This is a genomic window from Anaerosporobacter mobilis DSM 15930 (assembly GCF_900142955.1).
Classification (GTDB): Bacteria; Bacillota; Clostridia; order Lachnospirales; family Lachnospiraceae; genus Anaerosporobacter; species Anaerosporobacter mobilis.
Window position 1 is genome coordinate 1 of the sequence record NZ_FRCP01000016.1, and the last position, 57671, is coordinate 57671.

44 protein-coding genes and 2 other annotated features (1 of these 46 running past the window's edge) are annotated in these 57671 nt (G+C 34.6%); of the genes, 38 read left to right on the forward strand and 6 right to left on the reverse strand.

Annotation, left to right across the window (positions count from 1 at the left end; all coding sequences use genetic code 11):
* From BUB90_RS23565 to BUB90_RS15435, 5 genes are all read left to right on the forward strand, one after another.
* Nucleotides 1-311 (forward strand): hypothetical protein (locus BUB90_RS23565; protein ID WP_170865509.1); only part of this gene is annotated, 311 nt, incomplete at its 5' end.
* 344 nt (nt 312-655) lie between these two features.
* Entirely contained in the window at nt 656-1084 is a 429-nt protein-coding gene (locus BUB90_RS15425; protein ID WP_073289337.1) for a hypothetical protein, read from the forward strand.
* Between the two features lies 1 nt (nt 1085).
* A complete protein-coding gene (locus BUB90_RS23570) occupies nt 1086-1229 on the forward strand; it encodes a hypothetical protein (RefSeq protein ID WP_170865510.1) in 144 nt (47 codons plus the stop codon).
* 66 nt (nt 1230-1295) lie between these two features.
* Entirely contained in the window at nt 1296-1775 is a 480-nt protein-coding gene (locus BUB90_RS15430; protein ID WP_073289338.1) for a phage holin family protein, read from the forward strand.
* Nucleotides 1768-2376 carry a M15 family metallopeptidase gene (locus BUB90_RS15435; protein ID WP_073289339.1) on the forward strand — a complete coding sequence of 203 codons (609 nt, stop codon included), beginning with the start codon at nt 1768-1770 and terminating at the stop codon, nt 2374-2376. Before BUB90_RS15430 ends, BUB90_RS15435 begins: the two co-directional genes overlap by 8 nt.
* A 37-nt stretch (nt 2377-2413) precedes the next feature.
* Here the strand turns inward: BUB90_RS15435 and BUB90_RS15440 are convergent, their stop codons facing one another.
* A complete protein-coding gene (locus BUB90_RS15440; RefSeq protein WP_073289340.1) occupies nt 2414-3142 on the reverse strand; it encodes a hypothetical protein in 729 nt (242 codons plus the stop codon).
* A gap of 116 nt (nt 3143-3258) precedes the next feature.
* The gene (locus tag BUB90_RS15445; protein ID WP_073289341.1) at nt 3259-3993 is read right to left on the reverse strand and encodes an Ig-like domain-containing protein; all 735 of its coding nucleotides are present in this window, start codon (nt 3991-3993) and stop codon (nt 3259-3261) included.
* Between the two features lie 733 nt (nt 3994-4726).
* Here BUB90_RS15445 and BUB90_RS15450 point away from each other — a divergent pair.
* The 13 genes from BUB90_RS15450 (at nt 4727) to truA (ending at nt 24284) form a co-directional block, all read left to right on the forward strand.
* Entirely contained in the window at nt 4727-5293 is a 567-nt protein-coding gene (locus BUB90_RS15450; RefSeq protein ID WP_073289342.1) for a GNAT family N-acetyltransferase, read from the forward strand.
* Between the two features lie 156 nt (nt 5294-5449).
* Nucleotides 5450-6103 carry a hypothetical protein gene (locus BUB90_RS15455; protein WP_073289343.1) on the forward strand — a complete coding sequence of 218 codons (654 nt, stop codon included), beginning with the start codon at nt 5450-5452 and terminating at the stop codon, nt 6101-6103.
* 481 nt (nt 6104-6584) lie between these two features.
* Nucleotides 6585-7658: a phosphotransferase enzyme family protein gene (locus BUB90_RS15460; protein WP_170865511.1), complete on the forward strand. Its 1074-nt coding sequence runs from the start codon at nt 6585-6587 to the stop codon at nt 7656-7658.
* 551 nt (nt 7659-8209) lie between these two features.
* On the forward strand, nt 8210-9166 hold the full coding sequence (locus tag BUB90_RS15465; protein ID WP_073289344.1) for a MerR family transcriptional regulator: 957 nt from the start codon (nt 8210-8212) through the stop codon (nt 9164-9166).
* Nucleotides 9167-9650: 484 nt separating this feature from the next.
* A complete protein-coding gene (locus tag BUB90_RS15470; protein WP_073289345.1) occupies nt 9651-12428 on the forward strand; it encodes a coiled-coil domain-containing protein in 2778 nt (925 codons plus the stop codon).
* A gap of 396 nt (nt 12429-12824) precedes the next feature.
* Nucleotides 12825-15404 (forward strand): Ryanodine receptor Ryr, encoded by a 2580-nt coding sequence (locus tag BUB90_RS15475; protein ID WP_073289346.1) that lies wholly within the window; start codon nt 12825-12827, stop codon nt 15402-15404.
* Between the two features lie 223 nt (nt 15405-15627).
* Nucleotides 15628-16197 carry an aminoacyl-tRNA hydrolase gene (gene pth / locus BUB90_RS15480; RefSeq protein ID WP_073289347.1) on the forward strand — a complete coding sequence of 190 codons (570 nt, stop codon included), beginning with the start codon at nt 15628-15630 and terminating at the stop codon, nt 16195-16197.
* Nucleotides 16198-16221: 24 nt separating this feature from the next.
* Nucleotides 16222-19746 (forward strand): transcription-repair coupling factor, encoded by a 3525-nt coding sequence (gene mfd / locus BUB90_RS15485; protein ID WP_170865519.1) that lies wholly within the window; start codon nt 16222-16224, stop codon nt 19744-19746.
* Nucleotides 19747-19798: 52 nt separating this feature from the next.
* On the forward strand, nt 19799-20854 hold the full coding sequence (locus BUB90_RS15490) for a peptidylprolyl isomerase (RefSeq protein WP_170865512.1): 1056 nt from the start codon (nt 19799-19801) through the stop codon (nt 20852-20854).
* Between the two features lie 317 nt (nt 20855-21171).
* A complete protein-coding gene (locus tag BUB90_RS15495; RefSeq protein ID WP_073289350.1) occupies nt 21172-21504 on the forward strand; it encodes a PadR family transcriptional regulator in 333 nt (110 codons plus the stop codon).
* A 14-nt stretch (nt 21505-21518) separates the two neighbouring features.
* On the forward strand, nt 21519-22295 hold the full coding sequence (locus tag BUB90_RS15500; protein ID WP_073289351.1) for an ABC transporter ATP-binding protein: 777 nt from the start codon (nt 21519-21521) through the stop codon (nt 22293-22295).
* 2 nt (nt 22296-22297) lie between these two features.
* Nucleotides 22298-23509 (forward strand): ABC transporter permease, encoded by a 1212-nt coding sequence (locus BUB90_RS15505; RefSeq protein WP_073289352.1) that lies wholly within the window; start codon nt 22298-22300, stop codon nt 23507-23509.
* The gene (truA, locus tag BUB90_RS15510; RefSeq protein WP_073289353.1) at nt 23502-24284 is read left to right on the forward strand and encodes a tRNA pseudouridine(38-40) synthase TruA; all 783 of its coding nucleotides are present in this window, start codon (nt 23502-23504) and stop codon (nt 24282-24284) included. Before BUB90_RS15505 ends, truA begins: the two co-directional genes overlap by 8 nt.
* Before the next feature lie 55 nt (nt 24285-24339).
* Here the strand turns inward: truA and BUB90_RS15515 are convergent, their stop codons facing one another.
* The gene (locus tag BUB90_RS15515) at nt 24340-24666 is read right to left on the reverse strand and encodes a hypothetical protein (RefSeq protein ID WP_073289354.1); all 327 of its coding nucleotides are present in this window, start codon (nt 24664-24666) and stop codon (nt 24340-24342) included.
* A gap of 380 nt (nt 24667-25046) precedes the next feature.
* Here BUB90_RS15515 and BUB90_RS15520 point away from each other — a divergent pair, with 380 nt between their 5' ends.
* On the forward strand, nt 25047-29270 hold the full coding sequence (locus tag BUB90_RS15520) for a glycosyl hydrolase (RefSeq protein ID WP_073289355.1): 4224 nt from the start codon (nt 25047-25049) through the stop codon (nt 29268-29270).
* 167 nt (nt 29271-29437) lie between these two features.
* On the opposite strand, the gene fabV is transcribed toward BUB90_RS15520, so the two are convergent.
* Complete coding sequence (gene fabV / locus BUB90_RS15525; RefSeq protein ID WP_073289356.1) at nt 29438-30652, reverse strand: enoyl-ACP reductase FabV; 1215 nt, start codon at nt 30650-30652, stop codon at nt 29438-29440.
* A gap of 227 nt (nt 30653-30879) precedes the next feature.
* On the opposite strand from fabV, the gene BUB90_RS15530 reads away from it, so the two are divergent.
* From BUB90_RS15530 to BUB90_RS15540, 3 genes are all read left to right on the forward strand, one after another.
* Nucleotides 30880-32073, forward strand: a complete 1194-nt coding sequence (locus BUB90_RS15530; RefSeq protein WP_073289357.1) for a glycosyltransferase family 4 protein — start codon at nt 30880-30882, stop codon at nt 32071-32073.
* Nucleotides 32074-32091: 18 nt separating this feature from the next.
* The gene (locus BUB90_RS15535) at nt 32092-32562 is read left to right on the forward strand and encodes a C-GCAxxG-C-C family protein (RefSeq protein WP_073289358.1); all 471 of its coding nucleotides are present in this window, start codon (nt 32092-32094) and stop codon (nt 32560-32562) included.
* Nucleotides 32563-32647: 85 nt separating this feature from the next.
* Nucleotides 32648-33145 (forward strand): GNAT family N-acetyltransferase, encoded by a 498-nt coding sequence (locus BUB90_RS15540; protein ID WP_073289359.1) that lies wholly within the window; start codon nt 32648-32650, stop codon nt 33143-33145.
* A 32-nt stretch (nt 33146-33177) separates the two neighbouring features.
* Here the strand turns inward: BUB90_RS15540 and BUB90_RS15545 are convergent, their stop codons facing one another.
* A complete protein-coding gene (locus tag BUB90_RS15545; RefSeq protein ID WP_073289360.1) occupies nt 33178-34128 on the reverse strand; it encodes a hypothetical protein in 951 nt (316 codons plus the stop codon).
* A gap of 256 nt (nt 34129-34384) precedes the next feature.
* Nucleotides 34385-34634: a binding site (T-box leader), on the forward strand.
* Nucleotides 34635-35153: 519 nt separating this feature from the next.
* On the opposite strand from BUB90_RS15545, the gene thrS reads away from it, so the two are divergent.
* The 5 genes from thrS to rplT all read left to right on the forward strand — a co-directional run bounded on the left by thrS (nt 35154) and on the right by rplT (nt 40488).
* Nucleotides 35154-37133, forward strand: a complete 1980-nt coding sequence (thrS, locus tag BUB90_RS15550; RefSeq protein WP_073289361.1) for a threonine--tRNA ligase — start codon at nt 35154-35156, stop codon at nt 37131-37133.
* A 139-nt stretch (nt 37134-37272) separates the two neighbouring features.
* A complete protein-coding gene (locus BUB90_RS15555) occupies nt 37273-38862 on the forward strand; it encodes a peptide chain release factor 3 (RefSeq protein WP_073289362.1) in 1590 nt (529 codons plus the stop codon).
* A 355-nt stretch (nt 38863-39217) separates the two neighbouring features.
* Nucleotides 39218-39715 (forward strand): translation initiation factor IF-3, encoded by a 498-nt coding sequence (gene infC, locus BUB90_RS15560; protein WP_073289363.1) that lies wholly within the window; start codon nt 39218-39220, stop codon nt 39713-39715.
* 196 nt (nt 39716-39911) lie between these two features.
* Nucleotides 39912-40109, forward strand: a complete 198-nt coding sequence (rpmI, locus tag BUB90_RS15565) for a 50S ribosomal protein L35 (protein ID WP_073289364.1) — start codon at nt 39912-39914, stop codon at nt 40107-40109.
* Nucleotides 40110-40131: 22 nt separating this feature from the next.
* Nucleotides 40132-40488: a 50S ribosomal protein L20 gene (rplT, locus tag BUB90_RS15570; RefSeq protein ID WP_073289365.1), complete on the forward strand. Its 357-nt coding sequence runs from the start codon at nt 40132-40134 to the stop codon at nt 40486-40488.
* 171 nt (nt 40489-40659) lie between these two features.
* Here the strand turns inward: rplT and BUB90_RS15575 are convergent, their stop codons facing one another.
* Nucleotides 40660-41514, reverse strand: a complete 855-nt coding sequence (locus BUB90_RS15575; protein WP_073289366.1) for a YihY/virulence factor BrkB family protein — start codon at nt 41512-41514, stop codon at nt 40660-40662.
* 214 nt (nt 41515-41728) lie between these two features.
* On the opposite strand from BUB90_RS15575, the gene BUB90_RS23290 reads away from it, so the two are divergent.
* From BUB90_RS23290 to BUB90_RS15635, 11 genes are all read left to right on the forward strand, one after another.
* Nucleotides 41729-42358 carry a zinc-ribbon domain-containing protein gene (locus tag BUB90_RS23290; protein WP_073289367.1) on the forward strand — a complete coding sequence of 210 codons (630 nt, stop codon included), beginning with the start codon at nt 41729-41731 and terminating at the stop codon, nt 42356-42358.
* Nucleotides 42359-42424: 66 nt separating this feature from the next.
* Nucleotides 42425-42673: a binding site (T-box leader), on the forward strand.
* A 198-nt stretch (nt 42674-42871) separates the two neighbouring features.
* Nucleotides 42872-43903: a phenylalanine--tRNA ligase subunit alpha gene (pheS, locus tag BUB90_RS15585; protein WP_073289368.1), complete on the forward strand. Its 1032-nt coding sequence runs from the start codon at nt 42872-42874 to the stop codon at nt 43901-43903.
* 163 nt (nt 43904-44066) lie between these two features.
* On the forward strand, nt 44067-46505 hold the full coding sequence (gene pheT / locus BUB90_RS15590) for a phenylalanine--tRNA ligase subunit beta (RefSeq protein ID WP_073289369.1): 2439 nt from the start codon (nt 44067-44069) through the stop codon (nt 46503-46505).
* Between the two features lie 242 nt (nt 46506-46747).
* Nucleotides 46748-49291, forward strand: coding sequence for an Ig-like domain-containing protein (locus BUB90_RS15595; RefSeq protein WP_073289370.1), 2544 nt, complete (start codon nt 46748-46750; stop codon nt 49289-49291).
* A 10-nt stretch (nt 49292-49301) separates the two neighbouring features.
* Complete coding sequence (locus tag BUB90_RS15600; protein ID WP_073289371.1) at nt 49302-51839, forward strand: Ig-like domain-containing protein; 2538 nt, start codon at nt 49302-49304, stop codon at nt 51837-51839.
* A 195-nt stretch (nt 51840-52034) separates the two neighbouring features.
* Entirely contained in the window at nt 52035-52508 is a 474-nt protein-coding gene (locus tag BUB90_RS15605) for a VanZ family protein (protein ID WP_334292898.1), read from the forward strand.
* 195 nt (nt 52509-52703) lie between these two features.
* Nucleotides 52704-53024, forward strand: a complete 321-nt coding sequence (locus tag BUB90_RS15615; RefSeq protein ID WP_073289374.1) for a DUF6142 family protein — start codon at nt 52704-52706, stop codon at nt 53022-53024.
* A 155-nt stretch (nt 53025-53179) separates the two neighbouring features.
* Nucleotides 53180-53875 (forward strand): response regulator transcription factor, encoded by a 696-nt coding sequence (locus BUB90_RS15620; RefSeq protein WP_073289375.1) that lies wholly within the window; start codon nt 53180-53182, stop codon nt 53873-53875.
* Nucleotides 53868-55085, forward strand: coding sequence for a sensor histidine kinase (locus BUB90_RS15625; protein ID WP_084139306.1), 1218 nt, complete (start codon nt 53868-53870; stop codon nt 55083-55085). The genes BUB90_RS15620 and BUB90_RS15625 overlap by 8 nt, the downstream gene beginning before the upstream one ends.
* 32 nt (nt 55086-55117) lie before the next feature.
* Nucleotides 55118-57436: a hypothetical protein gene (locus tag BUB90_RS15630; protein WP_073289376.1), complete on the forward strand. Its 2319-nt coding sequence runs from the start codon at nt 55118-55120 to the stop codon at nt 57434-57436.
* Nucleotides 57437-57509: 73 nt separating this feature from the next.
* Nucleotides 57510-57671, forward strand: the beginning of a protein-coding gene (locus BUB90_RS15635) for an ABC transporter ATP-binding protein (RefSeq protein WP_084139307.1). 771 nt of this gene lie beyond the right edge of the window; 162 of the gene's 933 nt are visible here — the first part of the coding sequence; it begins with the start codon at nt 57510-57512; its stop codon lies off the right edge, out of view.

Genomic DNA, 57671 nt, shown 5'->3' on the forward strand with positions numbered 1-57671 from the left:
TAAATAATAATTTACTAAATAAAAGTAAATTTAATTCTGCTAATTATTCTTATGTGTATTTGATTGGCGCATGTAGAACGAGTGGAAAGTGTGAATGTGTATTTTCATTCCCATTAACATATAGCACAAAACCAACTGTTACTGTCACTAGAAGCTTGGGTTTTTATGACAGAACGTATGGTAATGTACCAGTTACAATTGTTGTAACAGAAGTTGGATCTGTCATATTTGAAGTAACCCACTCTAGCTATATTGCTGGATCGTTATATTCGATAGGAGCATGGTTTAGCGTTGACGGAACAATAGTATAATGGTTTAATAAATAGCTATTTATGTTGTTTTTATAGTTCCATCGAAATAAGTCCATGGAGAATAGGTATTACCTAAATACGAACGTAGACATGGTTTTAAAATAGCAGAGCCAAAGTCGGTTGCATATGCAATTTGTATACCAGCGTCCGCCCACGCATGAGACATCGATACAATAAACCCACTTGTATATGGGTGATTAACAATATTGTCTCCGTACCCAAATCGTACACCACCTTTAAAATCATTTGCGTTAGTAGATGAAATGACCTCCGTAGCACGGCTTATTTTGTCATCTAAATTTATTAATTTACCGAACTAATGTTCGTAAGAAAGGAGTGATATTTTGACAGAAAAAATCACGTTTGGAACCACAAATGTTACACCAAAACGAATACTTGAAAATTCAGAATCACTTACAATTACATTTACATCTGATTTGACGTATGAACAAATAAAAGCCTTACTGTCAAATATAGATAATACAAATGTAATTACATATACAAGGGAATCAGATGGACAAGTGCCTTATACACATAACTACACTGGATATACGATATTACAACCAACAATCGGAGTAGGCGAAGGCGAATATACGATAACACTAAATCAGCCTAATCTACAGCAGAAATACGAAGAATTAAGGGCTGAGAATGAACATCTTAAAGCTGACAAGGTAGCTCTTGAACAAAGAGTTGCACTTACAGAAGGTTGTATTCTTGAATTAAGTGAAGTTATATATGCAACAGAAACTGCAAAGGAAGGTGGTGAATAGTATGGTAGCGTTATTGTGGGCGAATAAAATTATTGCATTAGATAAGACTTTTAATGATGTACCTGCAGGACTTAAAAAGCAAGTAGCTAAAGAATTAAAGTTAGCAGGCTGTGAGGATCTAATCACGGAAGAACAATACAAATAGAACACGAAGGCGGTTACCGTAACTGGTGCCGTCTTTTTACTGCATATGCAGAGAAAGAGAGATAATATGAAAGATAAATTTGAGACATTTTTTGTGGGAGCATTTGCTTTGTTGTTTAGTTGGTTGGGTGTATTAGCTATCCCAGTATTAGCACTGATAGCATTTAATCTTATGGATTATGCTACAAGACTAATAGCAAACAAGGTATCTGGTGTTCCTAATACAAGTAAGAAATCAGTAAATGGAATATATAAGAAATTTGGTATGTGGGTGCTAGTAGCAGCATGTGCGATAATTGATATGGTTATTATGCAATGCGGCCAGTACGTGGGTATTAATCTACCACTTAAGTTTATTATAGCTATCGTGATCTCTATTTGGCTTGTATTTAACGAATTTATAAGCATATTAGAGAATGTTAGGGGTATGGGTACTAAGGTTCCTAAATTCATTCTTAACCTAGCAGATAAGATACTTGGTACTGTAGAAGATAAAGGACAATCGATTGTTGATGGAATAGGAAATGAGGTGGATAAGAATGAGTAATATAGATCAATGTAGAAATATATCGGAGCTTAATCCTTTATGCCAGTTATTATTAAACAAGGCACTAGAGGAAATTAAAGTTGCTGGTATTAATCTTCTTGTAGTTGAAACATATCGTAGCCAAGTAAGACAAAATTACTTGTATAGCATTGGAAGAACAGCACCAGGTACTAAAGTTACATGGACACAAACAAGTATACATACACAGCGCAATGCAGTAGATGTAGTGCCACAACGTAAAGTAGAAGGTAAAATGACAGCTATATGGAATGCAAAAGACAAAGAGACAGTGAAGATTATAAGCATTATGACTAAGTACGGTTTCGAAGCAGGGGCAAACTGGTCCACTAGTCCAGATAGTCCTCACTTTCAGATTAAGGGAGTATCTAAGACCGCTAAATCTTATAGTTTAACTAATACTAATACGTATATCACTAAGATGATTCAAAGGTTGCTTAATGAAAAGATTAATGCAAAACTAACAGTAGATGGAAAATGGGGTAATGCTACAACCAAAGCTGTTAACAAGTTCAGAGCGAAACAAGGTTGGAAAGAAGATGGAAAGGTTGGCGTAGAAACACTAAAGAATTTAGTAGCATAATAAAATCCCCCAAAGGATAATCCAATGGGGGATAGTTTTATTTATTAGATAACTTTTCTTCTAAAGTAACTGATTTCTTAATTGATTTTGTTAAAGGATCACAATAATTTATGATTAGATCCTGGTAGCTAAAATCAGTATTAGTTAACATTTGATAATGTGGCATAGATAGGTAAAGAGCCGAAATGTTAGCTTCTTCCGTATCTGTAAATTCTGTAGAAGATCCATAAATAGTTAGTACACGATAATCTTCATTAAATGATATGTTATCAACTGAAGGAATGGTTTTTTCTAATAAGTCGATTGTTTCATTTAGGCCATTCTTCAATAATGTTACATAACTATCTAATGATTTCTTATTGATATTGAAAGAGTAGTAATCATCGTTATAAATTGAATCATTTGGTTTCAACTTTTTAATAATATCTTTCATGTATAAGTCTTTTTCATATAGCGCTTTTTCAATTGTAAGATATTCATTCTCATCGTATACAATTACTTTATAAGTTAGTGTAGTATTGTTTGTTTTTCCTGTGATTATAGTAGTTCCTCCAGATATAGCTTTAATTTCACCTTTACTATTAATAGAAGCAACTTTTTTATTACTGCTTGTCCACTTAGTACTATTTGCACCGCTAATTTGTATGTTATATTTATCATCAGTATATAAATTAACGATAGTCATCGCGTTTATATTAGTGCTACCGAATATGGAAAGCGTAATTGCTAAAACTAGAAATAACGATAAAAATCTTTTCGTTTTCATAAATCCACTCCTTGTGCAATATAATGTTATATTATACTATTATATACCAAATTATGCAAGCATGATACATTAAATAATAAAAAGGAACAAGCAGTTAAGCAAGCGCCTATAGAATATTAGCTATTCAACGAATCTTTAAGGTATCCAGAGAATGTAACTTTTCCATTCTTATCGTAATTAGTGATATAAACATCTGCTTTCTCATAGTCTACGCCGTTTAATATTTGGATATATGGAAATGATAGATAAAGTCCTAACATATTCATGCTATCTTCTTCAGATAGATCATTAGTTGTTTGGTAGATATATAATTTTGTACAATCTTTATTGTATTTAATTTTCGATATTGAACCATTTGAAACTAGATCATCAATTGTAATATCGAGATCATCTTTCATTTTTGTTATTTGTTTGTCTAATGATTTGGCCTTGCACTTTACAAGAGTGTATTTACCAGATGTAGTAATGTTATCAATGTCAACATCTTCTAGAATTGCTTGTAAAATAACATCAGAATCATATGATTCCGTAGAAATTTTTAGCGTTCTAGTACTGCTTTTTACTGTAACTTTACATATATATTTTTTGCTGCTTACATTAGCTGTAATAGTTGCGGTACCATTTTTCTTAGCAGTAACATAACCTTTTGAATCTACTGTGGCAATGGAATTTTTACTGCTTTTCCATGTTACCTTTTTGTTTGTACCAGTTACTTTAATTTGCACTTTTTCTCCTGTGTATAATGTTGTACTAGTCTTGCTAATCTTAACAGCAGCTTGAATGTTACTAGGTATTATCAAAGATACTATCACCAATAATACTAATAGACTTGATATAATTCTTTTTTTCATAATTCCACCCTTCCTGTAATATAATGTATATAGTATACTATTATATACCAAAATATTCAAGGTGATACAATAAAAAGACACAAGCTGTTAAGCATGTGCCTTCCTATTTCTTATTCCGATAATCTAAAACATTATAAAAATAAGCTCCATAGTTATAATGCCACAAAATACAATAAATGTCAATTACTTATGCGAGGTAGTAAAAAATATTCATTGTGTTAAATCTCTTTTCTAACGGTTGTTCTAACGAATTGTAGTAAAACTGTATCATTTCTATAGCCTAACTAATGACTAGTGAAATCTTCGCAAACCCTGTAATTACATAGGATTGGTTCACCTTTGATTTATTATAGTTTACTCTGTTATTTGCCTTCCCAAGGCGAGGGTCGCGGGTTCGAATCCCGTCTCGTGCTTGTTTGAAAAGTATCGCTAATCCTTATAAATCAGGTGTTAGCGATTTTTTTCTATTTCATAGTAATTGTAGATATAACCTTTTGTAGTATCCTTATCTTCATGTCCTTTGTAAACACTGGGTTCTTCAAAAGACATTCCTTCTGCAAACAATCTACTCGCAAAGGTTTTTAGGTACAATAACTGCCCTTAAATCAAAAATGGAGTAACTTTAATTTAGAATAATGTTTGAGGTTGTTGTACTAATTTACAGTATAATACAATTTGAGTAGAGACTTTTAATAAAGATAGAAAAAAGTTATTTATAGGAGAGGTGAGAATAATGAATTCAGTAAAAGAAATGAGAATTGAAACAGATAGATTAATAATTAGACCTTTTATTTTGAATGATTTATCAGAGTGTTATGAATTAATGCAAGATGAAGAATTATTCAATTACTTAGATTGGAAAGTTACATCTATTGAGATATTCAAAGGAACATTTAATTGGTGGATTGATTTGTATGAAACTAATTTTGATGACGATTTTAAATATAATTTTGCCATTTTTTTAAAGGATAACAATGCATTAATTGGCTGGGGTGGTTTCGGGGCTATTGACTGTTTTTATCCAGAGAATGAAATATACTATTTAGTTGGTAAAGAGTATTGGAGAAAAGGGTATGCTACTGAAATGATGAATGCTTTATTAGATTATTATTTTAATACAATTGGAATGAATAAAATTATTGCTTTAGCAAAACCAGAAAATATTGCGTCTAATAGAGTAATACAAAAATTGGGATTCAAGTTTCAATATTTTGTTCATGGATTACCACAAGAGTTTGATTTTTATAATGGAGAGCCATATTATTCTCTTACAAAAGAGGAATACTTACAAAAAATATAAGATTTTGTTATGGTTATATATAGTGTTAATATTTGCTGATTAGTGTACACATATTACTGTGAGAAGTTCAGTATTATTGATTAAAAAAAGGTACTGTCTATATGGTCTATCCATCAAAACAGACCATATATTAATAAAAAGTATATGGTGTTTATTATGAATAAAAAAATTCAATTATTAATTAGCTCTGTCATACTTTTATGTTGTATAGCTGCCATTTTATATAGTAATAAATTTAAAAGAGAAGAAAAGACAAGAAAATCATATAGAGAAGTTAATACATTCATACAAGAAGATAAAAAACTTAAAAATACAGATATTGAAAATACAGATGTTTATGATACGTTCCTAAATAATTTTAAATGCCAAGGAAAAGAGTATTATTACTCTTATATAGAATTAGTTGGTTATGATTATCCAATTCTTTTGCTCTCGGATGGTGTTTATAATTATAAAGATGGGCGTAAAGTTGCAATGGGGACAGATATTTATTATCCTGTCAACAATGAAGTAACACGATTTGGTGGAATAGGTTCAGATGGAACCGCGTATCCCATTGCGGCTAATACAACAGGGATTTTTACTGCAGGTGGGCACGAAGTAACAAAGTATGGTTTAGATATTCAAAATCGAAAACTAAAATTGATATATAAATATATAATGTTTTTCTATACAATAGGTGAAAAAGTAAATGTAATAACACTTGGAATGATTAGTGATGAAAGCAAAATTGTAAGTGAGTTAGAATTTTATAAAGCTAATAAAGAGTATGGAAAAGCAAATAGAATATATTTTAAACCCCTGTGTTAATTAGGATACCATACATTTATTGAATCAGATATCACCAGTTATTAATACATAAAAATATGTGCACTATTATGTGTACATAAATCAGAAGTGGATAACCCCCCCTTTTTTTTACGGGATTTTTCTTGTGTGACATACTAATACCTATCTCACTAATTTGGTGAATAAAACATAAACAACCATACATAAATGTGATGTATAACGTTATTGGAATACGTTTCCATTCTATATAAAGTGTGTTATAATACATTTAGTTATTAAGATGGTGGGATTTTACTGAGGTTGTGTTATAGAGTTATCTGCAATAATTCTCGGATAAGCACTTAAGTTATTTATTCTTTGTTAGATAAACACCACAAGGTTTCCTTGTGTTTTAATAGATACTAATATTTGAAAGGGTGAATTTAATGAAAAAAGATTTTAGATGCTACAACACAAGGAGAGTGACAATAATTTAGCTCTCCGTAAATAAAAGGAGAGAATTATGACTTATAGAGAAGTTATTAAAATTGGAGATTCATATTTACTTACAAAAATATCGGAGTTGTATGATTTGGATGGCTATAAAATTAGTTTGGTTAAGGCACATGACGGTGGTCGAAATGTCGTCTATAATTGTGAGAAAGAAGGTGCTGTTTCTAAAATAATCAGAATTGCCTTCTTAGATGACAGGAGTCGGGAAGATTTTCTGGGGGAAGTTGAATATATTCGATATTTATACGAGCATGGAGGTAGTGTCTCGAATGTAATCAGCTCCCGTAATGGAAACCTGTTAGAAGAGATTACCCATGAAAATCACAGTTTTTTTGTCTGCGCATTTGAAAGAGCTAAGGGGAAATTGCTTGTTGAAAACAGTTATAGATATCGGGAAGGTGTTCCAATTAACGAATATTTTTATAACTGCGGTAAAATACTAGGGAAAATGCACCAGTTATCGAAGGTATATACTCCTGAACATAAACGATATAGCTTTTTTGATAAATACAATATTGAGTATATTGATAAACTGATACCTCCGTCTCTTTCTCTACTTAAGAAGAAACTTTTTGAGCTTCTTAAAACATTAGAGGGATTGGACAGGAATTGTGAATGTTTCGGGATGGTACATTTTGATTACAGCGATGGTAACTACATGATAGACTTTGATACTGGGAAAATAACTGTATTTGATTTCGATAATTCATGTTTCTGTTGGTATATGTATGACCTTGCGAATGTCTGGACACACGGAGTTGGTTGGATACAATTTGAACCAGATATTGAAAAACGCAAAAAATTCATGGATGATTATTTTGAAACAGTCCTTGCGGGATACAAATCAGAGACTGACATCAAAGATATTATACTCGAGAAACTACCTTTATTTATCAAAGTAGTCATTATGGAAAACATAGTTGATACTTTTGAGGATATACTTAACAGTGGTGAAGAGCCAGAATGTGATGAAGAACTATCATATCTCATTAAATGCTTGGAAGATGACATCCCGTACAAGGGATTTTTCAATGAAATTTACTCATGTGAAGAACCGTTTGAGTATGAGATACAAGATATATAGTTTTTATTACAGCCTGTTAATATTGAGTACCTAAATGAGTACGTAAAATTGGAGGTGCTGGAAAGTCCCTTTCTATCAGTGCTTTTGTGAGGGGATAGAATTCCAATCCCGTCTCATGCTTACAAAATCCCTTGATTTTCAAGGGATTTTTTGCTGTGCTGATATGTGCACCGTATAATTGCTATTTTTATGACATTGCTTTATTCATTTATTTTTTTGTAATATTGTGGTAAGATTGAATAGTAAAAAAAGTATTTGGAGGTTAACCATAATGTGGTGTCATTTTTTGTACAAAAAATGATAATAAAATGAATAAACTTAAAAGTTATTGGGGGATATGGATACTGTTTTCATGAGAGAAATATAAAGTTCCCTTCAAAACAAGTATGATTTGATGCATGATGCATTCCAAATAGTTGTTCTGTTTATACCATAAACCATCTAGCGCATAAAATGTGTGCACTATAATGTAATATAAATCATAAGTAGCTCTTGACTCTGTCGTTGGGGAATAGTTTATACTAAAACAAAACAATGAATTGGAGGTTAATATGAACGAATTATTTAAGATCAGAGATATATCAACCAGGTATGAAATATCAGCACGCACACTTCGATATTATGAGGATATGGGACTAATTAACAGTATCCGCAGCGACGATTATGCTTACAGAATGTATGATGAAACGTCCATAAAAAGACTGGAGCAGATTTTAATATTGCGAAAGTTGAACATTAGCATTAAAGATATACAGCGTATTTTTGACACTTCCGGTTCTGAAGTTGTATTAGAGGTGTTGGGTAAAAAAGTTGATGATATTGATGATGAAGTTTCTCTTTTGCATGAACTAAAAGATGTTGTTTTAGAATTTATTCATCAAATTGAGAAATCTGATTTTGGCAATGATTCAGAAGTTAAATTACTATATGAAAAAGCAAGGGAAATAGAGAATCAACTTGTTAATGTAGACTACAAGGGCAATCCAGCTAATATGAACCGCTTAGTTGAAGTGACTGAAAAACTGAAAAAAGCACCTGAAGTACGTATCGTTCAACTACCGAAATGTAAAATGGCGACCTCCGGAACACCGGATCACACATTTTCCACTGTGTGGGACTTCCCAAACTGGTGGGAAGATTATGACAAAAAACGCCATGGGGTACACTATGCACCGTTGGATTTCCTTTTTGGTGAGGATGGTGGTCTGGTTTGGTGGATGATGGTAGAAGATGGTGCGACCAATGAAGATTGTGGAGGTTATGATATCTTTGACTTTGAGGGCGGGTTATACGCTGTTCATACATCCGTTGATGAAGATATGGAGAGTCAGAACATTGTCAACCAAAAAATCATAAAATGGCTCGAAAATACAGGCTTCGAGCTTGACGAACGTCACGGTAATCGTACATATATGGGACATATGGTCAATCCCTCAAGCGAAATCAAACAGGGATTAGGATATAATCAATACGAAATTTTTGTGCCTATTAAGTTGAGGGTAAAATAACATGATGATATTGTAACTGATACCACTTTTTCTGTTTTGGGAACTTGAAAAATTATAATTATACTTACTAGGTATAGAATATAGGAAAATGTTACCCCAAACTACATAAAATATGGGTACTATTATGTGTACGTAAATCAGAGGTAGTTAGCCATTATTTTAGTGATTTCACAATAGAAATATGGTTTGAACTCCGTCTCATGCTTATGGCTAAAAATATCACCAAACAGAAATGTTTGGTGATATTTTTATGCATTTTTTAGCGTAAGAATTCTTGGCAATTAAAATAGATGTTATCAGTTTTCGAATTCCTAATGTATGTAATTACTATATATTCTGGAAATAAAAGAAATCTCAATAAGAATGTGGATTTTGATGTATAGAACAAGTATAATATAATACCAGTAGAAGTAATAACTTCTGAATTAATATGGAATTTTAATGAAACATACAACAGAAAAAGCAGAAGGATTTTGGTGAATAAATGATAGTTTCAAAACAAGAAATGCAGCGATTATTAGATATTGAGCAAGAATACAAGGAAGCCCTAATTAAAATAAAAGAAGTGACAATAAGAAATGAGGAAGGTAAGACTTTACTTATACAGAAACAGCAAGAGATTACAACACTATCTCAAAGAGTGACCTTTTTAAAAAATGAAATACAAAAATATAACGAAATTACAGTAGAGGTTGAAGAGTACGTTCGTGAAAGAGAAAATGAGATAACGAATCTTAAAAATGAAGTAACGGGTTTTGAAAAAAGAATAGAGTTTATTAATTCGGAAAAAGAGAAGCTTACGGATATTATCAATAAAAACAAACAGGTAGTTACGGAATTAGAATCAAAAGTCAAAGAGAAGGAAAATGAGATTACATCCTTTAAAGCCATTTTAGAGGAAAAAGATCAGAATATAAAACACATAACCGAACTCCTTGAAGAAACTGAAGTTATTTTTGCGAATAAAGAGGAAGAAATCAGCTTACTAAAAGAGCAAATCGACGCGTTAGAAAAAGAGAATCAAGAAAAATCAACAGAATTAAATAGTAAAATAGATTCAATTGAAACATTAGAGGGGGATCTTAATAAGTTAAAGGAATCGTTATGTGAAAAGCAGACTGAATTAGATCAAACTGTTACAAAATTAGAGAGTGTGAAGAGTGAGTTAGAAAGCAGTAGAAATGAATTTAAGAAATTGCAGCAACTTCTCACTAATAAAGAAAAACAATTAAATGAAGTGAACAATAAAATCTCTGAAACAGAGAGTTCTCTAGCCAGCTTAAAAGATGAGTTTGAGAAAAAAGAAGATAGCTATGAGCGATTGAAAGTTGAATTAAAGAAAAAGGAAGAAGAAATAGAAAATCTGCAAACTAACATTAAAGCAAACGAAGAGAAAGTGGAAAACCTTCAAGCAAAGATACAAGAAAAAGATTATTCATTGGAAGTACTTCATTTGGATATAAAGGGGAAAAATGATTCTTTAGAAACATTATTCTTAGAAGTGAAAGAAAAAGATGGTACAATCGAAAAACTTCATCTAGAAGTAAAGGAAAAAGAAGAAAACAATGAAACTTTACAGAAGTATGTAGATGAAAAAGAAGAAAGTATCAATGATCTTACTAACAGCTTGGAAGAGAAAGAAAATGTAATAAAAGTTCTTGAAAATAGTGTACATGAGCAAGAAAATGAAATAGTAGAACTTCAAATTAGAATAGAAGAAAAAGAACATAATATTGAGGAACTTCATAAACAAGGTGTGGAAAAGGAACAGAACATAGAACATCTTCAATTAAGTATAGAAGAAAATCAAGAAGTGATCAAAAACCTTCAAATTGAGCTAACTAATACAATTGAAACTCTTCAAAATGAACTGGACGAGAAAGATATCTTAATCGAAAGAATTCAATCAGAAGTAAAAGATAAAGAAGAAACCAATGAAATACTACATCAGTATTTGGAAAAAAAAGAAGAAAGTATCAATGATTTTACAAACAACTTGCGAGAGAAAGAGAATGTAATAAAAGATTTTGAAAATAGTGTACATGAGCAAGAAAATCAAATAATAGAACTTCAAAATAGAATAGAAGAAAAAGAACATAATATTGAGGAACTTCACAAACAAGGTGTGGAAAAGGAACGGAACATACGACATCTTCAATTAAGCATAGAAGAAAAGCAAGAAGTGATCAAAACTCTTCAAATTGAGCTAACTAATACAATTGAAACTCTTCAGAATGGACTGGCTGAGAAAGTTACTTTAATCGAAAAGATTCAATCAGAAGTAAAAGATAAAGAAGAAACAATTGAAATACTACATCAGTATTTGGAAGAAAAAGAAGAAAGCATCAATAATCTTACAAACAGCTTGCAAGAGAAAGAAAATGTAATAAAAGTTCTTGAAAATAGTGTAGATGAACAAGGAAATGAAATAGTAAAACTTCAAAGCAGTGTAGAAGAAAAAGAAGAAGTAATCGGAAACCTTCATAATGAGCTGAATGAAAAAAGTACTTCAATAGGAAAACTACATTCGGAAGTAAAAGAAAAGAAAGAAACCAATGAAATCTTACAACTGTATCTTGATGAGAAGGAAGAGAGTATTGCGGATCTTACTAATCGTTTAATCGATAAAGAAAACATATTAGTAAGTCTTCAAAGAAATGTAAATGAACGTGAGCAAAACATAGTAAAACTTCAAATTACAGTACAAGAAGAAGATGATAGAATTGAACAGCTTGAGAAAACTATTGCTGATGAAAGATCTGTAAATGCTGAGTCTGATAAAAAACTTGAGGATATGGCTACCTTACTAGAAAATCAGAATAAAGAAATTAATGATAAAGACAGTCTTTTAGCAGAGAGAGAATCACAGATTAACAATCTAGAACAAAAGCTAGAGGAGCAAGGTAAAACAATAGCTAAATTACAGGATAATTTTGTGGATCAAACATTCCAAACAAAAGATTATGCACAAAGATATGATGATTTAGAATCTGTCTATAATAATCTGTTAAAAACTTTAAAAGAAAAAGAAGAAAAAATTAAATGGATTGAGGATACACTCAACAAAAAGACAGATGAGACAATCCAGTTAGAAAAAAGACTTGAGGAAATAGAAAATCAGAAGAAAAATCCATCGAATGACCGATCAACTGATAATATAACATTAGAAGCGGAATTAGAACAGAAAAATAAAATGGTGGATGAATACGAAACTACAATACTTGAATTAATGATAGAGCTTGACCAATTAAGAAATAAGTAGATTTCGTAGATGACTTTCCGCTGTTTTGTGTATAAATAATCAAACTCACAATTTAAATCAAGATTATGAGAATGGAAGCGTCATTATATTGAAGTCCTCGGATATGAAATTTTGCGCCTAGTAAAGAATAATAGTTCAGTTAACCTCAGTAATGTTGATAATTTCAATAATTCTGAGGTTTTCTGCTAATAGAGCCGATTTATTAGGTAGTAGTGTACGATATAATATGAAGTCATTTTCTGTATCAAGCCTGTATACAATTAAGTGAAGAAAGAGTTACTTAGATATAGGTCAAATCCTAATTAGTAAATTAATTACGAAAAGTAAGTTTTTTTATAAATAAGATGGGGAAAAATAAATTAATATATTACTTAGAACTATTAGGAGATGTACAATATGGAAAATATGGATACAAAGATTGTTGTATCAGGAGATATATGCGTGAATTTATTACAATGGATAACACATCCACAGAACAATGAGGGATTAAGTTGGCAAATGTATTCCAATATGCATGGTATATTACAAAATGGAGCAGGTCTACTTTTATCAAGATTTATATCTTTGTCAACTGGAGCTTCCATAATTTCTCCACAGCTTCATGACACAGAATTAATTTTATCAGGAGAATTTCTTAAGTCAACGGTAGAACTTGAGCTTTTACCAATGTTTAATAAAGGGGATAAGAAAAAGGTTTATAGGGTTAGCCGTTTTATAGGATTTACGGGGCCTATAGCCGGAAGCCCTAAATTACTTCCAATCATTAATGATGATCCAGACGTCGATATGATTGTATTAGATGATGAAAACAATGGATTTAATTCATATAGAGAATTTTGGCCATTAGCTTTAAAGCAGAGTAATACATCGCCGGTCATTTTGTATAAAACGAATAATCCAATAGATTCTAATGAACTTTGGCAACACCTACAAAAGAATCACAACGAAAACACAATAGTGATTATAAACAGTGATGATTTGCGTTCGAAAGGAGTTAATATAAGTAAAAGTCTTTCATGGGAAAAGACAGCTCAAGATTTTATATGGCATATTAACAATAATCCTAATTTGACCTTTTTAGTAAATTGCCGTCATCTTATAATTCCCTTTGGCAATGAAGGGGTTATTTATTACAAAAATGAGGGGGTACCTGAGACGAGATTATATTTCTTACCGTATGAATTTGAGGGTGGATTTATCAAAGATTATCAAGGTAAGATGTATGGATTGACATCATGCTTTGTTGCAGGTGTGGCAAGTGCGATTGTCTCTGGAATACAAAACAAGGAGGAACTTAACGAATCAATAAGTATAGGTATACGAAGAGGAATTGTTTCGGCTCAGAAATATTTTATTAATGGGTTCGGGGAAGATCCAGAAAAAGCAGTATTTCCTAATCCGTCTATATTTATTGAAGAGGACAATGATTTTGTAAAAGAAGATTACGTGCAAGATGTAATAGTTCCTAATAAAACTAATTCTGATTGCCATTCTTGTTGGTATATATTGAAGGATAAAAGTTCTACAAATTTGGCAGAGATAGCTTATGATATTGTTAAAAATGGAGTAAAGAACGCACTTAATACCATACCGATAGCTAGGTTTGGAAATTTAACAACCGTTGATAAGACAGAAATTGAAAGTTATAGAAGTATCAAAAATCTTATGATTGAATATATATCTACTAAAAACACCGTTAGACCTCTGTCTATTGCAGTGTTTGGAACACCTGGTTCTGGAAAATCATTTGGTATAGTAGAAGTTGCTAAAAGTATTGCGTCGAGTTCAATTAAAAAGCTAGATTTTAATCTTTCACAATTTAATTCTCCACTCGATCTAGCAAATGCTTTTCATAAGGTAAGAGATGTTGTGTTAGAAGGTAAAATACCATTGGTATTTTTTGACGAATTTGATTCTTCGCTCAATGGGAAATTGGGATGGTTAAAATATTTCTTAGCCCCAATGCAAGATGGTTTATTTAGGGATGGAGATTCTGTTCACCCAATAGGAAAAGCTATATTCGTGTTTGCGGGAGGGACAAGTAGTACCTTTAAGGAGTTTAGTGGAGAAGGTATTAGAGATGAGGAGGAAAAAAAGAAATTCTTAGTTGAATTTAAGGGAGCAAAAGGACCAGACTTTATAAGTCGTTTGAGGGGATATGTAAACATTCTGGGACCAAATCAAACCGATGATAAGTGGGACCACTTGTTTATTATAAGAAGAGCAATGTTACTACGATCATTATTAGAACGTAAAGTTCCGCACCTTATTAATGAACATGGAGAGGCACAAATTGATAATGGAGTGCTTAGAGCATTGCTGAAAATTAAAAGATATAAACATGAATCCAGATCCATGGAAGCTATAATGGAGATGAGCATGTTAACAAATGCGAAAAAGTGGGAACAATCCTTCCTTCCATCAAAGGAACAACTAAGATTACATGTAGATGAAGAACAATTTTTACGTCATTTAATGCATGATGCTTTTTATAGTGAGAAAATTGAAGAGCTTGCAGAAGGTATCCATGAAAAATATATAGTGATTCATAAGGGGAATATAGATATTGATAAGAATAATTTGTTACCTTGGAATGAATTAAGCGAAGAATGTAAGATTTACTATCGTAAGCAAGCGAAACATATTCCTAATTATTTGCTTAAAATAAATTACGATGTTGTTTCTGTTAAGGAAAAACTAGAAACCTTTGAATTTAATCAAAAGGAACTAGAAACACTTGCAGAGATAGAGCATACAGATTGGCATAATTACAGAAAAAAGATAGCCCTGAAATGTGGTGGGGTTAAGAATAACAATATAAAATATGATTCTAGCTTGAAGTGTTGGGAAGAACTATCACAAGAAATGAAAAATAAAGCTTATGAAATGGTCAAGTGCTGGCCAGAAATACTTGCTAAATCGAACTTTAAGATAGAGAGATTGAAACAGTTGTGTTATTGTGAAACTAAGCGTTAGTGAAAAAACTCAAGTGGAGTTTTTAGTAAAAACCAATAGTATTTAACAAGAAAATATGGTAAAATTACATGGGTAAGCAATTTTATAAGATGCTTACCCTTAAGTATGATGTGAAATATTAATAAATTTATAAAGTAATTATTTTGGATGTATCTTTATATACGTTTAGATAGATAATGATAAATGGGAGATAATCAACCCATTTAGATAGAGAGGTTTGAAAATGTTTATAATAGTAGGACTAGGAAATCCAACAAGAGAATATACTGCTACAAGGCATAATATTGGTTTTGATGCAATTACAAAAATAGCAGATGACTATGATATCTCTTTGGATATGAAAAAACATAAAGCAATTTGCGGAACAGGCTATATAGAAGGACAAAAGGTAATTCTTGCTCAGCCTCAGACATATATGAATCTGAGTGGAGAAAGTGTGCGTGAATTAGTTGATTTTTATAAAATTGATGTGGAGGAAGAATTAATTGTAATCTATGATGATATTAGTCTAGATGTAGGGCAATTAAGAATACGTACCAAAGGTAGTGCAGGTGGTCACAACGGAATTAAAAGTATCATCGCACATCTTGGAACACAAGAATTCCCACGTATTAAGGTGGGTGTTGGTGATAAACCAAAAGACTGGGATCTGGCTGATTATGTACTTGGCAGATTTAATAATGAAGAGCAACCTATTATGAGAGAAGCACTTGCACATGTTTCTGATGCATGTAAGAGTTTAATAACAGAAGATGTTACTAGTGCGATGAATAAGTATAATAAGAAGATATAGGTGGGATTAATCATGAAGACGTTCATGGAACCTTTAGAAGAACTAAAGGAATACAATAGTATTAGACAAGATCTTACACTGAAGGAGACACCAATCCATGTAGCAGGTTGTATTGATTCTCAGAAATGTCATTTGATCAGTGGACTTAGTAAGAATTATAAGTGGAAACTGATTGTAACGTATAATGACATAAAAGCGAAAGAAATCTATGAGGATTATAAGCTATACTCTAAGAATGTATGGCTATATCCTGCGAAAGACGTTATTTTCTATAGTGCAGATATTCGAGGAAATGCGATAGTAAAGGATCGTTTACATGTTCTTAAGCAACTGATTGAGGCAGAAGAAGCAACAATTATAACAACGATTGATGCAGGACTTGATCGTATTCTTCCCCTTGAGTATATTAAGAAAAGAATCTTGACTATAGATGTGGCTAAGACCCTTGATCTTGAAAAATTAAAAGTGGAGTTAGTACATCTAGGATATGAGAGATGTGGACAGGTTGGAGGTCCAGGTGAATTTGCCATACGTGGCGGAATTATCGATATATTTCCACTGACAGAAGAGTGTCCGTATCGTATTGAGTTATGGGATGACGAAGTTGACACGATTCGTATGTTTGATATCAGCAGCCAACGTTCTATAGAGAATGTGGAATCGGTAGCAATTTATCCTGCAGCTGAAATCATCTTAGACGAACAGGTTATGAGAGAGGGTGTACGAAAGTTAGATGAGGAAACGAAGGAGTATGTACATGCTCTACGTTCCCAGATGAAGACGGAAGAAGCCCATAGAATCAAACAAATTGTTGAAGAATTCAAGGAAAGTTTAGAAGCGTATAATGGTGCGATTGGTATTGATAGTTATATCAAATATTTCTATGATAATACGGTTTCTATGTTTGACTATTTTACAAATCAAGAATCGGTTATATACTTAGACGAACCAAATCGTTTGGTTGAAAAGGGTGAAGCAGTTGATCTAGAATTCCGAGAGAGTATGATTGGAAGAATAGAGAAGGGGTATATTCTACCTAGCCAGGTTGATGTAATCTTCCCATATAAGAGTATCATTGCTAAGTTTAACACGATGAGGTCAGTGTTACTTAGTACGATGGATTACAAGCTTACATCCTTTGTCAGTAAACGTAAGTACGACTTTAGTGTAAAATCAGTAAATCCATATAACAATAACTTTGATATCCTAGTTGAGGATCTTAAGAAATGGAAGAACAAGGGATATCGGGTAATTTTATTATCAAATTCTAGTACTAGGGCAAAAAGATTAAGTGAGGATTTGGTAGAGAATGAGTTAATTGCATTCTATAGCGAGGATTTAGACCGCATATTGAAGCCAGGTGAGATTATGGTAGCACGTGGCTATGTTCATCGTGGTTTTGAATATCCTTTAATAAAATTAGTTATAATCTCTGAAGGAGATATCTTTGGTGCCGAGAAGAAGAAGCGCCGTAAGAAGAAATCCTACGAAGGCAGTAAGATACAACATTTTAGTGATCTTAACGTTGGAGACTATGTTGTTCATGAAAATCATGGTCTTGGCATTTATCGAGGGATTGAAAAGATTGAAGTGGATCACGTCACGAAAGATTATATCAAGATTGAATATGCAGCAGGTGGTGTTTTATACATTCTGGCAACTGGTCTTGATGTAATTCAAAAATACGCAGGTGCAGAAGCTAAGAAGCCTAAGCTTAATAAGCTGAACTCTGTTGAATGGAAGAATACCAAGACAAAAGTAAAAGGTGCTGTTAAAGAAATAGCCAAAGAATTAGTTGAGTTGTATGCAAAGCGTCAAGAAAAGCAAGGGTACCAGTTTGGACCAGATACCGTATGGCAGCAGGAGTTTGAGGAGATGTTCCCATATGAGGAAACTGATGATCAGTTAACCGCTATTGAGGCGACGAAGACGGATATGGAAAGTAAGAAGATTATGGACCGTTTAATCTGTGGAGATGTTGGATATGGGAAAACGGAAGTTGCAATACGTGCAGCATTCAAGGCGGTATCTGATGGAAAACAAGTAGTCTTCTTAGTACCAACTACAATTCTAGCTCAACAACATTACAATACGTTCGTACAACGTATGATGGATTTCCCGATTAGTATTGATATGATGTCAAGATTTAAGAGTGCGACAGAACTTAAGAAGGTTGCAGATAAAGTGAAAAAAGGCAGCGTAGACATACTGATTGGTACGCATCGCGTATTATCAAAAGATGTGCAGTTTAAAGATCTGGGACTATTAATTGTAGACGAAGAGCAACGATTTGGGGTTACTCATAAAGAGAAGATTAAGCAGATGAAGAATGATGTCGATGTTCTTACTTTATCAGCTACGCCAATTCCAAGAACCATGCATATGAGTTTAATCGGTATTCGTGATATGAGTGTGTTAGAAGAACCACCTGTTGATCGTATGCCAATACAAACCTATGTCCTCGAGCATAATGAAGAGATTATTCGTGAAGCGATTAATCGTGAGTTAGCGAGAGGGGGACAGGTATACTATGTATATAACCGAGTCAATGGTATTGATGAAGTTGCTAACATGGTTGCTAAGTTAGTACCAGATGCAAATGTAGCATTTGCTCACGGGCAGATGAATGAGAGAGAACTTGAAAAAATCATGTTTGATTATATCAATGGAGATATTGATGTACTCGTCTCTACAACAATTATAGAAACAGGTCTTGATATCTCCAATGCCAATACAATGATTATTGATGAAGCAGATAAGCTTGGCTTATCCCAGCTATATCAGTTGCGTGGGCGTGTTGGTAGGTCGAATCGTACTTCTTATGCATTCCTTATGTACAAGAGGGATAAGATGCTTAAGGAAATTGCGGAGAAGAGATTACAAGCAATCAAAGAGTTTACAGAACTTGGTTCTGGATTTAAGATAGCCATGAGAGATCTAGAAATTCGTGGTGCTGGTAATCTGCTAGGGGCAAAACAACATGGTCATATGGAAGCAGTAGGATATGATTTATATTGTAAGATGCTCAATGACGCGGTAAAGGCATTGAAAGGTGAAACAAGTGAAGAAGATACATTCGACACATCGGTAGATTTAGATATTGATGCCTTCATTCCATCTACGTATATCAGAAATGAGTTCTTGAAACTTGAGATGTACAAACGTGTTGCTGAGATTGAGAATGAGAATGAATTCTTAGATATGCAAGATGAAATGATAGATCGTTTTGGTGATATACCGAATTCGGTTAATAACTTACTAAATATCGCTTTATTGAAAGCAATAGCACATAAATCGTTTGTGACACAGATTGTTCATAAGGACTTAGAAGTAAAAATCGTTATGTATAATAAAGCAAAGATCTCTGTACTAGGAATTCCTTCTGTAGTAGAGAATTTCAAACCGCAGTTAACTTTCGTACCAGATGCTAATCCATACTTTGTTTGGAAGATTAAAGAACGATCAAAGACAGGAAAAATCGACGTTGTTGCATTATTCGATGTATTAAAGAAAATCTTAATAGAATTACAGGGACTGATTGAAACGTAAAAAACTTGGGAGGAATAAGATTGAAAGAAAGCGTGTGCTTATGGAGGTAGAGATGAGAAACAGAAGAATGAAGTATCTTGGGATTATAGCTGTATTACTTATGCTTACATTCACAGCTTGCTCTGGAAAAAAAGATAATAAAACGAATGACAATACGAACAAAGAATTAAAGCAGTCTAATGTAACAGATTCTAATGAAGAGGATAACACTGAGCCTACAGTAAAAACTGATGCCACAATCTTGACGGTAGGTGATATTAAGGTTCCGTATAATGAAGTAATGGTATATGTGTTATTGTTAAAGGAATTGTATGAGCCTAATTTCACAAATGTAATTTGGGATTATAAGCTTGATACAGGTGCTACTTTTGGCCAAATGGCAAGAGAAGAAGTTTTGAATCAAATTATACAGTTAAAGATTATGACCATGGAGGCTCACAATTTTAATACTGTATTAACTGATGACGAATTAATAGAGATAGAAAATTATGCGAATGAATATCTTGCGGGTATTAAGGAAGAAGACCGGGAGAAATATGGAATCGATTATGATACGGTATTTAAGATTTGTAAGGATAATTTTTTATCAGAGAAAGTATTTGATGTAGCAACAATGGACGTGGACACCTCGATTTCTGATGAAGAAGCGAAACAAGTAACCGTATATCAAATCGAAGTCTCAACGGCTTCCAAAGATAAGAATGGAGAAGTAATCGCTTTATCAGATGAAGAGAAAGAGGCAGCTCTTAATAAAGCGAAGAAACTTCTAAAGAAAGTGAAAAAAGAAGAGGACTTTTATACATTCGCATTAAGCAATAGTGATGATTCACAAGTTGAATACACCATTGGTAGAGGTGATAAGAGCGATGAATATATTGACGCTGCATTCGCTTTAGAAGAAGGCAAGATCAGTAAGGTAATTGAAGACGAGTCAGGGTATTATATCTTGTATTGTGTAGATTCCTTTAATGAAGATGCAACTGCTCAAAAGAAAGAAGAAATTATCAGCCAAAGACAAGATGAAGCTTTTCAAAAGCTGTATAAAGAGTGGTTAGGTAATTATAAGGTTAAGATTAAACAAGAGATTTGGGATGAGATACAATTCTAATAAAACTTAAACAATAGAACTTGTTTGATGTAGAAAAAGGATATAGAAAAGGATATCGGATATGTCGTAAAGATGTATCCGATATCCTTTTTTGTTCATCTATAGAGGTGATACTTCTTAGTGCACACTCGTGGAATAAGGAATGAGAGGATAATTATTAAAATAAATTAAAAATATATTGACAGAATCTTCTAGTAATGGTATTATCGATATATCGGCAGGCGATATAACGATAATAGATATAACGAGCACAGATATAACAAGTTATGATATATCATTGTATACCGTGGGAACCTAGTGATGAAGGGAGGAATCATATGGCGAAATCCAACGAGCCATTAACAGAAAGTTATTTTTATATATTACTTTGCCTCTTTAACGGACCTAACCATGGTTATGCCATAATGCAAGAAACGGCCGCCTTGACAGACGACCGAGTCAAAATTGGTGCAGGTACAATGTATGGTGCATTTACCAATCTGTTAAAAAAAGAATACATCATTGAATATTCCGGTGAGGGGAATGAAGATAGACGTAAATTATATAAGTTAACAGATTTGGGTAAAGAAATTTTACAGGGAGAGGTTAGGCGATTAAACCAATTAACAAAGAATGCAGTAGAAGTAATGGGAACAATTCAGCCTAAATAAAAGGAGGATTAATAATGATTGAAATTAATAATTTAACGAAGATCTATAAGCTATCCAAGAAGCAAATGCAGGAACAAAAAACGAAAAAGAATATGAAAAAAGCAGCAGATCACATAACTTTAACTGCAAAGCCAGGGCAGATCTATGGCTTACTTGGACCAAATGGTGCTGGTAAAACAACAACACTCCGCTGTGTGGCTACGTTATTAAAGCCAACTGAGGGGGATATCAAAGTATGTGGTTTTGATACGGTGAAAGAAGGAGAGAAAGTTAGAGATAATATTGCTTTCTTAACAAATGAAATTAAGCTTGATCCTCATTTCTCGGCAAAGTATATGTTCCAATTCTTTGGACATTTACACGGAATGAATGATGCCGAGATTAATGAAAGAAGAGAAAAATTATTCAAGTACTTTGGTATTACAGAATTTCAAGATAAAAAAATAGAAGAATTGTCAACTGGTATGAAACAAAAAGCAGCCATTGCAGTAAGTTTGGTACATGATCCTAAAGTAGTAATTTTCGATGAGCCAACGAATGGTTTGGATATCGTAACTGCAAGAAGTGTTACAGATTACCTTAGGGTGTTACGAGATGAAGGTAAATTAGTTATTATCTCAACCCACATCTTATCCGATGCAGAAAAATTATGTGATAACATTGGTATCATTATCAAAGGTAAGAAGGTAATTGAGGGTACTTTACAAGAGATCCTTACTAAGACGAATACAAAAGATTTGGAAGATGCGTTCTTTGAATTATATAAAGAGTATAATATGGAGGAGGAATAGGAATGAGAGGAGCAAGAGAAATTATTAAAAAAGAGCTAAACCGTGTGTTTGGCGATAAGAAATTAATCTTTAGTTTATTCATATTACCAGTGGCACTTATGGTTGGTATGTTTTTCTTAATGGGAAACCTATCGGATAAGATGGAAAATGATGTTGACGCCCATGTTCCTAGTGTGTATATACAGAATGCACCAGAAGGGATTGAAGGAGTAATTGAAGCATCAGGCTTTCAAGGGGATATTACTTATCTGAAAGCAGGAGAAAATATTGACTCAATTAAAGATGAGATCTTGAATGGAAGTAAAGATCTATTAGTAAGTTTCGATGAAGGTTTCATGGATGCTATTAAGAATTACACAGAAGGAAGTGCAATACCTGAAGTTAAGACATATTATAATCCATCAGAAGAATACTCTTCTACAGCACGTACCAATTTCGTAGCAATGGTACTTGAACCAATGAAACAATCCTTACTTACAAATCGTATTGGTAACTTAGACAACATCACGATCTTCAATATTGATTTAAAAATCGAAGATTCCCAATTAGTAGATACGCAAAAAGCTTCTGGTAAAGCACTTGGTATGATGTTGCCTTACTTTATAACAATGCTTCTATTCGCGGGTGTTATGTCTATCGCAGTAGATGCAATTACTGGAGAAAAAGAAAGAGGAACACTTGCAAGCATGTTAGTTTCCCCTGTTAGGAGAGTTGATATTGTAGCTGGTAAATTAATCTCGATATCAATCCTATCATCGATATCAGCGATTATCTATGCGATTAGTATGGTTTTTGCTCTACCAAAAATGATGGGAGAAATGTCAAGTGAAATTAGTATCTCTTTATCACCAGTACAAATTATCCAATTGATAGTAATTATGTTATCACTTGTATTCTTATATGTAAGCGTAGTTTCAATTGTATCGGTATATGCTAAGAGCATGAAGGAAGCTAACACATATGTTACTCCAATGTATATCTTAGTAATCGTAGCTGGTATGATTACTATGTTTAGTGGAAATAATACACCTGATACGATGATGTTCGCGATTCCAGTATACGGAAGTGCATTATGTATCCAAAACATCATGGAAGGAGAATTATTAATGTCTCAGTTCCTACCAGCAATTGGTGGTACAGTTTTATTAGGAATTCTTATTACTGCAGGTATAGTTAAAGCGTTTAATAGTGAAAAGGTAATGTTTAATGCATAGAAGAAATATAAGGTTCCATGTTTCTTATGATGGAACGAGATATCTTGGGTGGCAACGCCTAGGTGGTAAACAAAGAGAGTTATCCATACAAGGATTTCTAGAGATGTGTTTATCGGAACTATTGGATGAGAATATTAAAATAATGGGCTCTGGCAGAACGGATGCTGGAGTCCATGCATTTTGTCAGGTAGCGAACTTTTATACCAATTCTAAACTTTCAATTAAGGAGATCACAAAAGCCCTTCTAGAACGTTTGCCGGAGGATGTTGTTATAAGTAATATGGAGCAGGTAACAGACGAATTCCATAGTCGTTATAGTGCGGTAAGCAAAGTATATGAATATTATATTGATAATGGTGAACGAGAAGAGGTATTTACAAGAAGATATGCCTATCATGTGGAACAGAAATTGGATGTAGAGAAGATGAAGGTAGCAGCCTCTTATCTAGTGGGGACACATGATTTTAGTTCGTTTTCTTCTGATCGTGGAAAGGAAGATACGATTCGAACCTTGTTTGCAGTAGATATTGAAGAAACGACATTCAAATCAAGTAAGGCAAGAAGTAGATATCAGAATTTAATAAGAATTCGCTTACATGGTGATGGTTTTTTATACAATATGGTGCGAATTGTTGTAGGGACATTGATTGAAGTGGGAATGGGTGAAAGAAAGGTTGATACAATTAAGGAAGCATTCGATTGTAAAGATCGTGGATTAGCTGGCATAACTGTTCCACCTCATGGATTGTTTTTGAAATCAGTAGAATATAAATGATAGATAAAAAAGGGACAATAACACAGGTTTAAGTGTTATTGTCCCTTTTGACTAATTAAGCTTCTAGACTTTCTTCTTCTGAAGGTACTTGATCAGATAAAGTTACTTCTACTTCAGCTTCTAAGTTGTCGTCAGTATCGATTGATTCGTCAGAGAAGTCAGATACTTCTGGCATAGTTAGAGTTACATAACCTCTTGTATCAGTTTCTGATTCGTCACTATCTTCTGTATCGTCATCTTCGATGTCATCAAAATCATCATCGAAATCATCGAAATCATCAGTTGAATCTTTGTTAACAACATTTTTAAAGAAATAGAATGCACCACCTACTAAAGCTGCTAAGGATAGTGTCCCAGCTATAAATTTACCAAATTTTTTCATGATACCGTCATCCTTTCTATTTAATATTATGACCCTATTTCAATATTATAATTCGAAAGCATATAAATGAAAAGAAAATTTTACTATAGAATGGATAAAAGTATTATAAAGTAGGTTGTGTAAGAGTAATAATAGATAATTAATATTAATATATATAAATCAATAAAGATATATTAACTTAATATTATATGAAGCATTATTATGTATAATCAACAAAATATAGATTAAAAACATGCCATTTTTTAAAAAATTAAGTAATATGTTATAAGAATAAATATGAATAGTACGATTAATTGACTATAATGCATATATCTGCTATAATTTTAATAGCTAATTTAACCTAATTAATTAGCTAAAATATAATGAAAAGGGGAAATATAATGAAAAAGAGATTAACAAAATGTTTGGCATTAACGCTAGCGGCAACTTTGGTAGTCACGTCAGTCAATTTATCAGGTTTAGCTCCTATAACATATGTGCAGGCAGCAGATGAGAAAATTGATGTTAGCAATCCTTATAGTTTTGATGTAAGCAGTACTTGGGATAATAACAGTGGTAAAGAGAATAACATTAGTTTAACGACAGATAGTATTCCAGCAGTTGGTACAACGCTTGCTATGGATGTCTTATTACCAGACAGTGGTAGTACACCTAATTTTTCTGGAGTTATGAAAGCAGTAGGTGTCCTTCGAGTTGGAGCTGATTGGAATTGGGTACAATCGAATACGATTCCTGAAATGCAGGCGGCTGATTTCACTGAGAAAGTAACAATAGCTGGTGAATCTTACTATAAGGTAGCTGTAAGTATTCCGTTTGAGGATACGGTAGGAGCAAACGATGTCAGCGGTTGGAATGAAAGTATGGCATTTGCAGATGCAGTAACTGATACGGTTAGTCAAGTAACGGTACAGTTCGCTGGATACCAATGTGATTATTCTGGTACGATTGCAATCGCCAATGCAAGACTTGAAAACGTTGAAGGAAATGGTGGTGTTCAGAGTGAAGTGGTAAAAGAATGGACATTCGATGATGGTATTGGTGGCTGGGAATATACAAACTGGGATTATCAATATAACGGAGAAACACCTACAACTGCACACGATAACGGAATGTTACGTGTAGATGTTGATTATAGTAAAGATAAAGGGTTCGACTATAGCAAGATTGCGATTAGAGAATGGGGAGATGTTGAACTAGTAGGTGTTAATAAAACTACCTTTGAGTTCTACTATGATCCAGCTAAATTAGATGGTAATTTTGCATTTGAGGAAACGATACAATATGATAATGGATCAAAATCAGCAGCGTCATCTTCCGCTACAGTTGATATAGAGAAGGCAGTAGATGTAGATGGTGGACTTAAGAAAGTTACAGTAGAACTTACCTTTGATCCGATTACACAAGACACTTGTTGTAATACAGTACTTTGCATAATTGGTAAGAATACTTCATATAAAGGTAGCCTATGGATTGACAATCTTAAGATGATTAAAGAAACTTCTGGTGCGGAAGATATTTATGTGGATTCATCATTAAAACCAGAGGATAAAACAAATGCTATTACAGTAGTAGATAATAAATTACAAACATCATCTAAAGAAGGTGCTATAGAAGAAACAAACATTGTAACAGATATCAAACTTGTAGATAAAGATGCCACAAAGCATACACAATCAATCTACGCTTATCTACAAGCAATGGGTGATTCTAGTAGCGTAATTTTTGGTCATGAGAACGATACTTGGCATAAAGCCGGAGCAGCAGCTAGTGGAAGTGCAATCACTACATCTGATACAAAAGATGTGACTGGTTCTATCGCTGGTATGATTGGTATTGATACATTGTCCTTAACAGGAGATGAATATAGTGCAAAGAGATATAATTCTGAAATTGGAGATGAAAATTTCCCATTAACATCAGAAGGAAATGTTCGCGCAGCCGCAGCATTAACTAACAAAAACATTGAAGAAGGTGCGATTATTACCATGTCTGCACATATGCCAAACTTTTCTTTAGTGAAAGAGAAAGCAGATTATGTAGAAGGTACTGATCCAACATATGCAAAATATGATTTTTCTGGTTACACACCAGGTACTTTAACTGGGGATGTTATGAATCAGATATTACCGGAAGGTAAGTACAACGAGATGTATAATGCATTTCTAGATATGATTGCAGAATATGCTAACAATGTTGATGGAACTATTTTATTCCGTCCATTCCATGAGAATACAGGAAGCTGGTTCTGGTGGGGAGCTGCATTCTGTGATGCAGCAACTTATAAGAGTGTATGGAAATATACAGTAGAATATCTCCGTGATGAAAAAGGTGTACATAATTTCTTATATGTATATGGACCAGGAAGCGAAGCAAATGATGTTGATGAGTATGGAGAAAGATATCCGGGAGATGACTATGTAGATATGGTTGGATTTGATATTTACAATGACAACCCAACTGAAACAAATGAAAGTACATGGTTCGTTGATTTTAAGAAAGCTCTAAAAATTGTTGAAGATTTTGGAACAGCACACGGAAAGCTAATAGCGGTAACGGAAACTGGAATACGTAATGAAGCTCAAAAAGGTGATAACCAGACAGCGCTTTTAAAGAAGGGTAACTTACACAAAGACTGGTACAATGCTTTGCTAAACGCTGTAGCAGATTCGAAAGCATCTTATTTCTTATTATGGGCAAACTTTGGTGAGAAGGATGGTTTTTATACTCCTTATGTAAAAGAGGTAAAAGAAGATGGTACACTGTATGGTCATGAATTATTAGATAATTTCATTGATTATTATAATGATGGAAGAAGTGTATTTGCAACAAATCAACAAACTATAGTAAGTGCAACTTCTAGTGCAATTAGTGTGAATGTATCACCAACTACAGATGCAGCAACAGGATATTTAGTATCCCCTGCTTCAAGATCTAGAATATTAGAAGCGGTTACTGTTGTAGCAAAAGTTAATGGTGCAACACAAGCAAATACAGTTAAAGTGGTATTTAATGGAAAAGGAATAAGCATTCCAGTTGTAGCTCAGTTGGATGGAAACTATTATAGAGCGCAATTAAGCGAAGAAGATTTGAAAAAGCTTGGAGAATATGTTGGAACTTTTGATCTATATCTGAATGATACAAAACTAGATTCCTTTCATGCGATTTATAATATTGCACCACCAGTAGAGGATCCATATGAAATTGATGGATTTGAAAACTACATGGGTGTTGATGCCTTATTAACTAACAAATGGACAACTAACAAAGCAACTGGAAGTAAAATCACTATATCTTTATCAAAAGAAAAAGAAAAAGTTTATGATGGCGAATATGCAATGAAATTCACATACGATGAAACTTCTGAGGGTTGGGCTGGCGCAACAATAACAAAAGAAGTTGATTGGTCAAACTGCGACGCATTACAGTTCTATACAATACCGGATGGAAAAAATCAAAAGATAGTTGTACAGATAACAGCAAACGGCAAAGTATATGAAACATATATGAATCTATATAATGAATATGTAGATAAGACTACACCGATGTTAGTTACGATTCCTTTCGCTGATTTCTGCGAAAGAGATGCAGCTGGAAATCCCAAGGGAGGCTTAACAGCAGATTCTAGTAAGGTAACCTCTTTTGGATTATGGGTTAATGCTATTGGAACTTCTTCTGCAGTTGTTGATGGTAGGGTAAGTGGTAGTATCTATTATGATAAGATTACAGCAATCAAGAGTGGTGCTACGAAAGCGATTTTTAAAGATTTAACAAAAACAGAAGAATCTACACCAAGTCCATCTGAACCAGAAGACGGTAAAGAGGAAGAGGTGAAACCAATCGAACAGGAAGCACTTCAAATTACTGGAGTTGGAAGTGAATTGACTTTCGGTAAATCAGCTTCTCTACAAGTTACAGGTGGAAGTGGAAGTGGAGCTGTCACATTTGCAGTGACTTCTGGTAGCAAATACGCAACAGTAGATGCAACAACTGGTCAAATCCAAACAACTGGGGTTGGAACAGTTACCGTTACTGCTACGAAAGCTGGGGATAGTAAATATAAAAAGGCAACAGCATCAATTACATTTAAGGTTGTAATGCCTAAGAAGAACACAACTATCACAGTTGGAACAAACAAATATAAAGTAGTAAGTACTACAAATAAGAAAGAAGTGTTAACTTTCTTAGGAAGTACGCAAAAGGACGTAACGAAGGTTACAATTCCTGCAACTGTTAAAATTGGAGATAAGAACTATAAGGTTACTTCAATTAATAAAAATGCATTTAAAGGAAATAAGAAACTAACAAGTGTAACAATTGGAAGGTATGTAGAAACAATTGGAGATAGTGCATTTGAAAGTTGTACTTCGTTAACTAAGATAACAATACCATCAAATGTGAAGACAATTGGTAACAAAGCATTCTATAAAGCAAGTAAACTTAAAACAATAACAATTAAATCTAAGAAACTCACTAAAGTTGGTTCTAGTGCATTCAAAGGAATCAATTCAAAGGCAAAAATTGTAGTTCCTTCTTCAAAACTTTCTGCTTATAAGAAGTTATTAAAAGGAAAAGGACAGGCGAAAACCGTTACTATTACAAAATAATATCTAAAAACTGGGGCTAAAGGTCATGTGTTTGTTGCTTACATGAAAAAACATGACTTTAGGGCCCGTAAACATGAGAAAGGCAACAAAGAAGCTAATAAAGTTTTCTTTGTTGCCTTTTGTATATCTATTATTTGCTATTGTCTTTGATATAATAGCGGTTTTATTTAAAGAGAAGTAGAAGAAATACTTGGTATGGACATAGCTGTATCAACTTCTTCAGTATAATTTACACCTGAAAGTTTGAAACCAAACATAGTGTAAAAGTCATCCCAGTAACCATCAATATCTGCAAGATCTTTTAAGTTATCAGTTGTGACCTTGTCCCAAGTTGCATTAATTTGCTCTTGTACTTTACTATCTAGTTCATAATCATCAAGGCGAAGATAACCATTCTTATCCACGTCGGGTTTTTCGATAAGTAATTTTTCTGTAAACATACGGTTGATTTGTTCGATACAACCTTCATGAGTGCCAAGTTCTTTTTGTACTTTATATAATAAGCTTATATAGAGCGGTACAACAGGAATAGCAGCGCTTGCTTGGGTTACTAAGGCCTTATTCACAGAGATATAAGCGTGAATACCACGTTGTTGGTATTCTTTGGTAATAAGATTAGCTGTTTTATGAAGATGTTCTTTGGCGTGGCCAATTGTTCCCTCTTTATAAATTGGGTAAGTTAGTTCAGGACCGATGTAGGAATAAGCAACCGTTATGGCGTTACCTTCAATCGCATCAGCGGCAACTAAAGCATCTATCCATTCAGCCCAGTCTTCACCACCCATGACTTTGATGGTAGATTCAATCTCTTCTTCCGTTGCAGTCGGTATAGAAGCTTCTTCAATTGTATTGTGACGTAAATCTAGAGATTTACTCACAAAGGTATCAGTAGTTGCCTTTAGTACAGATGAGAATACGGTACCATCAGCCATTGTTCTCCGAGGTGCTGCTAAGCTATAGATCACCATGTCTACTTTACCTAAATCACGTTTTATCTTTGCTATGGTTTCGTCTTTGATTTCTCTAGAGAAGGCATCGCCATTAATTGTTTGAGCATACAAACCATCATTTGCTGCGAAGGATTCAAAAGCAGCAGTATTATACCAACCTGCGGTGGCGGTTCTATTACCAGATGCTTCTTTTTCATACATTACACCGATGGTAGAAGCCTGGTATGTATATGCAAGTGAAATTCGAGTTGCTAATCCATACCCAGTGGAACTGCCAATAATAAGGGCCTTCTTAGGTGAAATAGCCGAATGTGAAGACAATTTTTTTTGTTGAACTTTTGCGTAAGCAATTTGATTTGCAACATTTACTCTACAACCTGTTGGGTGAGCAGTAGTACAGATGAATCCACGTACTTTTGGTTCTATAATCATAGTATATACCTCATCTTTCCGTCGAAAGTTTGAAAATCAAACTAATTATAACATACTATGTGTGAAGAGTCAAAACTACTGGCTGACTATTGAATACCAACAGACTGTATCTACCCAGAGCTAGAGGGGAAAGGAATAATACCTTTACTTTACAAAGTATATAGAATCAGATATATTATAGATAGTGCTGTTATGGCAATAATCAGTTGTGTGCAGGGGGGAGAAAAGTGAACATAGGATTATTTACAGAAACGTACTATCCGGAAATTAATGGTGTGGCTACATCATGCTTTATGCTAAAGACGGAGCTTGAGAAGATGGGACATAATGTTTATGTTTTTACAACAAAGACACCGAGTGAGCCTGAGTTTGAGCACAATGTATTCCGAGTACCAAGTGTGCCATTCATTTTTTTAAGTGACCGTAGAGTCGGATTATTCTATCATCCTAAATTAGCATCTACAATTAAAAAGTTAGAATTAGACCTGATTCACACGAATACGGAGTTCTCACTTGGTATCTTCGGTAGAATTATGGCAAAGGAATTGAACATACCAGTCGTCCACACGTATCATACGATATATGAAGATTATTCGCATTATATTATGAAGATTAAGCGTTTGGATAAACGAACTAAATCAGCAATTCGCTATCTTACAAGGAGATGCTGTAACTCGGCAAGTAGAGTTATTGTACCCACGGAAAAGGTTAAGGAATTGTTACGTACTTATCATGTCTATAGTAATATTGAGGTTATACCTACGGGAATTAAACTTGATAAATTCCGAAAAGATCGCTTTAGTTTTGAAGAGGTTAGTGAACTAAGGAGACATTATGGAATCCAAGAAGAGGAAAAGACTATTGTATATGTAGGTAGAATATCGAAGGAAAAGAATATCGAAGAAATATTGAGAGCAATGCCTGTGTATATGAAACAACATGAGGAGGTTAAGTTCATTATTGTTGGTGGAGGACCGGATAAGGAAAGACTCATGTTAATAGCAAGGGAGCTAGGAATTGAGAAGAGGGTAATATTCGTAGGAGAGCAGCCTTGGGATAGCATTGGTAAATACTATCAATTAGGCGATGTGTTCGTTAGTGCTTCACAAAGTGAAACGCAAGGGCTTACTTATATAGAAGCAATGGCAGCGGGGTTGCCAGTTGTTGCTAAGAAAGATGCCTGCCTTGATGCGATTCTTATCGATGGTTATAATGGATTTGGTTTTGTAGTGCAGAAGGATTTATATGATGGATTAGATCGTATTCTTTATTATAATTCTGATAGCTGTAGTGGGAATTTATATTCTAACAATGCGTTATCTATTGTAAAGTCATATTCAACAGAAGAATTTGCTAAGAATATTCTTCGTGTATATAATGAAGTAGCAGATGAAAGAGAACTTCAAGAGGAATTTTTATAAGAAGGAGTTTTGAGTAGTATGGAAAGTAGAAAAGAGTTAGCAATGCAGTTATTTAAAGAAGGTTATAATTGTTCACAGGCTGTATTTGCTGCATATTGTGATCTGTATAATATGGATCAGGAGACAGCACTTAAGGTATCTAGTTCCTTTGGTGGTGGAATGGGAAGAATGAGAGAGGTATGTGGCGCTGTTTCTGGAATGTTTTTAATAGCAGGCTTAGAAACTGGAAGTGTTGATGGAAAGGATCAAGAAGGAAAAAAACATAACTACGATGTAGTTCAACAATTAGCAGAAGAATATAAGAAAGAGAACGGTTCTATAATTTGCCGTGAACTTCTTGGACTTGATAAGAAGACAGATACAACACAGACAAAACCAGAAGCAAGAACAGAAGAATATTATAAGAAACGACCTTGTGTAGAGTTGGTAGGACAAGCGGCTGAAATCTTAGAACGAGTATTATTAAACAAAGAGACAGTGCAAGAATAGATTTTATGATAAGTTTTAAGGAGCTGGTGCGAGAATGCAATTAATTCAGAGGCAGCTCCTTCTTATAATATAAGGAGGAAAGATTATGAATACAAGGTTTCATAAAGTTAAGGAACAAGAAGAAATCAACGTGGTTGCAGAGCTTGGTACTAAGATTTGGCACGAACATTATTCATCGATTTTAGAACCTGCTCAAATTGATTATATGGTGGATAAATTCCAATCTGCTAATGCTGTTGCTTTGCAGATAAATGATCAAGGGTACGAGTATTATCTAATAAAAGATGAAGACTCTGTAGTAGGATATATTGGGCTAGTGATGGAAACAGATAGAATTTTTCTTAGCAAGTTATACATAGCTAAGGAAGCAAGAGGAAAAGGCCTTGCATCAAAGGCCTTTTCATTCATAACAGAACTTGCAACATCAAACAAAAAGCAAGCAATTTGGCTAACAGTTAACCGATATAACAGTGGTTCCATTGCTGTTTATGAGAAAAAAGGATTTATAAAAGTTAGAGAACAAGTTTCCGATATCGGGAACGGGTATGTGATGGACGATTATGTGATGGAGATGGCAGTATAGGTATTTGTGTAATCTTCAATGATGATAGAGGATTAATCGGAATGAATCACAATATCTTTGATTTGTTCGAGGGTAGTTTCAAGGTGCTCATTCTTTTCTAATTTGGATCTTTCTAACAGTATAAGAGTGGAACGAACTTGTTTAATCGCAGTCGATACGTTGTTTTGAGCATCTGTTATCTTCGATTTTACACTAATACTTGAGAAGATATCATCGAAGAAATAGTCAGCGAATGTTGTAAAAGATCCAATGTCAATTGATATAGAGATGTTCATGCTTACATCAGCCAATTCAGTGTGAAAGGCACGAAGCTCTCTTTGTGCTTTGGCTAAAGAGGAACGAGCGTCGTCAATCTTAGAGTGTTTGGCAATATCAGTAATGAGTCCTCCACCGAAGATGTCAAATGTACCCCAGTTAGAGGCGCTTTTAAGATGGTCATATGCCTGATTAAGAGAAACGCCCACACGCTCGCCAGCACGAATTGCTTCCTCTAATTCCTTTTTCTGAGAGATAGCAGTATCTACATCACTTTGTAAACCTAAGAGTAGTTCTTTGGTATTAGGGTTAGGTGGATTATTGCTAATTAGCTCCTTCAATCTATCTTGAAAGAGTTGGTCGTAATTTCTTTGGCAATCGTAGTAGAGGGATTGCTCTTTTTGCAGATTTTGAATATCTAGTTGAAGGCGTTCCAGTTCTTGCTTTTTGAAATCAAGTTGTAGTTCTGCTTCGTGTCGTTCTTGCATTTCCTTTTTAAGTTGGGAATCATAGTTGCCACGAATTCTATGATACAAAGATTGTACACTCTTACCCGTAAGTTGTTCAACATCTTTGGCTTCTTTTTGAAGTGCTTGTTCATTGGTAAGAATTTCTTCTGAAAGAATATTTAATTTTGAGGTTAGGTCGTTGATTTGGTCTTCGTATTGATGGAATAGTTGTATGCCATCTTTTTGCTTTTGAAGTTTGTCAAAGAATGAAACTGTCATAATTGTATGTTTCCTTTCCAATTTTTTTGATTAGATAATCGCAATGCTTTCTATATTTATCTATTTGCTTTGCTTGTTAGTTTTCTTCATGGAAAAATTGTACCTTGATTATCAAGGAGTGTAAAGCTAGATTTGATTATAAGTTAATTAAAGAAATTTTAAGAATGAAAATATTCCATATTGACAATGCTAATGCACATGATATAATGAAAGACAGCAAAAGTTCTATTATATAGAACGAAATAAAATGAATACCATCAACACAATGACGAGACGAGTACGATATGGAATAATGCAGAGAGAGATATGTATGCTGCGAATATCTTATTATGAAATATCCGAAAACTAACTCTGAGTGACCCCAATCCGGTCCGGTGATTCCGTTATAATCGATACCTATAATAATGTTAATATTCCGTTGACATAGATCGTAGGTAGAATGAAGTGGGTACAGTTTACTACTTGTACCAATTAGGGTGGAACCGCGAGAATGACTCGTCCCTTTCGATTTACATTGTGAATCGGAAGGGGCTTTTTTTATGTAATAACTGAGAAGGACGGAAGGCAAAACTCAGATGAGTTTATCGAGGCTTCTTAGTTAACGTACTATGACACGAAACACGCTTCGTACCTAAGGACTTCTAGCGTGTGTCTGGTAGGTGTAGTAAATGGTACGGAATCGCCTTCGATTCGGCCATCCTGCCTCAGCTCAGGCTGGCTCGGCGTCCATGCCTCGCCTTCCTAGGTGACTCAGTACACACTAAGAAGTGATAAGGTACTTCGCTATCGTTTTTTAGTCATAGTACGTTAGCTAAGAAGCGGGGGAAAGTAGTGAGAGTTTTGCCTTCCTGGTTATTAAAGTAGTCAATTAATGCGTAAGGCGATAATGTCATTATTATTAATAGGTCCATTAGGTAGGTATACAACTTTAGAGAAAGCTATAATAGAAGTTGCTAACTAGGTTACACAATGTATAGAAATAATAATAATTAAATAAATTTTGATGATAAGAAAGGATTAATACGATGAAAATAACACTAAAAGATGGCTCTGTTAAAGAGTATGAAAGTGCAATGTCTGTTATTGATATTGCTAAAGATATTAGCGAAGGTCTTGCTAGAATGGCATGTGCTGGTGAAGTTAACGGTGAGGTTGTAGATCTTAGAACGATTGTAGATTCTGATTGCGAATTAAGTATCTTAACATTTAACGATGAAGCTGGTAAAGATGCATATAGACATACAGCTTCTCATGTACTTGCACAAGCAGTTAAGAGATTATATCCAGAAGCAAAACTTGCGATAGGACCTTCCATCGATACCGGATTCTATTACGATTTCGATATGGAATCTCTAGACCGTGCAGCACTTGATGAATTAGAAAAAGAGATGAAAAAAATCATCAAAGAAGGTGCTGAATTAGAGAAGTTCACGCTTCCAAGAGAAGAAGCGATCAAATTCATGGAAGAAAAAGGTGAATCATATAAGGTTGAACTAATTGAAGATTTACCAGAAGACGAAGAGATTTCCTTCTATAAACAAGGTGATTTCGTAGACTTGTGTTGCGGACCTCACTTAATAAGTACAAAAGCATTAAAGGCGATTAAGTTAATCTCATCTTCAGGTGCTTACTGGAGAGGTAGCGAGAAGAACAAGATGTTAGTAAGAGTATATGGTACTGCATTTACTAAGAATGCAGATTTAGATGCATATATGCAACACCTTGAAGAAATCAAGAAACGTGACCATAACAAATTAGGTCGTGAGATGGAATTATTTGCAACAGTAGATGTTATCGGTCAAGGTCTTCCACTTCTTATGCCAAAGGGTGCTAAGATGATTCAGACTCTACAAAGATGGATTGAAGATGTAGAAGAAAAACGTGGTTACATGCGTACGAAGACTCCTTTAATGGCTAAGAAGGACTTGTATGTAATCTCTGATCACTGGGGACACTATAAAGAAGGTATGTTCGTACTTGGTGATGAAGAAGATGAGAATTCAGAAGTTTTCGCACTTCGTCCAATGACCTGTCCGTTCCAATATTATGTATATAAACAAAGCCAAAAGAGCTACAGAGATCTACCATGTCGTTATGGTGAAACTTCAACATTATTCAGAAATGAAGATTCAGGTGAAATGCACGGACTTACTCGTGTAAGACAGTTTACTATCTCAGAAGGTCACTTAATTGTAACTCCTGAGCAAGTTGAAGAAGAATTCGCTGGTTGTCTTGATCTTGCAAGATACTGCTTACAAACACTTGGATTGGAAGAGGATGTAACATATCGTCTATCAAAATGGGATCCAAACAACAAAGAGAAATATCTTGGTGATACAGAACATTGGGATAAGACTCAAAACAAGATGAGAGAAATCTTAGATCACCTAGGTGTTACTTATACAGAAGAAGAAGGCGAAGCTGCTTTCTATGGTCCAAAACTTGATATCCAAGCAAAGAATGTATACGGTAAAGAAGATACTATGATTACAATCCAATTAGACTTCGCATTAGCGGAAAGATTCGATATGTTCTATATCGATAAAAACGGCGAGAAGAAACGTCCGTTCATCATTCACAGAACTTCACTAGGATGCTATGAAAGAACACTTGCTTGGTTAATTGAAAAGTACGCTGGTTTATTCCCAACTTGGTTATGCCCAGAACAAGTAAGAATTCTTCCGATATCTGACAAATACCATGACTATGCGAATAAAGTTAAAGCACAGTTACAAGAGAATGGTGTAATGGTTACCGTTGATGAAAGAGCAGAAAAGATCGGTTACAAGATTCGTGAAACAAGACTTGACCGTGTTCCTTATATGTTAGTTGTAGGACAAAAGGAAGAAGAAGAAGGTTTAGTATCAGTAAGAAGCCGTTTCCTTGGTGACGAAGGTCAGAAACCAGTTGCTACATTTATTGATGAAATCTGTAAAGAAATCAGAACGAAAGAAATTCGTAAGATTGAAGTACAGGAAGAAGAGAATAATAAAAAAGGTAAATAAATCTATTATATAGAAGGGCGGATTCCATTGTAGAAGCGTTCATAACAAAAAATAGCAGATTAATATAGTAGAATATAAAGGAAAAAGCATTTTGACTCAAGGGCCAAAATGTTTTTCCATGTAAGATGGAGGAAATATTGTGGCCGATTACACAAACGAAATAAAGAAAAGAAGAACGTTTGCAATCATCTCTCACCCCGATGCAGGTAAGACGACATTAACAGAAAAATTATTATTATACGGGGGTGCAATTAACCTTGCAGGATCCGTTAAAGGAAAGAAAACGGCAAAGCATGCAGTATCTGACTGGATGGAAATCGAGAAACAAAGAGGTATCTCAGTTACTTCTTCAGTAATGCAGTTTAACTATGATGGATATTGTATCAATATCCTTGATACCCCAGGGCATCAGGACTTCTCGGAAGATACGTATCGTACTTTAATGGCAGCAGATTCTGCAGTCATGGTTATCGATGCCTCTAAGGGTGTTGAGGCACAGACAAAGAAATTATTCAAAGTATGTACGATGCGCGGAATACCAATCTTCACATTCATTAACAAGATGGACCGTGAAGCCAATGACACATTCGAATTATTAGATGAGATTGAGAATGTACTTGGTATTCAGACATGTCCAGTTAACTGGCCAATCGGTTGTGGTAAGAACTTTAAGGGTGTATATGATCGTAACACGAATACCATTACAAAGTTTACGGCAGCCAACAACGGACAAAAAGCAGTAGACAGAGTAGAAGTAGAACTGGGTAGCGAAGAATTAGATTCTCTAATTGGAACAGAATTACATGAAAAATTATCAGAAGAAATTGAGCTTCTTGATGGAGCAAGTAGTGAATTTGACATTGAACAAGTACGTGCAGGTAAATTAACGCCAGTATTCTTTGGTTCAGCACTTACAAACTTTGGTGTTGAGACATTCTTACAACATTTTCTTGAGATGACAACTTCGCCACTTCCTCGTAAAGCACATGAAGGAATTGTTGATCCACTTAAAGAAGATTTCTCAGCATTCGTATTCAAGATTCAAGCGAATATGAACAAAGCACATCGTGACCGTATCGCATTCATGAGAATTTGCTCTGGTAAATTCGAAGCAGGTATGGAAGTAAACCATGTACAAGGTGGTAAGAAAATGAAATTATTGCAACCACAACAGATGATGGCGCAAGAGAGAAAAATCGTTGAAGAAGCATATGCAGGGGATATCATTGGTGTATTTGATCCAGGTATCTTCTCAATTGGCGATACTATTTGTATGCCAAATATGAAAGTTGAATATGAAGGGATTCCAACGTTCGCACCAGAACATTTTGCTAGAGTACGTCAGATGGATACTATGAAGAGAAAACAATTTATTAAAGGTATTTCACAGATTGCGCAAGAAGGTGCGATTCAGATCTTCCAAGAATTCAATACTGGTATGGAAGAAATCATCGTAGGTGTTGTAGGTGTTCTCCAATTTGATGTACTTAAGTTCAGACTTGAATCAGAATATGGTGTAGATATTCGTCTTGAGCCACTTCCATATGAGCACATTCGTTGGATAGAAAACAAAGATATCGATGTAGCGAAGTTAAGTGTAACTTCTGATACGAAGAAGATCAAAGACTTAAAAGATAATTCACTTCTTATATTTACACATAGCTGGAGTATCAATACAGTATTAGATCGTAATGAAGGTCTTGTATTATCTGAATTCGGACGTTCGTAAGTTTGAGCTACCATCTGAGTTCGAAGCTATATATGATACTATAATGGTAAATAATGTTGTAAAAAAGATATTAATATTACTTGACAAATGTTTGTTTCTTATGTTACAATTAGAAAGCTGTGAACAAACGCAGAAGAAATTCGGAAGGGTTTGAAGAAACAGAGAAGCAGAGTATCCACTCTCACCTTAGCACAAACGTGTGACTTGGGTTATTATTTCAAGGTAATTTAGTAGAAGATACTGAATATAGATTGAACTTGAAAACGTGGATAGATTTGCTATCTACGTTTTTTTTATATGAAATTAACTATTTGTTGAGACAAACCTATGGAGGTGTATAGTTATTAGCGATTTAATGATTAATGAGCAAATCAGAGACAAAGAAGTTCGTCTTATTGGCGAAGATGGAGAACAACTAGGAGTTGTAGCTACTAAAGATGCTATGAAATTAGCAAAGGAAGCAAATCTAGATTTAGTAAAGATTGCTCCGACAGCGAAACCACCTGTTTGCAAAATTATTGATTATGGTAAATACAGATATGAATTAGCTAGAAAAGAAAAAGAAGCTAAGAAGAAACAAAAAGTAACAGATGTTAAAGAGATACGTTTATCACCAAACATTGATGAAAATGACCTTAACACAAAGGCAAACCAAGCAAGAAAATTCATCACAAAAGGTGACAAAGTTAAAGTATCGTTACGTTTCCGTGGTAGAGAAATGGCGCATATGAGTACAAGTAGACAAATACTTGATTCTTTCTACAAATGTCTTGAAGATGTAGCAGTAGTTGAAAAACCTGCTAAGTTAGAAGGAAGAAGTATGATTATGTACTTAACTGAAAAACGTCAATAGTAGAAGATGATATACTTGATAGAGAAATAAAAGCAATTTAATTCATGACAACATGGCTACGGCTTCGTAGCTAGTTGTTCTGATATGGGGAGCGTATGGTAGATACACAATCCCCATGGATAGATATGTTGAGTGACATACTGTGCTCGGAATGTCGCGAAGAATAACAGATAGAAGATATTAAGGAGGAACTATCATGCCAAAAATGAAAACAAGCAAAGCAGCAGCTAAGCGTTTCAAAAAAACAGGAACAGGTCAATTAAAGAGAATGAAAGCTTATAAGAGTCATATCTTGACTAAGAAAAGTGCTAAGAGAAAAAGAAATCTTAGAAAAGCTACATTAGTTGACTCAACTAACGTAAAAAATATGAAGAAAATTTTACCATATTTATAGGATATAAGGAGGGAACTAGGAAATGGCAAGAATTAAAGGCGGAATGAACGCTAGAAAAAAACACAACAGAGTATTAAAACTAGCTAAAGGTTATAGAGGCGCTAGATCAAAACAATATAGAGTAGCTAAACAATCTGTAATGAGAGCATTAACTTCTTCATTCGCAGGTAGAAAAGAAAGAAAAAGACAATTCAGAAGATTATGGATTGCCAGAATCAATGCCGCTGCTAGAATGAATGGACTTTCTTATAGCAAATTTATGTATGGTTTAAAATTAGCAGGTATTGAAGTTAACAGAAAGATGTTATCTGAAATGGCTATCAATGATGCTGAAGGTTTTGCAGCATTAGTAGAAGTTGCTAAAACTAAATTAGCTTAATTCAAATGAATATTAGGACAAACATAGTTTGTTTATAGAGTGCCAGGGCAAGAAATTGTCTTGGCACTCTTTTTAAATCATATGCATGCACACACCAGCAAAAAGAACAACTTTACTTCGCTGAATGCCATCTAGTGAGACTGTTTGTTCACATAGAGGCACACAACTTAATTATGATATGACTTTTTGTCTTCTCATTCTATTAAATGGCCAGATTTTCGGCAGTAGAACATTAATCTCCGCACCAACAAACAAGATGTACATACAAAAATATAGCCATAACATTAATAATACAATCGCAGTAAGACTTCCATACATTGTTGAAAACTTAGCAAAGTTATCAATATAGATGGAATACAAGAAGGAGAATAACATCCAACCCGAAGCGGCGATGATGGCTCCAGGAAGTTCGTTTAAGAACTTTGTTTTGCGATTTGGTATAACAATATAGAGCATTAGGAAGAATCCTGTATATAATGCTAATGAAACAATAGTACGTAAACCAATGATTGCTATAGCTAAATCGTTAATTACAGGAAAATGTGTAGTGATAAATAAGGAAATACGATTTCCAAACACAAGTAAACCAAGAGATATAACAATAATTATAGCAAATGCTAACGTATAGATTGCAGATGTGATACGTAGTTTTATATAATTACGGGTTTCATTAATTCCGTATACGGTATTAAGACCTTTAACAACGGCTAAAAATCCACGGGAAGCTGACCAAAGTGTGGTTATAGCAGTAATGGATATTATGGTTTTTGCAGGTTGAAAGTAGATATCATGTACTAAACTGACAATATACGTATTAATTCCGCTTGGTAATACCGTTCTTATTAATGTGAGTAGCTCACTTTCCGTTACTGGTAGGTACTGTATCAATGTTAATAAGAACATTATGAATGGAAAGAAAGAAATAAATATAAAAAAAGCAGCTTGTGCAGAAAAGGTAGGTACGAAGTCATCTGAGACTTTACGACAAGTTGTTCGGATAGTTTGAATTAATGGTATCAGTTTCATAGTTACTCCAATCATGTTGTAAAAGTAGGTAAAGTTACCTATCAATACTAATTTATGTACTAATGGTATGATATATTTCAAGAAAATGCAAGGTAGAAAATAAAAATATATAGTAATGATTGACAGAAATATTTATTCCTTATAAAATGGATATATGTGGTACGAAATTCTGAAGATAACGTATGCATATATAATAGTATGGGAGGAATTACATATGTCAGAAAACAAATTTTGCTCCAATTGTGGCGCGCCGTTAAGAAAAGATGTGCAGTTTTGTACAGAGTGCGGTACGAAGGTTACAGGGGAGGTAACACCTGTTGCTCAATCTACACCAGTTTCGAATACGGTTCAAGAGGCTCAGCCAACGACAAACCAGATGCCACCACAATATACGGCACCAGTCTATAACCAGATTCCAGATGAGAACCAGAAGGCAAAGAATGATAAACAAGGTAAAATAATCGTGGGAGTGTTTGGAGTGATAGCTGCTCTAGCAATTGTTTTTTTTGTTTACAAAGGTTTTTTCTCATATCCAAGTAAACCAGAAGATGTAGCAAAGAATTGCTTTAATGCAATGATGATTGATTTTGATGCGAAAGAAGCGCAAAAGTATGTTGAATTAGAAGAAGTTGAATATGACGATATTAAAGATCTCTGTGATAGTATTAAATCCAGTGAAATTAAAATAAAGAAGATAAAAATCGTAGATACAGAAATTGATGGAGATTATGCAGATGTAACCTTAAGTATGACTGCTTCAATTGAAGGCGAAACGCAAACGGAAGAAGGATATGTATCTCTAGAAAAAATCGATGGTAAATGGAAGGTTGTTAATTTTTATTAGATATACTTCCTAACAAATCCGTACTTGACAAAAATCCTGCATATGCTAGAATAGTACGTGATAATGATAAAAGCGAAGAATGTGTTAGTAGATAATTGTATTTCTTTCAGAGAGAAGAAGTCACCGGCTGTAAGCTTCTTTAAGTTCAGGCAATTATTGAATTTCCCACAGGAGCTGCATATTGGAATAGTAGATTTATTAGATGACTGCTTAGTATAGTATGCCGGGTAATGACCGTTATTCATGAAAGAGAGCTTATTGTATATGCGATAAGAAGCAGGGTGGTACCGCGGATTAGAATATTTCGTCCCTTATATAACAGACTGATGTGTGTTGTATAAGGGATTTTTTATGCATCAAACTTCAAGTATTCGGCACATATGTTTGAAAATGAGTTTTGAATGTACAGTCTATATTCAACATAGGTAATTGCGACAAACACAGATATGTTGACGTTATGGAGAAGCGTTTCGCAATTGACTATATATTTAACAATCAGAAAGGAGCTTCAATATGAAAGAAAAATTGAAAGCAATTGTGGATGAGGCATTATCTCAAATTAATGCATCAGATCAATTAGAAAAATTAAATGAAATTAAAGTAGCCTTCCTTGGTAAAAAAGGTGAATTAACTTCCGTGTTAAAATCTATGAAAGACGTTGCACCAGAAGAAAGACCAATGGTAGGTCAGATGGTTAACGAAGCGAGAGAAAAACTAGAAAGCTGTTTAGAAGAGAAGAAAACAGTTTTCATGAAAAAACTACGCGAAGAACAGATTAAGAGTGAGACAATTGACGTAACATTACCAGCTACCAAACCTATGGTAGGACATCGTCATCCGAATACAATCGCATTAGAAGAAGTAGAGAGAATCTTCATTGGTATGGGTTATGAAGTAGTGGAGGGGCCAGAAGTAGAGTTCGATTACTACAATTTCGAAGCTCTTAATATTCCAGCAAATCATCCGGCAAAAGATGAACAAGATACTTTCTATGTAAGCTCAGACGCACATAGTAATATTGTGCTTCGTACCCAAACATCTTCTATTCAAGTTCATGAGATGGAAAAAGGTAAACTTCCAATTCGAATGATCGCACCAGGTAGAGCATTCCGTTCTGATGAAGTAGATGCGACGCATTCCCCTTCTTTCCACCAGATTGAAGGTCTTGTAATCGATAAGAATATTACATTTGCTGATTTGAAGGGAACGTTAGCAGTATTTGCGAAAGAAATCTTCGGTGAAGATACGAAAGTTAAGTTCCGTCCACATCACTTCCCATTCACAGAGCCAAGTGCAGAGATGGATGTATCTTGTTTCAAATGCGGTGGTAGCGGATGCCGTTTCTGTAAAGGAGAAGGCTGGATTGAAATCTTAGGTTGTGGTATGGTTCATCCTCATGTACTTGAAATGAGTGGAATTGATCCAGAAGAATACACAGGATTTGCATTCGGTGTTGGTCTTGAACGTATTGCTTTATTAAAATATGAAATTGACGACATGAGATTATTATACGAAAACGATACTCGTTTCTTAAAACAGTTCTAAAATAGGTATAAAGTGAACTAATATAGGTTCACACCCATCATTAATAAGACGGGGAAACGGTTGAAAGAATATCAAAATTAAGAAAGGAGCCATGCGTTGCCTTCTTTCAACCTAATTATTAGGGCAGTATCACAAGTAAATTTGTGATATGCATGGGTATAAAATGAATACACCATTATCTTGGATTAAAGCTTATGTACCAGAACTTGATGTAACAGCACAGGAATACACAGATGCAATGACATTATCAGGTTCTAAGGTAGAAGGATATGAAAAATTAGATGCTGACTTAGATAAAATCGTAGTTGGTAAGATCTTAAAGATAGAAAAACACCCAGATGCAGATAAATTAATTATCTGCCAAGTTCAAATCTCAGAAGAAGGAGATCAAGTTCAAATCGTAACTGGCGCTCCTAATGTGAAAGAAGGAGACATAATTCCTGTTGTTCTTGACGGAGGACGAGTAGCGGGTGGCCATGATGGAGAAAAGCCTGCTGGCGGAATCAAAATCAAGAAGGGTAAACTTCGCGGAGTAGAATCATGCGGTATGATGTGCTCGATCGAAGAACTTGGTTCAACAAAGGAGATGTACCCAGATGCGCCAGAAGATGGAATCTATATCTTCAGTGATAATCCGGAATATGCAGATCTTAAAATTGGATCAAGTGCAATTGAAGCATTGGGACTTAACGATGTGGTATTTGAATATGAAATCACATCAAATCGTGTAGATTGTTTCGGTGTGATTGGTATTGCAAGAGAAGCAGCTGCTACATTTGGTAAGAAGTTCATTCCACCAGTTATAGAAGTGAAAGAAACCGATGAGAAAACTTCTGATTACATCAGCGTAGAAGTAGAAGATAAAGACCTTTGTCCACGCTATGTAGCTAGAGTAGTTAAGAATATCAAAATTGGACCATCTCCAAAATGGATGCAAAGAAGACTAGCAGCTTGTGGAATTCGTCCTATCAACAACTTAGTTGATATTACGAACTATGTAATGGAAGAATTTGCTCAACCAATGCATGCCTATGATCTTAATCATGTAGCAGGTAACAAGATTATAGTACGTCGTGCAAAAGATGGTGAAGTGTTTGAAACCTTAGACGGCCAAGAAAGAAAATTAGATTCTTCTATATTAATGATTTGTGATGCTGACAAACCAATTGGTCTTGCTGGTATTATGGGAGGAGAAAATTCTAAGATTACCGATGATGTTAAAACGGTACTATTCGAAGCGGCTTGTTTCGATGGAACGAATATCCGTTTATCAAGTAAAAAAGTTGGGTTAAGAACAGATGCTTCCGGTAAATTCGAAAAGGGACTTGATCCAAACAATGCCATGGAGGCGATTAACCGTGCATGTCAATTAATCAATGAATTAGGTGTTGGTGAAGTTGTTGGTGGATGTGTAGATGTATACGATGAAGTTCGCAAACCAAACCGTGTAGCGTTCGAACCAGAAAGAATCAATAAATTACTTGGAACTGACCTTGATGCAGATACGATGCTTGGCTACTTTAAAGCAATTGATCTAGATTATGATGAGAAAACAAAAGAAGTGGTTGTACCTACTTGGAGACAAGATATTCACTGTATGTCAGATCTTGCAGAAGAAGTAGCTCGTTTTTACGGATATGATAAAATTGGTTCAACACTTCCAACCGGTGAAGCGACAACAGGTAAGCTATCATTCAAGATGAGAATTGAGAATGTGGCTAGAGATATCGCAGAACATTTTGGATTTAACGAAGCAATGACCTATTCCTTCGAAAGTCCAAAGGTATTCGATAAATTATTAATTCCAGCTGATGATGCACTTCGTAATACAGTAGTAATCTCTAATCCACTTGGAGAAGATTATAGTATTATGAGAACAGTCCCACTTAATGGTATGCTTACTTCTTTATCAACAAACTACAATAGAAGAAACAAAGATGTACGACTATACGAAATCGGTAATATCTATGTACCAAAAGCATTGCCATTAACAGAACTTCCGGACGAGAGAACGCAGTTTACACTCGTTATGTACGGTATAGGTGATTTCTTTGATCTAAAAGGTGTTGTGGAAGAGTATCTTGAAAAGATTGGATTAAAAGGGGTTAAGACATATGATCCAAATGCAGGAAAAACGTTCTTACACCCAGGAAGACAAGCAAATATCATCTATGATGGAGCTGTAATTGGATATCTTGGTGAAGTTCACCCAGATGTTCTTGATAATTATGATATTGGTGAGAAAGCTTATGTTGCGGTTCTTGATATGCCAGAAGTTGAGGTTCGTGCAGGATTCAATGTAAAATATGAAGGAATTGCTAAGTATCCAGCTGTAACACGTGATATCAGTATGGTCATGGAAAAATCAATCTTAGCCGGTGATGTAGAAGCGATTATTCGTAAGAATGGCGGTAAGATTCTTGAATCGGTTACTTTATTTGATATCTACGAAGGTGCACAGATTAAAGAAGGACATAAATCTATGGCATATTCAATCAGTTTCCGTGCAAAAGATAGAACATTAGAAGACAAAGACGTGAACGAAGTTATGACCAAGATCTTAAATGGCTTATCGAAAATTGGAATTGAATTACGTCAGTAATTAATGAATAAGTAAAGAATAATTAAGTAGGGTTGTCGCGCTAATATATTACATGTGATGTATGATTTTGCGACAACCCTGTTGTTACTTTTTAGCCTTCAGCTTCATAACAACAAATAATGACTGAGATCACAGCTTCGGCATAAATTCAGACAAACTTTTGACAAATATCTGTGATAATCTACCAATAACCATTGGGAATTATCCCATATTCAACCAAACAAATATTAGGAGGGAACTTCATGAAGAAACTAGCAAAGAAAGTCGCTGTATTCATGGCGATGTTACTTGTGGTTTCTGCTTTTGCAGTACCACAGTATTCAGAAGCCGCTACAGCAGCACCAAAGTTAAATGTAACCAAGAAAACAATTACTGGTGTAGGCACAACATACAAATTAACAGTTAAGAATCAAAAAGCAGGTTGCAAGTATGCGTGGAAATCCTCTAATACTAAAATCGCCACTGTCAAAGGCAGTAATGGTAGTGGTACAGTAACTGCGGTTGCTAAGGGAACAGCTACCATAACATGTACGATTACATATTCATCAGGAACAAAACGTATTCTTACATGTCCTGTCACAGTTAAGGTTCCAGCAACTGCGGTTAAGATTAGCAACGCTAACATTGTGAACAATGTTCAAACGATTGAGATGGGTACTACCTATGATTTCAATCGTAAAATTACTCCATCTACAACATCAGATAAAACGTATTGGAGTGTAGAACCAGCAGAATACGGTACAATTGATAAGAATGGTGTGTTCACTCCTGCAAAAACGGGAACATTTAATATCGTTGCAAGAGCAGCAGATTCTAAGTCGGTAGCAGCAACTAGTACAGTAAAAGATTCAATTATAGTAAATGTAATTGAGAAAACATCAGGAGTGTCTTCTGTAGCACTAAAAGGTGCAGATGAATTAGTTATTACATTCTCTACAGCGATTAGCCCATCAACAGTAGTGAATACAGATAACAATCAGTTAACCTCAGCGGTTGTTATAGCAGCTGGCAAAGACTCAAAAGGTAACCAGGCAGCTGATTTTGGAACATTAACAGGAACGCTTTCAGATGATCAAAAAGTACTGTCTATTAAAGCTTCTAATACATTCAATGGTGTATATGCAGTAAATGTTTCAAGTGAAGTATTAACGAAAGAAGGGAAAGCAATTGACCCTTATGTAAAATCAATCTCTTTAGTAGATAACATACCACCTGCATATCTAGGTTCCACAATAGATGATTCTGGTGTGAAGACAACAATTAATTTTAGCGAAGCAATTGATGTAAGTAAAATGACAGTTGCTTATACACAGAGTGCATCAAATTCAGCATCTACCAATGCAGTGGAAACGGCACATCTAACAACCGCAACGAATTATGTGTTATCAAGTGATAAGAAATCGCTAACAATTGATTTATCAAGTATCGTATTAATCAATACTTCCAAAGCATATACAGTAATGTTACAAGGAGTTAAGGATATTGCAGGTAATTATTCAGCGCAAAATTTTATCTCTGTTAATGTATATTATGATACAACGCCAAAACCACAAGCTAAAGTGCGTAACATTACTCGTACAGCATATGAAACAATTACAGTAGAGTTTGATCGTTCAATTCAACCGTATGGATACGGAATATTAACAGTGAACAACATGCCAATCTATTCAGCAACAATAGATCCAGATAATAATAAGTTAGTACACTTTACATTACCTACAGAGGTGTCAGCATTATCAGGGAATCAAACAGTATCCGTTAGAGACTGGAGAGCATATAATGTATCTTCATCGGATACCACAGCGAATACTCCTGTGAGTAGAGTGATTAACTTCTCACCCGATACCATTGCACCAGTAATTAGTAGTTCCAAATTAACAAATGCAAATGGAGTATATACATTAACATTAGAATATTCAGAACCTGTAACAATTGCAACAACAAAAGGAACATTAGTAGCAAAAATTATTACATCAACTGATGATATCTATCCAAGTAACAATATTAATTATGTAGCGACGGTAGATAAGAAAACAGTAAGCTTGGTTTTAGATAGCAAGCAAATGACCATGTCTGGTAGATATGAGATTACAATTCCAGCAGAATTTGTAAGAGATGCTTATTACAACAAGAGTGCAAAAGTAACAGTTAATGTAGCATCTAGTGCGAATTCGGATACAATATTACCAGCACCAACTTCAATAGCACAATCGACAACAGATGCAAGCATCATAACAATTACTTTCGATCAAAAATTAGATTTAGCAACTGCTAAAAATATAGCAAACTACACAGTAGCAGGAGCAGCAGTATCAAAAGTGGAAGTAGAGAAAAACACAAATTCATTAGCAATTGTCAATATAACTTTAGTGAGCGGAAGTGTAAAATATAATTCGAATTATCCAGTTACAATCAATGGGGTAAAAGGGTATAATAATTCTTATAACGCAATAACAAACTATACACAGACGATCGCATTAAAAGAAAATGTAGCACCTACGATTGCTTCTGCCAGATTAACGGCTGCAAAAGATGGAGTTGTACTAACCTTTAGTGAACCAGTAATGGGTGATGCAAGATTTAATGTTTATCTGAATGGTACATTATATCGTGATTCAACATCTACAAGTGTAGCGTACAATATATACGATAATACAATTACAATCTACTTTAATAGTATTGTAAGTACTTCATCAGGTTTAACATTAGTACCAGCAGCAGAAAACAACCTTAAAGATGCAAACGGAAATGCGGCTCAGATCAGTCCAACTGTGTATGTATATTAGGAGGAAATGAATGAAGCATAAGAGACGAATGAAACTGGCATTCTTGCTAGCCGTGCTCTTACTGGTACAGGTGATTCAGCCAATTGGCTTACAATCATCAAAAGCTGCAGCAACTCCAAAGCTTAATAAATCAACTATTACCTTGCGTAATACTGGTGATACTTATACCTTGGTTGTTAAGAATAAGAGAAGTGGATCAAAATACAGTTGGTCCACTTCCAACAAAAAAGTTGCTACAGTTAATAAGTACGGTGTGGTTACAGCTGCAAATGGTGGTAGTGCAACGATACGTTGTAAGATTACCTATGCAACTAAGAAAACGAAGACACTTACTTGTGCAGTAACAGTACGTATTCCGGCAACTGAAGTATCCATAACAAACAAAAAGTTAACGGCAAACAATTGCCAAACGATTAAAGTTGGAGAACAATATGACTTTAATAGAAAGCTAACACCAAGTGCAGCTACAGATAATACATATTGGACTATTGAAGATACTTCTATAGCTACTGTAGATTCGAAAGGTGTAGTTACCGCTAAGAAAAAAGGTTTGACACGATTAATCGCAACTACAGGAACAAGTAGATCCAGTGCGAATAAAGGAATTGTAAATGATGCAATGAATCTGTATGTCGTAGGTGATACGGCAGAAGTAATCAGTGTTAATCAAGCCAGTGCCAATGTGATTCAGATTGCTTTCAGTGATCCAATCAATCCGGATACCGTATTGAATCTTGATGGATCTAAGACGTTACTAGATAATATCTCGTTTTTAGCACTTAGAGACGATTATGGTAAGCAAGCAAGTGCTTATGGAAAGATTACTGGAGAATTCTCAACGGATTATACTCTATTGACTCTTAAGAGTGAGATGCCATTCAAGGGCAAATATAAGATTACAATCAAAAACCTTGGAACAAAGTCAGAAAAATTAGTGGATCAATATATAAGAACCGTAGAATTAGGCGATACGGTTGCACCAAAATATGTTGATACAACAGTTGATGAGACTGGATTACTTGCTTCAATTAACTTTAGTGAGCCAATTAAAGTATCGGGTATGACAATAGAAGCCGTTTCTCGTGCAGATGGTATTACTATGAATGCACTATCAACGGCAGTATTAAAGAATAAATCCATCTATCGTCTGTCAGAGGATGCAACATCAATTCTTGTGAATATGAATAATATTAATGCGAATGATAAAAACAAACTAATCTATGTATTAGTGAAAGGTATTGAAGATTTGGCAGGCAATAAGACAAATCCTGAATCTGTATCAATGCAGGTATATAGTGATACAAGTGCGAAACCTCAAGCAAATCTATTAAGTCTTGAACGTACGGGTTACTATACAATAACAGCTACATATGACCGTGCAATTGAAAAACCAGGTACATTATATGTCAAAGGGGTTTCTTGTATCGGTACAGTTGAATCGAAAGATAAGAAAGTAGTTAAGTATTCGATTCCACCATCTGTAGCAACCTTAACTGGAGCGCAATCTGTATCAATCTTAGGATTTAGTGGCTACAACGTATCAAGTTCTTCTGCTTATACGAATGTTACTCGGACCATAGACTTTACAATAAGCGCAATGGCTAATGCACCAAGATTAGTAGATTATACGACGGATAGTAAGACGAATATGATTACGTTAAACTATTCTAAAAAGGTTCATCTATCATTAAGTAATGGTACATTACCAGCAGCTGTTACCGTAACTTACACAGGTACAACGTATACGTACACATATTCAACAACAATTCCTTATCAAGCAGTAGTAACAGATAATGTTGTTAAGATCATTCTTGATGCAGATAATATGCAACAAATTGGTACGTACCTTGTAACCATACCAGCGGCATTCGTAACGGACGATGATGATATACCGAATAATACAGCAGAAACAATTGCAATTGTTAAGACAGAAGCAACAACGACACCAAGTACCAATGCATTGCCAGCACCAGTAAGTGTATTCCAAGCTACTAATGACAATAACATTATTAACGTAGTGTTTGAGAATAAACTTGACGTGGCATCTGCAACAAAAGCAAGTAACTATACATTTAGTAACGGAGTAGTGGTTGAATCAGCTACATTAACCCAGAACGATAAGACGAAAGCAGTTGTTCAACTTAGAGTAGCCCTCGCTTCAATAGTTGATAGTGAGGAATATGATTTAACAATTAATAATGTTATGGGATATAGCGGAAGTTATGGTTCAATTGATGCAAAACCAATTCATGTAACATTGAAAGAAAACAACCCGCCAACTATTGTATCAGCAGTATTAACATCGGATTCAACGATTGTATTAACATTTACAGAGCCAGTAAGAGGAAATCTGAACTGTACGGTAACACAGAATGGTAATATTCTTACACAGGCTGGTAGTCCAGTAATCTCTGATGTATATGCAACTATTTCCTTGAATACAAGCGTAATGGGAACAAGTGGAATTTATCTTCTAATTAACAGTAATTTAGTCGATTATGCAGGAAATTCAGCGATTATATCAGATGGAGCAATTGCAGTAAGATAGGAAACAATTATTTCCTCTTTACCTTTGCGAAACAATGATTTATAATTAATATGTTTCTATAATTACATCCTTCCAGTATTTACTAGAAGGATGTAATTGCGTATAAGGGCCGATAATACTGTGATATATATATGAGCAGCGTAGTAGCTTGCGAATATTCGTGTACATAGTGATACGACCTATAAGGTAAGGAGTGTGAAATCCTTGAATAGGAAGACAAAGGAAATAATTAGAGTCTTGCTGTGGATTTTCTTTATTATATATATGGTTGCCTTGACCTATTTTTTGTTCTTTAGTGAACGATTTGGTAGAGTTATGGGAGGAGAATACCGTTATAATTTACAGCTGTTTCGAGAGATAAGAAGATTTATTGTATATAGAAGAGAAGTAGGTTTTACAAGTTTCATGATTAATATCGTAGGAAATGTTGTAGCCTTTATACCGTTTGGATTTATACTTCCAGCTATAAGTCCACGGAATAGAAAGTTTTTGAACATAGCATTACTTAGTTTTGAACTTACCTTATCCATTGAAATTATGCAGTTAGTGCTACAGGTGGGGACGTTTGATGTGGATGACATCTTCATGAACCTAATGGGTGGAATAATTGGGTACATCTTGTTTGCCGTTGGTCATCGATGTATAAGTGGGTTCAAAAAAAGGTTCTAGACGGATAGGAAGAGACAAGAGTGAACAAAAAGTTCACACTACAGTATACGTGTTGTATCGCAAGCGAGGTTGCGATATGCATGGGAGGGGTTGAAAGGATATCAATAGAAAGGAGTCATGCGCTGCCCTCTTTCAACCTAATTATAAGGCAGTATCACAAGTTGTTGCAAATTTGTGATATGCATGGGTATCATAATGAGAAGGAAGAAGAATGATGATTTTAAGTTCTCAGACAAGTACCATCCAGTGCAAGGTATTGTAGGAGTTGTCGTGGCATTACTTGCGCTAATCGCTACATGCGTGCTATTCTATATCTCAAGTACAAGTGCAGGTAACGCGGGGGTGTGGATTGGCTTTGCTGGACTTGGAATATTCATAATTAATATAATAGGGTTTGTACTTTCGGTTCAGGGATTTCGTAAGCAGGATATATATTATCGGTTTCCGATCGCAGGCATTATGTTAAATGGTTTTTTATTTATTGTATTTCTTCTATTATATATTGTAGGAATTTAACTAATAAGACGAGGTTGTTTACCGACGTGAATTGGTAAGGGACGTCGTCTTTTTGTGTATAATAATTCTTGTAAGAAAAAAGTAAGGTTTGTATAATAAATTATATGTTATGATGAAAGATATAGATATTCAATAGATACGATTTTGGAGAGGTAATGACAATGACAATACTTATAGTTGATGATGATAAAGAAATAGCCGAATTGGTTGAAATCTATCTGATAGGGGAAGGTTATCAGGTTTTCAAAGCATATCATGCCAAAGAAGCATTAGAGATTCTTAGTAAGGAAGAGGTACATCTAGTAATATTAGATATTATGATGCCGGGTATAGATGGAATTCAGTTATGTAAACAGATTAGAGTAGACAACGCTGTACCAATCATTATGCTTAGCGCAAAGTCGACTGATGATGATAAGATTAATGGGCTTGCAACAGGGGCGGATGATTATGTAACAAAGCCATTTAATCCATTAGAGTTGCTTGCAAGAGTTAAATCCCAATTACGTAGATATACACAATTTAATAGCGGGCAGTCTACAGATAAGCAAGAGAAGATTATTCAATTAGAAAATCTTAATATTAATCGAGAGACGCACTCGGTTAGATCATATGACCGTGAGGTGAAATTGACACCAATTGAATTCGAGATATTATTTTTATTGGCCTCTAACAAAGGAAAAGTGTTTAGTACGGAAGAGATCTTTGAACGCGTATGGAATGAGAAGATATTCGAAGCTAATAATACTGTAATGGTACATATTAGAAGAATACGTGAAAAGATTGAATTAGATTCTAGAGAAGTGCAGATTATCAAAACCGTATGGGGAGTGGGATACAAAATTGATTAAGTATATGAAAAAATATAAGGTGGAAGAGAACTTTCAGAAAAGAATTATTCGATATGCAATACTTAGTCTGCTAATAACAATACTAATCGAGGCCATGGTAGTTGGTATTATTTACTTGGGAGGTTACGTATTTAGCAATAGACAATCCACCGATGAGATGAACATTGAGATGCAGTCTGATCTGGTAGAGAATAATCGGCTAGCTGATACACCAATGATAGCGAAAGCTACTGTTCCGGAAGAAATACCGAAACAATCTTTTTTAGATAAAAAGGAAGCCGTTTTTGTTATAGCAGCCATCTGTATGGTATCAGGGGCTATTTTGTTTACCTGTTTATTCATAATCTATTTACAACGATATTACCGATATATCGCAGAAATTACTGAAGGGATTGACCGAATTGCTTTAGGAGACTTTGAAAGTAAGATACCAGTACGATATAACGATGAATTATCTTCCGTGGCCGATACCGTGAATCGTCTATCTGTAAGTATACAGAAGATGATCGAGGTACAAAGGGAGAATGAACAATCAAAGAATGACTTAATCACTAGTGTTGCTCATGACTTAAGGACCCCATTAACATCAATCATTGGATATCTTGATCTCGTTCGTCTTGGTAAAGTAACAGACGAGAATATGAAGCAGAGATATGTAGGTATTGCATATAATAAAGCAAAACGATTGCAGAATCTTATAGAAGATTTGTTTGCGTATACACAATTAAGTTTTGGTAAGGTTACACTTCGAAACAGTGAACTTGATATGGTGAAGTTTCTTGAGCAAATAGCAGAAGAATTCTATCCAATTTTTCAAGATTCTAATCTGGAATATACATTTCGTACCGATGTTACGAAAGCTGTTGTTTACGGAGATGGCGACATGTTAGAACGAGTTTTTGCGAATCTATATGGTAATGCAGTGAAATACGGAAAAGAAGGGGAAAAAGTAGAAGCGTATCTAGAAGAAAAGGATGATACATTTGAAATCCGCATTACGAATTACGGACAATTAATACCGAAAGAAGAAATTGAAAATATATTTGAACGATTTTATCGTGTAGATAGTTCTAGATCAGGAGAAACAGGCGGGACTGGTTTAGGCTTAGCGATTGCTAGGAATATTGTAGTGATGCATGGGGGAACAATCACAGCAACCAGCAATATCGGGGGGACAACATTTACCGTAACTCTGAATAAAGCAATATAGCGACCGTAGAAATTATAGTTAGGAGATTGAATATGGTGTCAAGTATGAAGCGATATAGCCTACTATTGTGTATTATAGTATTGTTACTTACAGGCTGTAGTGTGTTCACGCGCAAGGAATCCACGACAAATACAAGCGATAATCGGTCCTATAATTATCCTGTAGTTTTTACAGATGTTACAAAAGAGGTTCGAGTGAAAGTATCATATGGACTAAATCAGTATGCGAAAATAGGGAAAGATATGCACTTAAAGGTAGAGATTACTACAGGGAAAGAGCCATATGAGGGATATCTACAGATAGAGGTACCTTTTGAGAGTAGTTCAACCAAGTATAATCAGGATATTGCAGTAGCTTCGGACTCTTATGCTACTTATGAGATGAACATACCTGTGGCTTATGAGAATATGAAATTCTTAATTAACCTATTGGATAATGAAAAGAAGACCCAAGCATCGCAAAAGGCAAATGTTCAGGCTAGTAGAATCTATGATGTACAATATATTGGTGTCTTTAATAAGAAAATGCAAACAGAACCAGTCGTGAGCCAAGGTAAAATGCAAGTGTTTCAACTGTATGCAGATAAATTAGAAGATGCGTTTGACAACCTTAATTTGATTGATTGTATCTTAATTAATGAAGATGAGATAAAGAAACTTGATGAGTCAGTAGCATTAAGATTAAAGGAATGGCTTCAGAATGGTGGAACGTTATTGGTCGAAGATACGTATAAGAAGGTCATATCCAGAGAGGAAGAGACCGGTAAGGATAGTGACAATACAGGGGATTATGGTTTTGGGAGATATATCTTTGTTCCTGAGATGGAAAATGTTAGTGAATTAACACGATATGTTGAGAGTCTTGGATTGAATCCAAAATTATTCCTATCAGGAATTACAGATAATCAAATAAAAGCGAGTATCAATGCAGAAGTGGTATCAAAAATACCGAGTTTTACTAAGTATGTTATCTTGTTTCTTCTATATATAATAGTAATCGGACCTGTGTTATATGGCATCTTGAAAATGATAAATCGCAGAACTTACTACTGGGGAATTGCACCAGCTATATCGGTTATATTCTTAGCCTGTGTTTATGGATTAGGGAAAGAAACTCGAGTGGAGAATACCTATCTTAGATATGTGACAATTACACAAATCGCTCAGAATGGGTATACCAATGATACAACATATTCTGCTGCAGTAAGTCCTGCTAAAGCTACATTATCAGTTCAAGCAGATGAGGCTGAGAATCTTAGGCCGTTATATACAATGAGAGATAATTACCAAGTATCGTCAGATAAGAAACGTGCTAATATGGAGTTTTCTATGAATGTAGAAAATACTACAGATGAAGAAAAATTAGGAAGTTTAAGTACGATCAGTACAGTTACTAATTTAAGAGCGTTTCAACCAATCTACTTAAAAACAACTAAGTCATATCAGACTTCAGAAAAAGAAGGACAAGAGATGCAACCGGCAACTAGGTTAACATATGCTAATTATAGTATGACAGGTACATTTACGAATACTTTAGGAGTGGATATGCGTAATGCATGTATCGTTAGTAATCAAACACTTATTAAAATTGGAGATTTGTCAAGTGGCGAGGCAGTTGAGTTAGAAGATTGTCAACAAGAGTATATACCATCTTATGATTTGATTTTTACAGAGGCGGTGGATAGTCGTATTAAGGATCTTACAAAGAGTACTGATACGATGGTAGATAAAGATACTTATATAGAGGAGAATTCTAGATATACTTTGATGCAGTATCTATTGAATGAATGGGTAGTTTCCAATCCAGACGGAAGTTATCTAATTGCATTTACAGAGGATTCTGATGAGAATTCTGTTGTAAGCAAGCTTGGTATCAGCCAAGTTGAAGCTGGTGCTCATTTGATTATTAAGGAGCTTGGAATTGATTATGCTATCGGTAACGGAGATATCTTCCAACCAACAATCAAGAAGTATATGACTGTTGTAGATGGTGATTATTATGAAGCGCTTGATATGATTGAATCCGATAATCTTACGGTTGACTATAATTTTGGTCGGGAGCGGATAAAGCGAATCGAGTACTCCTCGTATTACAATACGGAATTTTATGTTGATGAAACCAATAAAGAGGATTTATGGTTAGGCTTCTATGGTTCGATATATTTCTATAATAGAAGAACAGGGGAATATGATAAGGTAATTACAAGTGGAGAAGAAACGGTTATGAATCAATTGAAGGACTATCTAGATGATACGAATGTTCTAAGAGTTCGATATGAAGTATCTCAGAATAGTGTGAACAGCAATTTAATAACGATTCCTAAGTTAACAGCTATTGTGAAAAAGAAATAGTAATTATTTTAAAAGTAAACTTGTAGATGCAAATGTTGTTTTGAGAATCAAAGTTTGCAGGTTACGGAAAGGTATGGTTATTATAATGCTAGAAATTCAAGATCTAAGTAAAGAGTACGATACACATATGGTGCTTGATAGTATGAAACTTCATATCCAAAAAGGAGAATTGTTTGGTTTAGTTGGTCCTAATGGAGCAGGTAAGACAACAATGATTAAGATCATTGCAGGTCTG

Coding starts and splice junctions, on each gene's coding strand:
- BUB90_RS23570 (WP_170865510.1), top strand. CDS start 1,086: ATGGTAGCGTTATTGTGGGCGAATAAAATTATTGCATTAGATAAGACT.
- BUB90_RS15430 (WP_073289338.1), top strand. CDS start 1,296: ATGAAAGATAAATTTGAGACATTTTTTGTGGGAGCATTTGCTTTGTTG.
- BUB90_RS15435 (WP_073289339.1), top strand. CDS start 1,768: ATGAGTAATATAGATCAATGTAGAAATATATCGGAGCTTAATCCTTTA.
- BUB90_RS15440 (WP_073289340.1), bottom strand. CDS start 3,142: ATGAAAACGAAAAGATTTTTATCGTTATTTCTAGTTTTAGCAATTACG.
- BUB90_RS15445 (WP_073289341.1), bottom strand. CDS start 3,993: ATGAAAAAAAGAATTATATCAAGTCTATTAGTATTATTGGTGATAGTA.
- BUB90_RS15450 (WP_073289342.1), top strand. CDS start 4,727: ATGAATTCAGTAAAAGAAATGAGAATTGAAACAGATAGATTAATAATT.
- BUB90_RS15455 (WP_073289343.1), top strand. CDS start 5,450: ATGAATAAAAAAATTCAATTATTAATTAGCTCTGTCATACTTTTATGT.
- BUB90_RS15460 (WP_170865511.1), top strand. CDS start 6,585: ATGACTTATAGAGAAGTTATTAAAATTGGAGATTCATATTTACTTACA.
- BUB90_RS15465 (WP_073289344.1), top strand. CDS start 8,210: ATGAACGAATTATTTAAGATCAGAGATATATCAACCAGGTATGAAATA.
- BUB90_RS15470 (WP_073289345.1), top strand. CDS start 9,651: ATGATAGTTTCAAAACAAGAAATGCAGCGATTATTAGATATTGAGCAA.
- BUB90_RS15475 (WP_073289346.1), top strand. CDS start 12,825: ATGGAAAATATGGATACAAAGATTGTTGTATCAGGAGATATATGCGTG.
- pth (WP_073289347.1), top strand. CDS start 15,628: ATGTTTATAATAGTAGGACTAGGAAATCCAACAAGAGAATATACTGCT.
- mfd (WP_170865519.1), top strand. CDS start 16,222: ATGGAACCTTTAGAAGAACTAAAGGAATACAATAGTATTAGACAAGAT.
- BUB90_RS15490 (WP_170865512.1), top strand. CDS start 19,799: ATGAGAAACAGAAGAATGAAGTATCTTGGGATTATAGCTGTATTACTT.
- BUB90_RS15495 (WP_073289350.1), top strand. CDS start 21,172: ATGGCGAAATCCAACGAGCCATTAACAGAAAGTTATTTTTATATATTA.
- BUB90_RS15500 (WP_073289351.1), top strand. CDS start 21,519: ATGATTGAAATTAATAATTTAACGAAGATCTATAAGCTATCCAAGAAG.
- BUB90_RS15505 (WP_073289352.1), top strand. CDS start 22,298: ATGAGAGGAGCAAGAGAAATTATTAAAAAAGAGCTAAACCGTGTGTTT.
- truA (WP_073289353.1), top strand. CDS start 23,502: ATGCATAGAAGAAATATAAGGTTCCATGTTTCTTATGATGGAACGAGA.
- BUB90_RS15515 (WP_073289354.1), bottom strand. CDS start 24,666: ATGAAAAAATTTGGTAAATTTATAGCTGGGACACTATCCTTAGCAGCT.
- BUB90_RS15520 (WP_073289355.1), top strand. CDS start 25,047: ATGAAAAAGAGATTAACAAAATGTTTGGCATTAACGCTAGCGGCAACT.
- fabV (WP_073289356.1), bottom strand. CDS start 30,652: ATGATTATAGAACCAAAAGTACGTGGATTCATCTGTACTACTGCTCAC.
- BUB90_RS15535 (WP_073289358.1), top strand. CDS start 32,092: ATGGAAAGTAGAAAAGAGTTAGCAATGCAGTTATTTAAAGAAGGTTAT.
- BUB90_RS15540 (WP_073289359.1), top strand. CDS start 32,648: ATGAATACAAGGTTTCATAAAGTTAAGGAACAAGAAGAAATCAACGTG.
- BUB90_RS15545 (WP_073289360.1), bottom strand. CDS start 34,128: ATGACAGTTTCATTCTTTGACAAACTTCAAAAGCAAAAAGATGGCATA.
- thrS (WP_073289361.1), top strand. CDS start 35,154: ATGAAAATAACACTAAAAGATGGCTCTGTTAAAGAGTATGAAAGTGCA.
- infC (WP_073289363.1), top strand. CDS start 39,218: ATGATTAATGAGCAAATCAGAGACAAAGAAGTTCGTCTTATTGGCGAA.
- rpmI (WP_073289364.1), top strand. CDS start 39,912: ATGCCAAAAATGAAAACAAGCAAAGCAGCAGCTAAGCGTTTCAAAAAA.
- rplT (WP_073289365.1), top strand. CDS start 40,132: ATGGCAAGAATTAAAGGCGGAATGAACGCTAGAAAAAAACACAACAGA.
- BUB90_RS15575 (WP_073289366.1), bottom strand. CDS start 41,514: ATGAAACTGATACCATTAATTCAAACTATCCGAACAACTTGTCGTAAA.
- BUB90_RS23290 (WP_073289367.1), top strand. CDS start 41,729: ATGTCAGAAAACAAATTTTGCTCCAATTGTGGCGCGCCGTTAAGAAAA.
- pheS (WP_073289368.1), top strand. CDS start 42,872: ATGAAAGAAAAATTGAAAGCAATTGTGGATGAGGCATTATCTCAAATT.
- pheT (WP_073289369.1), top strand. CDS start 44,067: ATGAATACACCATTATCTTGGATTAAAGCTTATGTACCAGAACTTGAT.
- BUB90_RS15595 (WP_073289370.1), top strand. CDS start 46,748: ATGAAGAAACTAGCAAAGAAAGTCGCTGTATTCATGGCGATGTTACTT.
- BUB90_RS15600 (WP_073289371.1), top strand. CDS start 49,302: ATGAAGCATAAGAGACGAATGAAACTGGCATTCTTGCTAGCCGTGCTC.
- BUB90_RS15615 (WP_073289374.1), top strand. CDS start 52,704: ATGAGAAGGAAGAAGAATGATGATTTTAAGTTCTCAGACAAGTACCAT.
- BUB90_RS15620 (WP_073289375.1), top strand. CDS start 53,180: ATGACAATGACAATACTTATAGTTGATGATGATAAAGAAATAGCCGAA.
- BUB90_RS15630 (WP_073289376.1), top strand. CDS start 55,118: ATGGTGTCAAGTATGAAGCGATATAGCCTACTATTGTGTATTATAGTA.